This window comes from Craterilacuibacter sinensis, from assembly GCF_009831765.1.
GTDB classification, from domain to species: domain Bacteria; phylum Pseudomonadota; class Gammaproteobacteria; order Burkholderiales; family Chromobacteriaceae; genus Craterilacuibacter; species Craterilacuibacter sinensis.
This window is the reverse complement of the sequence record NZ_WSSB01000007.1, coordinates 115,344-173,014: the sequence shown is the minus strand read 5'-3', so window position 1 is coordinate 173,014 and position 57,671 is coordinate 115,344. Positions and strand designations below refer to the sequence as shown.

52 protein-coding genes and 1 tRNA gene (2 of these 53 cut by a window edge) are annotated in these 57,671 nt (G+C 58.8%); 20 read left to right on the top strand and 33 right to left on the bottom strand.

The window, feature by feature from the left end:
- Positions 1 to 760, top strand: the 3' portion of a protein-coding gene (locus GQF02_RS09440; protein WP_124734488.1) for a TRAP transporter substrate-binding protein. 326 nt of this gene lie to the left of the window's left edge; 760 of the gene's 1,086 nt are visible here — the last part of the coding sequence; the start codon falls outside the window, past its left edge; it ends in the stop codon at positions 758 to 760.
- Between the two features lie 80 nt (positions 761 to 840).
- On the opposite strand, the gene GQF02_RS09435 is transcribed toward GQF02_RS09440, so the two are convergent.
- From GQF02_RS09435 to GQF02_RS09365, 15 genes are all read right to left on the bottom strand, one after another.
- On the bottom strand, positions 841 to 2,148 hold the full coding sequence (locus GQF02_RS09435; protein WP_160796597.1) for a DUF445 domain-containing protein: 1,308 nt from the start codon (positions 2,146 to 2,148) through the stop codon (positions 841 to 843).
- Positions 2,149 to 2,247: 99 nt separating this feature from the next.
- Positions 2,248 to 3,456, bottom strand: a complete 1,209-nt coding sequence (locus GQF02_RS09430) for an amino acid aminotransferase (protein WP_160796595.1) — start codon at positions 3,454 to 3,456, stop codon at positions 2,248 to 2,250.
- Positions 3,457 to 3,695: 239 nt separating this feature from the next.
- The gene (locus GQF02_RS09425; protein WP_160796593.1) at positions 3,696 to 4,505 is read right to left on the bottom strand and encodes an endonuclease; all 810 of its coding nucleotides are present in this window, start codon (positions 4,503 to 4,505) and stop codon (positions 3,696 to 3,698) included.
- Positions 4,506 to 4,591: 86 nt separating this feature from the next.
- Positions 4,592 to 5,392 carry a competence/damage-inducible protein A gene (locus GQF02_RS09420; RefSeq protein ID WP_235930133.1) on the bottom strand — a complete coding sequence of 267 codons (801 nt, stop codon included), beginning with the start codon at positions 5,390 to 5,392 and terminating at the stop codon, positions 4,592 to 4,594.
- Positions 5,367 to 6,137, bottom strand: coding sequence for a YdcF family protein (locus GQF02_RS09415; protein WP_160796591.1), 771 nt, complete (start codon positions 6,135 to 6,137; stop codon positions 5,367 to 5,369). Before GQF02_RS09415 ends, GQF02_RS09420 begins: the two co-directional genes overlap by 26 nt.
- Before the next feature lie 100 nt (positions 6,138 to 6,237).
- Complete coding sequence (locus tag GQF02_RS09410; protein WP_160796589.1) at positions 6,238 to 6,948, bottom strand: ABC transporter ATP-binding protein; 711 nt, start codon at positions 6,946 to 6,948, stop codon at positions 6,238 to 6,240.
- Positions 6,945 to 7,715 (bottom strand): ABC transporter ATP-binding protein, encoded by a 771-nt coding sequence (locus tag GQF02_RS09405; RefSeq protein ID WP_160796587.1) that lies wholly within the window; start codon positions 7,713 to 7,715, stop codon positions 6,945 to 6,947. The genes GQF02_RS09410 and GQF02_RS09405 overlap by 4 nt, the downstream gene beginning before the upstream one ends.
- A 3-nt stretch (positions 7,716 to 7,718) precedes the next feature.
- Complete coding sequence (locus tag GQF02_RS09400) at positions 7,719 to 8,807, bottom strand: ABC transporter permease subunit (RefSeq protein WP_160796585.1); 1,089 nt, start codon at positions 8,805 to 8,807, stop codon at positions 7,719 to 7,721.
- 16 nt (positions 8,808 to 8,823) lie between these two features.
- A complete protein-coding gene (locus GQF02_RS09395; RefSeq protein ID WP_124734495.1) occupies positions 8,824 to 9,753 on the bottom strand; it encodes a branched-chain amino acid ABC transporter permease in 930 nt (309 codons plus the stop codon).
- Positions 9,754 to 10,196: 443 nt separating this feature from the next.
- On the bottom strand, positions 10,197 to 11,660 hold the full coding sequence (astD, locus tag GQF02_RS09390; RefSeq protein WP_160796583.1) for a succinylglutamate-semialdehyde dehydrogenase: 1,464 nt from the start codon (positions 11,658 to 11,660) through the stop codon (positions 10,197 to 10,199).
- Complete coding sequence (astA, locus tag GQF02_RS09385; RefSeq protein ID WP_124734497.1) at positions 11,657 to 12,694, bottom strand: arginine N-succinyltransferase; 1,038 nt, start codon at positions 12,692 to 12,694, stop codon at positions 11,657 to 11,659. The genes astD and astA overlap by 4 nt, the downstream gene beginning before the upstream one ends.
- Before the next feature lie 11 nt (positions 12,695 to 12,705).
- Positions 12,706 to 13,731: an arginine N-succinyltransferase gene (locus GQF02_RS09380; protein ID WP_160796581.1), complete on the bottom strand. Its 1,026-nt coding sequence runs from the start codon at positions 13,729 to 13,731 to the stop codon at positions 12,706 to 12,708.
- 120 nt (positions 13,732 to 13,851) lie between these two features.
- Positions 13,852 to 15,060, bottom strand: coding sequence for an aspartate aminotransferase family protein (locus tag GQF02_RS09375; RefSeq protein ID WP_160796579.1), 1,209 nt, complete (start codon positions 15,058 to 15,060; stop codon positions 13,852 to 13,854).
- Positions 15,061 to 15,337: 277 nt separating this feature from the next.
- Complete coding sequence (locus GQF02_RS09370) at positions 15,338 to 16,795, bottom strand: aminoacyl-histidine dipeptidase (protein ID WP_160796577.1); 1,458 nt, start codon at positions 16,793 to 16,795, stop codon at positions 15,338 to 15,340.
- Between the two features lie 285 nt (positions 16,796 to 17,080).
- Positions 17,081 to 18,040 carry a tRNA dihydrouridine synthase gene (locus tag GQF02_RS09365; protein ID WP_124734501.1) on the bottom strand — a complete coding sequence of 320 codons (960 nt, stop codon included), beginning with the start codon at positions 18,038 to 18,040 and terminating at the stop codon, positions 17,081 to 17,083.
- Between the two features lie 148 nt (positions 18,041 to 18,188).
- Between GQF02_RS09365 and GQF02_RS09360 the strand changes: the two genes are divergently transcribed.
- From GQF02_RS09360 to GQF02_RS16090, 11 genes are all read left to right on the top strand, one after another.
- On the top strand, positions 18,189 to 19,226 hold the full coding sequence (locus tag GQF02_RS09360) for an HD-GYP domain-containing protein (RefSeq protein WP_160796575.1): 1,038 nt from the start codon (positions 18,189 to 18,191) through the stop codon (positions 19,224 to 19,226).
- A gap of 5 nt (positions 19,227 to 19,231) precedes the next feature.
- On the top strand, positions 19,232 to 19,453 hold the full coding sequence (locus tag GQF02_RS09355; protein WP_220789405.1) for a DUF1653 domain-containing protein: 222 nt from the start codon (positions 19,232 to 19,234) through the stop codon (positions 19,451 to 19,453).
- A gap of 36 nt (positions 19,454 to 19,489) precedes the next feature.
- Positions 19,490 to 20,023 (top strand): peptide-methionine (S)-S-oxide reductase MsrA, encoded by a 534-nt coding sequence (gene msrA, locus GQF02_RS09350; protein WP_160796573.1) that lies wholly within the window; start codon positions 19,490 to 19,492, stop codon positions 20,021 to 20,023.
- A 118-nt stretch (positions 20,024 to 20,141) separates the two neighbouring features.
- A complete protein-coding gene (locus tag GQF02_RS09345; RefSeq protein ID WP_160796571.1) occupies positions 20,142 to 22,448 on the top strand; it encodes an ATP-binding protein in 2,307 nt (768 codons plus the stop codon).
- Positions 22,414 to 23,049, top strand: coding sequence for a response regulator transcription factor (locus tag GQF02_RS09340; RefSeq protein ID WP_160796569.1), 636 nt, complete (start codon positions 22,414 to 22,416; stop codon positions 23,047 to 23,049). The genes GQF02_RS09345 and GQF02_RS09340 overlap by 35 nt, the downstream gene beginning before the upstream one ends.
- Before the next feature lie 40 nt (positions 23,050 to 23,089).
- Complete coding sequence (locus tag GQF02_RS09335) at positions 23,090 to 23,965, top strand: NAD kinase (protein ID WP_124734507.1); 876 nt, start codon at positions 23,090 to 23,092, stop codon at positions 23,963 to 23,965.
- A gap of 18 nt (positions 23,966 to 23,983) precedes the next feature.
- The gene (gene recN, locus GQF02_RS09330; RefSeq protein ID WP_160796567.1) at positions 23,984 to 25,645 is read left to right on the top strand and encodes a DNA repair protein RecN; all 1,662 of its coding nucleotides are present in this window, start codon (positions 23,984 to 23,986) and stop codon (positions 25,643 to 25,645) included.
- A 70-nt stretch (positions 25,646 to 25,715) separates the two neighbouring features.
- Positions 25,716 to 25,803: transfer RNA gene (locus tag GQF02_RS09325), tRNA-Ser, on the top strand.
- A 340-nt stretch (positions 25,804 to 26,143) separates the two neighbouring features.
- Positions 26,144 to 26,752 (top strand): trimeric intracellular cation channel family protein, encoded by a 609-nt coding sequence (locus GQF02_RS09320; RefSeq protein WP_124734509.1) that lies wholly within the window; start codon positions 26,144 to 26,146, stop codon positions 26,750 to 26,752.
- A 91-nt stretch (positions 26,753 to 26,843) separates the two neighbouring features.
- Positions 26,844 to 26,984: a hypothetical protein gene (locus GQF02_RS09315; RefSeq protein ID WP_160796565.1), complete on the top strand. Its 141-nt coding sequence runs from the start codon at positions 26,844 to 26,846 to the stop codon at positions 26,982 to 26,984.
- Positions 26,985 to 27,113: 129 nt separating this feature from the next.
- Positions 27,114 to 27,239 (top strand): hypothetical protein, encoded by a 126-nt coding sequence (locus GQF02_RS16090; RefSeq protein WP_268891009.1) that lies wholly within the window; start codon positions 27,114 to 27,116, stop codon positions 27,237 to 27,239.
- Between the two features lie 40 nt (positions 27,240 to 27,279).
- Here GQF02_RS16090 and GQF02_RS09310 read toward each other — a convergent pair whose 3' ends face one another.
- Both GQF02_RS09310 and GQF02_RS09305 read right to left on the bottom strand, forming a co-directional pair.
- On the bottom strand, positions 27,280 to 30,051 hold the full coding sequence (locus GQF02_RS09310) for a DNA translocase FtsK (protein WP_160796563.1): 2,772 nt from the start codon (positions 30,049 to 30,051) through the stop codon (positions 27,280 to 27,282).
- 77 nt (positions 30,052 to 30,128) lie between these two features.
- Complete coding sequence (locus tag GQF02_RS09305; RefSeq protein ID WP_160796561.1) at positions 30,129 to 30,962, bottom strand: hypothetical protein; 834 nt, start codon at positions 30,960 to 30,962, stop codon at positions 30,129 to 30,131.
- Between the two features lie 132 nt (positions 30,963 to 31,094).
- Between GQF02_RS09305 and GQF02_RS09300 the strand changes: the two genes are divergently transcribed.
- From GQF02_RS09300 to GQF02_RS09280, 5 genes are all read left to right on the top strand, one after another.
- Positions 31,095 to 31,967: an NAD(P)-dependent oxidoreductase gene (locus tag GQF02_RS09300; RefSeq protein ID WP_160796559.1), complete on the top strand. Its 873-nt coding sequence runs from the start codon at positions 31,095 to 31,097 to the stop codon at positions 31,965 to 31,967.
- Complete coding sequence (locus GQF02_RS09295; RefSeq protein WP_160796557.1) at positions 31,961 to 32,734, top strand: hydroxypyruvate isomerase family protein; 774 nt, start codon at positions 31,961 to 31,963, stop codon at positions 32,732 to 32,734. The genes GQF02_RS09300 and GQF02_RS09295 overlap by 7 nt, the downstream gene beginning before the upstream one ends.
- A 74-nt stretch (positions 32,735 to 32,808) precedes the next feature.
- Positions 32,809 to 33,969 carry a pyridoxal phosphate-dependent aminotransferase gene (locus GQF02_RS09290; protein ID WP_124734514.1) on the top strand — a complete coding sequence of 387 codons (1,161 nt, stop codon included), beginning with the start codon at positions 32,809 to 32,811 and terminating at the stop codon, positions 33,967 to 33,969.
- Between the two features lie 435 nt (positions 33,970 to 34,404).
- Complete coding sequence (locus tag GQF02_RS09285; RefSeq protein WP_124734515.1) at positions 34,405 to 35,724, top strand: DEAD/DEAH box helicase; 1,320 nt, start codon at positions 34,405 to 34,407, stop codon at positions 35,722 to 35,724.
- A gap of 91 nt (positions 35,725 to 35,815) precedes the next feature.
- A complete protein-coding gene (locus tag GQF02_RS09280) occupies positions 35,816 to 37,003 on the top strand; it encodes an alkaline phosphatase family protein (RefSeq protein ID WP_124734516.1) in 1,188 nt (395 codons plus the stop codon).
- Here GQF02_RS09280 and GQF02_RS09275 read toward each other — a convergent pair.
- The 16 genes from GQF02_RS09275 to hrcA form a co-directional block, all read right to left on the bottom strand.
- Positions 37,000 to 37,992 (bottom strand): hypothetical protein, encoded by a 993-nt coding sequence (locus tag GQF02_RS09275; RefSeq protein ID WP_124734517.1) that lies wholly within the window; start codon positions 37,990 to 37,992, stop codon positions 37,000 to 37,002. The genes GQF02_RS09280 and GQF02_RS09275 overlap by 4 nt on opposite strands.
- 19 nt (positions 37,993 to 38,011) lie before the next feature.
- Complete coding sequence (locus tag GQF02_RS09270; RefSeq protein WP_124734518.1) at positions 38,012 to 38,740, bottom strand: pseudouridine synthase; 729 nt, start codon at positions 38,738 to 38,740, stop codon at positions 38,012 to 38,014.
- A gap of 65 nt (positions 38,741 to 38,805) precedes the next feature.
- On the bottom strand, positions 38,806 to 39,753 hold the full coding sequence (locus GQF02_RS09265; RefSeq protein WP_160796555.1) for a DMT family transporter: 948 nt from the start codon (positions 39,751 to 39,753) through the stop codon (positions 38,806 to 38,808).
- Positions 39,754 to 39,950: 197 nt separating this feature from the next.
- A complete protein-coding gene (locus GQF02_RS09260; protein WP_124734520.1) occupies positions 39,951 to 40,394 on the bottom strand; it encodes an OsmC family protein in 444 nt (147 codons plus the stop codon).
- A 12-nt stretch (positions 40,395 to 40,406) separates the two neighbouring features.
- The gene (gene aroF, locus GQF02_RS09255; protein ID WP_124734521.1) at positions 40,407 to 41,423 is read right to left on the bottom strand and encodes a 3-deoxy-7-phosphoheptulonate synthase; all 1,017 of its coding nucleotides are present in this window, start codon (positions 41,421 to 41,423) and stop codon (positions 40,407 to 40,409) included.
- Positions 41,424 to 41,463: 40 nt separating this feature from the next.
- Complete coding sequence (gene hisC, locus GQF02_RS09250) at positions 41,464 to 42,564, bottom strand: histidinol-phosphate transaminase (RefSeq protein WP_235930132.1); 1,101 nt, start codon at positions 42,562 to 42,564, stop codon at positions 41,464 to 41,466.
- Positions 42,565 to 42,613: 49 nt separating this feature from the next.
- Positions 42,614 to 43,204, bottom strand: a complete 591-nt coding sequence (locus GQF02_RS09245; RefSeq protein WP_124734522.1) for an LOG family protein — start codon at positions 43,202 to 43,204, stop codon at positions 42,614 to 42,616.
- 70 nt (positions 43,205 to 43,274) lie between these two features.
- Positions 43,275 to 44,348: a prephenate dehydratase gene (pheA, locus tag GQF02_RS09240; protein WP_124734523.1), complete on the bottom strand. Its 1,074-nt coding sequence runs from the start codon at positions 44,346 to 44,348 to the stop codon at positions 43,275 to 43,277.
- Between the two features lie 267 nt (positions 44,349 to 44,615).
- Positions 44,616 to 45,830: an MFS transporter gene (locus GQF02_RS09235; RefSeq protein ID WP_160796553.1), complete on the bottom strand. Its 1,215-nt coding sequence runs from the start codon at positions 45,828 to 45,830 to the stop codon at positions 44,616 to 44,618.
- An 81-nt stretch (positions 45,831 to 45,911) separates the two neighbouring features.
- The gene (locus tag GQF02_RS09230; RefSeq protein ID WP_160796551.1) at positions 45,912 to 48,869 is read right to left on the bottom strand and encodes a bifunctional diguanylate cyclase/phosphodiesterase; all 2,958 of its coding nucleotides are present in this window, start codon (positions 48,867 to 48,869) and stop codon (positions 45,912 to 45,914) included.
- A gap of 156 nt (positions 48,870 to 49,025) precedes the next feature.
- Positions 49,026 to 49,205 (bottom strand): hypothetical protein, encoded by a 180-nt coding sequence (locus GQF02_RS09225; protein ID WP_124734526.1) that lies wholly within the window; start codon positions 49,203 to 49,205, stop codon positions 49,026 to 49,028.
- Positions 49,206 to 49,413: 208 nt separating this feature from the next.
- A complete protein-coding gene (gene recR, locus GQF02_RS09220; RefSeq protein ID WP_124734527.1) occupies positions 49,414 to 50,010 on the bottom strand; it encodes a recombination mediator RecR in 597 nt (198 codons plus the stop codon).
- Positions 50,011 to 50,143: 133 nt separating this feature from the next.
- Positions 50,144 to 50,482: a YbaB/EbfC family nucleoid-associated protein gene (locus GQF02_RS09215; RefSeq protein ID WP_124734528.1), complete on the bottom strand. Its 339-nt coding sequence runs from the start codon at positions 50,480 to 50,482 to the stop codon at positions 50,144 to 50,146.
- Between the two features lie 5 nt (positions 50,483 to 50,487).
- Entirely contained in the window at positions 50,488 to 52,383 is a 1,896-nt protein-coding gene (dnaX, locus tag GQF02_RS09210) for a DNA polymerase III subunit gamma/tau (protein WP_160796549.1), read from the bottom strand.
- A gap of 61 nt (positions 52,384 to 52,444) precedes the next feature.
- Positions 52,445 to 53,458, bottom strand: a complete 1,014-nt coding sequence (gene mltB / locus GQF02_RS09205; RefSeq protein WP_160796547.1) for a lytic murein transglycosylase B — start codon at positions 53,456 to 53,458, stop codon at positions 52,445 to 52,447.
- 42 nt (positions 53,459 to 53,500) lie between these two features.
- Positions 53,501 to 54,523 carry a heat-inducible transcriptional repressor HrcA gene (gene hrcA, locus GQF02_RS09200; protein ID WP_160796545.1) on the bottom strand — a complete coding sequence of 341 codons (1,023 nt, stop codon included), beginning with the start codon at positions 54,521 to 54,523 and terminating at the stop codon, positions 53,501 to 53,503.
- A gap of 176 nt (positions 54,524 to 54,699) precedes the next feature.
- Between hrcA and recA the strand changes: the two genes are divergently transcribed.
- The 3 genes from recA to alaS form a co-directional block, all read left to right on the top strand.
- Complete coding sequence (recA, locus tag GQF02_RS09195; protein WP_124734532.1) at positions 54,700 to 55,764, top strand: recombinase RecA; 1,065 nt, start codon at positions 54,700 to 54,702, stop codon at positions 55,762 to 55,764.
- Positions 55,765 to 55,773: 9 nt separating this feature from the next.
- On the top strand, positions 55,774 to 56,238 hold the full coding sequence (gene recX / locus GQF02_RS09190) for a recombination regulator RecX (RefSeq protein WP_160796543.1): 465 nt from the start codon (positions 55,774 to 55,776) through the stop codon (positions 56,236 to 56,238).
- Between the two features lie 165 nt (positions 56,239 to 56,403).
- Positions 56,404 to 57,671, top strand: partial view of an alanine--tRNA ligase gene (gene alaS / locus GQF02_RS09185; RefSeq protein WP_160796541.1) — the 5' portion only. Its footprint extends 1,363 nt past the window's final position; only the first 1,268 of its 2,631 coding nucleotides appear in the window; the start codon lies at positions 56,404 to 56,406; its stop codon lies off the right edge, out of view.

Genomic DNA, 57,671 nt, shown 5'->3' with positions numbered 1-57,671 from the left:
CTTCGACACTTCCCTGCCCTTCGGCCTGACCGCACGCCAGCAAAATGCCTGGCTCTACTACGGCGGCGGCATGAAGGCGATGCGCGAGCTGTTCGCCCAGTACAATATCGTCAACTTCCCCGGCGGCAATACCGGTTGCCAGATGGGCGGCTGGTTCCGTAACGAGGTGAAGTCGCTGGCCGACCTCAAAGGCCTGAAGATGCGCATTCCTGGCTTTGGCGGCGAAATCATGGCCAAGCTGGGTGCCATTCCGCAGTCCATTCCCGGCGGCGACATCTATCCGGCACTGGAAAAAGGCACCATCGACGCCACCGAATGGGTCGGCCCGTACGACGACGAGAAGCTGGGCTTTTACAAGGTCGCCAAGTTCTACTACTACCCGGGCTTCTGGGAACCGGGTCCGAACCTGTCGTTCTATGTGAACAGCAAGGAATGGGCCAAGCTGCCCAAGGAATACCAGCAGGCGTTCGAAGTCGCATCCGCCGAAGCCAACCTCCTGATGCTCGCCGAGTACGACGCCAAGAACCCGCAAGCACTGGTATCGCTACTGCAAAAAGGCACCAAGCTGAAGAAGTATCCGGCAGATATCATGAAGGCGGCGCATACCGAAGCGTTCAAGCTGTACGAAGAAGAAGCCGCCAAAAACCCGGCCTTCGCCAAGATCTACGGCCCATGGAAAAAATTCCGCGCCATGGAGCATGGCTGGTTCAACCTGGCTGAGCTGGGCATGGAAAACTTTATGTACAGCAACAAAAAATAAGCCGTACGCCAAAACATAAAGCGCCGCGCCTGATCAGGGCGCGGCGCTTTTCTATCTCATATCCAGCAAATCGCATACCGCTATGAATAAAACAGACGCGAAAAGGAATACAGGCACAGACCGATCACACCGCCGACCAGTGTCCCGTTGATGCGGATAAACTGCAGATCATGCCCGATCGCCAGTTCGATACGCTCGCTCACCTCTTCCTTGCTCCAGCTATCGAGCTTGTCCGAAATAAAGATGGCCACGGCCGGGCGATAACGCTCGACTAAAGAGGGCAACAAAGCCATCAGCCGCCGGTTAAGCCGCCCCTGCATGCGGGCGTCGTGCATCAGGCGCTCACCCAGCCCCCGCAACAGCACCATACCGGCCGCCACTAGCCGCGAATCGGGTGCGCGCACATCAGACAGCACCCAGTCCTTGATGCTAACCCAGACATCATCCAGCAAAGCATCAAACACCGGATCAGACAGCAAGGCCTCCATGCTGCGCGTGACACGGGCACGCCAGCGCGGGTCGGCCTTTAGCCGTAGCGCACACTCATGCAGGTAAACGTCCAGCATCTCGCGCCATGGGTGAGCCGGGTCACTCGCAGCCGCACTCATCTCGGCCTGCAGACGCAGGATCAGGCGCTCGGCAGCAGAGCGGGCCAGCGGACGCAAGGTACTGCCCAGCGACATGCCCATGACCTTGACGTCTTCCAGATGCAGCGACTCGGTCAGCAGCGCAACCAGACGCTCGCGTACGGCTTCCCCTTCCAGTTTGCGTCCCATGCCGCTAAACAGCGTGTCCAGCAACTCATGCTGGCGCTCACCGGCCAGCCAGCCATCCAGCACGCGCCCGCCCAGCGTTGCCATGTCGATACGCATCAACCCAGAGCGAACGCCGCCTGCCAGATGGCGGCGCATCGCATCATCATCCAGCGACGAGATCACCGTGGCCATCGCGTCCGCCACCAGACGGGCCAGACGTGGCGAGACCGAGATGCGGGATAGCCAGTTGCCGGCCAGTTGTGCAGGATTGTATGCAGCCAGTCGCGGCAACAAGGCGGCCGGCGTAAAAAAATGCTCGACAACAAAACTGCCTAGATTGCGCGCGATACGGCTCTTATTGCGCGGAATAATCGCCGTATGCCAGATTGGCAGCCCCAGCGGATGGCGAAACAGCGCCACCACGGCAAACCAGTCAGCCATGGCGCCCACTGTCGCGGCCTCGGCAAAAGCGGCCACAAACGGCCATAACGGATGAGCATCATGCAGCCAGTGCGCCAGCAACACCAGCAATAGCGAGCCCACCAGCAAAGCCGTCGCGATGGCCTTCATGCGTTTAAGCTGGATCAGGCGTTGGTCATCATCGCTGCCGATAGCTGCCTGTGCGTTTACCATACGGCCTCCTGCCATAGACTCATGCACGAATTGTAAGCCGAAGACAAAAATAAAGCCGCCAGCAATGCTGGCGGCTTTATTTGCTGACTATAGCGCTGATCAGCCTTTAACCACTTCCGCAATCGCATCGGCGACATAGGCCAGATTATTCTGGTTCAATGCAGCCAGACAGATGCGGCCGGTCGAAACGGCGTAGATGCCGTAGTCGGCACGCAAGACTTCAACCTGCGCCGCGCTCAGGCCGGTATAGGAGAACATGCCGCGCTGTGCCGTCACAAAAGAGAAGTCCTGCGCCACACCCTTGCTCTTGAGTGCTGACACCAGTCCCTCGCGCATCGCACGAATGCGCACCCGCATACCGCCCAATTCGTCTTCCCACATCTGGCGCAGCTCAGGGCTGCTCAGTACCGCCGCGACCACCGCGCCGCCATGGATAGGCGGGTTGGAATAGTTGGTGCGGATCACGCGCTTAAGCTGCGACAGTACGCGCGCCGACTCGTCCTTGTCCGCCGTGATAATGGACAAGGCACCGACACGCTCGCCATACAGGGAAAAGCTCTTGGAGAAGGAGCTGGACACAAAGAACTGCAAACCGGAGGCACTGAACAAGCGCACCGCCACGGCATCCGGTTCGATGCCTTCGGCAAAGCCCTGATATGCCATATCGAGGAAAGGCACCAAAGCGCGCTCGCGGCAAACTTCAACCACCTCGGCCCACTGCGCGTCGGACATATCGGCGCCAGTCGGATTGTGGCAGCAGGCATGCAGCACGATGACCGAACCCGGTGCCAGACCCAGCAGGAAGGCTTTCATGGCGGCAAAATTGACGCCACGGGTTTCCGCATCGTAGTAAGGGTAGTTTTCCACGACAAAACCGGCCGCCTCAAACAGCGCGCGGTGATTTTCCCACGACGGGTCGCTGATATACACCTTGGCATCGGCCTTCAGGCCCTTGAGAAAATCGGCACCGATCTTCAGCGCGCCGGTACCCCCCAAGGCCTGTGCCGTCACGACACGACCGGCCGCCAGCAATTCACTGTCCGCACCTAGCAGCAGCTTTTGTACCGCCTGGTTGTACTGGGCATTCCCCTCGATTGCCTGATAGCCGCGTGGCGGCATGGCTTCCAGACGCGCCTTTTCGGCAACTTTCACCGCAGACAGCAAAGGGATTTTGCCGTTCTCGTCAAAATAAACGCCCACGCCCAGATTGACCTTGGTTGCGCGCGCATCGGCGTTGTAAGCCTCGTTCAGGCCAAGAATAGGATCACGCGGAGCCAGCGCAACGCCGGCGAAAATCGAAGTGCTCATACAAACTCCAGTGTTTACAGGGGATCGCTCAAGGCGCAAGCCGTGCTTGAATTTATGCCATCGATTTTATCATGCGCTATCGCTACCGTGCATGCCAATTAGAAGGCCATCAGCACGGACTTGCCTGGCCGTAGCCGCGCTAGCGCCTTGCCTGCACCGTAAACAATCTGCCGCCAAGCCTGCCCCTGCCCCGGCACCACCCCGCTCTTGAGCGGGGCTGGTGACATTCAAAGCGCAAATCAGGCCGGCTTGCCACACACGCTGGCCAGTTGCTGCGGGTTCTGCACAAAGGCATTTCCGCTGCCTTGCAGTTTGACAATGCGGGCGTCGCGCGATTTTTCCCAGGCATCGACCGGATAGGTCTTGGCCCAGGCGCACATCAGTTGCGTGTCCTGCTTGCTCATTTTCAAGCCGTAGCGGCCATGCATATAGAAGTAGATGCGGGCAATGCGCCCCCTGACCTCTTCACGCGGCTGGGCACGGCGGCCTTTGAAGTCGACAATGGTCTGGCACTGGCCATACATAGGCTCAGGGTTGCGCGTCCAGGCCCCGAACGAGAAGTTGCTGCGGTCGCCATTGACTTCGCCTACGGCCGGCACCAGGTTCACCAGATCGCCCTCGGCCATGCGGAACACATCGTCGGTAGACGTGCAGTTTTTGCGCCCCCCCTGTTGCCAGCACTGGCGCTGATGGCCCAGCACCCAGGCCGGTACCACATGCTCCCATTCCAGACGGCTGGCACGGCTGGCATTTTTGCGCGGCTGATAGCCGCAAGAAGCCAGATCCATTGTTTTGCCGGTATATGGGCAGCCGCAGTAAAAATCGATTTCTTCACCGTTAAAAACGCCAGGCAGCACTTTTTTGGCGTTATTGAAGTCGCGCGGACCGACGCTACCCTTGCCGCTGACCAGCACAATAGGCTCGGTCAGCGAAATGGCGGCAACTGGCGCAGTTTGCGCCGTCTTGGCAAGGGCGGATGTTTCGGCACTGCCCTGACCGGAACACGCGGCCAGCAAGACACTAAGGAGTGGAATAAAGCAGAATTTCATGGAAAGCCGCAAAAAACCGCCACCGTAACCGGCTTTTGCATGACTTTCAAGGCCGAATTAACTCAGCCTCATAGCTTGCTTTTGCTTCAATTGCTTGCGGTGTCGCGCTCGCACAAGACATAGCCGGATGCTTGCAGCGCTTTGCGCCACTCGGCCATGGCAAGCAGCACCAGAGCAGGCTGGCCACTGAAACCGAACTCGATATGCATCTGCGGGATACGCTCGCTACCGAAACTGGGCAGGCTGGACAGCCTCAGCGCCGGGTAGCGGGCGGTAAAGGTTTGCATCAGCGTAATCAGGTCGCCCTCGCGCGCATCCAGCGCAATCACCGTTTGCTCGATATCGGGCACGGTGTTTTTCAATTGCGGATACAGGGTATCCAGCACCCAGGCAATCATGGGCCAGGCCATGGCAGGAAAGCCCGGCACAAAGTGGACATCGCCCAGCGAGAAGCCCGGCATCTGGTTCACCGGGTTGGGTATCAGGCGTGCGCCTTCGGGGATATTGCCCATATTGATACGGTGCGGATAGGCCTCGGCACCAAAGCGCCCTTCGATAATCGCACGCGCCTCGGGATGGATGGCCAGCGGCACGCCCAATGCAGCGGCGGCACACTGGCGGGTATAGTCGTCCGGTGTCGCGCCGATACCACCAAAGCTGAACACCAGATCGCCACTGGCAAAGGCACGCGCCAAAGAAGCCTGCAAGCGTTGCGGATCGTCACCCAGATATTCGACCCACGCCAATTTCATGCCGCGCTCGGCCAGCATGGCAATCAGTGCCGCCAGATGCTTGTCTTGCCGTTTCCCGGACAAGAGTTCGTCGCCAATGATGATCGCGCCTACATTCATGCTGATGACCTCAGGAGAAAGAATTTCTGATGCCATGATAAAACATGCCGACCCACTCGCGTAGCGCCTGATGTGTTTCCTGCATGGCGCGGCCCGATGGCAGATACCAGACCATGCCGCCACCGTCGTAGCGGGTAAATCCGGTCGGGGCCGGCACAACCTCCAGCCCCTGCGCTTCGAACAAGGGTACGGCACGGCGCAAGTGCCAGGCTTGCGTCACCAGCGTGATGCGCTTTACGCCGGCATTTTTCAGCATGGCCGCCGACAATCGCGCATTGGCTTCGGTATTGACCGACTCGGACTCCACCCAGTAAGGCTTGACCCCATAATCGCGCCACAGCATGCGCTGCATCACCCAGGCTTCCGCCTCGCCGCCCAAGGGCGCGCCTCCGGTCAGCAATAACGGCACCGCGCTTGCCTTGTGCAAGTGCACGGCATAGCGCAAGCGCGCCGCCGTGTCGCCGCTAGGCACATTCTCGCCATATTCGGGCGCCGGTTTCTTGCCGCCCCCCAGCACCACAATGGCGCCGCTTTGGCGTACATCGGCAAGCCGGGCTACGGCCTTGTTTTCCAGTGCGGCATTCAGGGCTATCGCCATGCGCGGTGTAGAAAAGGCATACAGCAGCAATATGGAGAGCACGATCAGCGCGACGCCGACCCGCTTTTTTCGTCGGAGCAGCCAAAAGCCCAGCCCGGCCAGCAGCAGGCAATTGAGCGGCGGCAGCAACAAGGCCCCGAAAACCTGATTGAACAACACACCCGGCGCAGTCGTCACGCGCATTTCTCCAGACAAAGACAAGGCGCCGGCGGCAAAGCCCGGCGCCTGTTTAAACGAAAAACGGCCCTGCTCCCATGCGGGGGCAGGGCCGAGAACTGACAGTTTACTCGCCCAGGTAAGCGTTGCGAACCCGGTCATCGTTAAGCAGGTCTTGCGCATTGCCGCTCATGGTAATGCGCCCGCTTTCCATCACATAGCCGCGCTGCGACACTTCCAGCGCCAGACGCGCATTCTGCTCGACCAGGAGCATGGTCACGCCCTGCTCGGCCACCATGCGGATGATCTCGAAGATCTTGGCCACGATCAGCGGTGCCAGACCCATGGATGGCTCATCCAGCAGCAAGAGCTTGGGTTTGGACACAATGGCGCGCCCCATGGCTACCATCTGCTGCTCGCCACCGGACAAGGTACCGGCCAGCTGCTTCTCGCGCTCCTTCAAGCGCGGGAACAGTTCAAACACATGCTCGATGTCGGCCTTGATGCCGTCTTCGTCATTGCGGTGGTAACCGCCCATGCGCAGGTTCTCGGCCACGGTCAGCTTGGAAAAGACACCGCGTCCTTCCGGCACCATCACCAGGCCCTGGCGCACAAAGTTATACACCGGTGTACCCGCCGTATCCTTGCCGTCAAAGCTGATGCTGCCACCGGACTTTTTTTCCATGCCGACCAGGGTACGCAAGGTCGACGTCTTGCCGGCACCGTTGGCACCGATCAGCGTGACCAGCTCGCCCTTTTCAATATGCAGGTCTATGCCCTTGACCGCCTGGATGCCGCCATAGGAAACCTGCAGGTTCTTGATGTCAAGAATGCTCATGAATGTGCCACCCCAAGGTATGCCTCGATCACTTTCGGGTCCTTGCGCACGACTTCAGGCACGCCTTCGGCAATTTTTTTGCCGTAGTCGAGCACCGCAATACGGTCGCACAGGCCCATCATCAATTTCACGTCATGCTCGATCAGCAACACGGTGATACCGGAGGCGCGGATTTTTTCCATCAGCGCCTTGAGCTCTTCGGTCTCGCGCGGATTCATGCCGGCGGCCGGCTCGTCCAGCGCCAGCAACTTGGGCTCGGTCGCCAGCGCGCGGGCAATTTCCAGACGGCGCTGATGGCCGTAGCTCAGGTTCTTGGCAAACTCGTCGGCCACATCGCTGATCCCGACATAGGCCAGCAACTCCTGTGCCTTGGCGCGAATCGCGGCCTCCTCGGCCCGTGTCCCCTTGTCGCGCAGCACCGCCCCCAAAGCCCCCGCCTTGGAGCGGATATGGCGGCCGACCATCACGTTTTCCAGCGCCGTCATTTCCTTGAACAGACGGATATTCTGGAAGGTGCGGGCGATGCCGGTACCGACCACCACATGCGGCTGGGCGCGGAACAAGTTTGTACCGTCAAAAGTAAAGCTGCCCTCGTCCGGCATATACAGCCCGGTCAGCACATTGAACAAGGTGGTCTTGCCCGCGCCGTTAGGGCCGATCAAGCCATAAATCTCGCCCTTATTGATGGTCAGGCCCACTTGATTAAGCGCGACCAGACCCCCGAAGCGTTTGACGATACCGTCTATTTTCAGCAGGACTTCAGCCATAAATCAGTGCCCCTTTTTCGCATCGTCAAACTCGGCCTTACGCCGCTTGGATGGCCACATCCCTTCCGGACGCACCAGCATCATCACCACCAGCGCCAGACCGAACAACAGCATGCGGGCATTTTCCGGGTCGACAATCATCTTGCCGAAAGTCGCCATCTGCAGCGGACCGATCACATCGCGCAGGATTTCCGGCGCAATCGTCAGCACGACAGCCCCCAGAATCACACCCGGAATATGGCCCATGCCGCCCAGCACCACCATGGCCAGAATCATGATCGACTCAAGCAAGCCGAAAGACTCGGGCGAGATGAAGCCCTGGAACGAGGCAAACAGGCCGCCGGCCACGCCGCCGGACAAAGCGCCCAGCGCAAAAGCCAGCAGCTTGATATTGCGGATATTGATCCCCATGGCGGCGGCGGCAATATCGTCCTCACGCATGGCCACCCAGGCGCGACCGATGCGCGAGTGCTGCAAGCGCCACGCCATGATCACCACCAGCACGGTCAGCGCCAGGAAAAAGTAGTAATACATGTAGACGCTGTTGAAGGAGATACCGAAAAACTCGTGCGTCTTGCCCAGCGAAAAACCGCCGACCGACACCGGATCAATCAGGTTCACCCCTTGCGGGCCGTTAGTCAGGTTGTAAGGCGCATTCAGGTTATTCAGGAAGATACGGATAATCTCGCCAAAACCCAGCGTGACAATGGCCAGATAATCACCCTTGAGCTTGAGCACCGGCGTACCGAGCAACAAACCAAAGCAGGCGGCTATCAGCGCCCCCAAAGGCAGCGTGATATAGAACGGCAGATGGATGCCGAAATGGGGCGAGCCCAGCAAGGCGAAGGTATAGGCCCCCACCGCGTAAAACGCGATAAAGCCCAAGTCCAGCAGCCCGGCAAAGCCCACCACGATATTCAGACCCAGTGCCAGCATCACATACAGCAGGGCAAAGTCCAGCGTACGCACCCACGAGTTGCCGAAAGCATTACCGACAACAAAAGGCAGAATGGCCAGAATGATGGCCGAGGCCAGAAAGCCCAGGACTTTCTTGCCGTTGGCCGGTGGCGTTGTTGTAACTGAAACAGTCATTATGCTTCCCCTTGTATCAGGCGCGATCGGCCATTTTTTCGCCCATCAGGCCGGACGGACGGAAAATCAGTACCGCAATCAGCACCATAAAGGCAAAGATGTCCTGATAATGCGAGCCAAGGAAGCCACCGGTCAGGTCCCCGATATAACCGGCACCCAGACTTTCGATAATGCCCAGCAAGATGCCGCCAGCGACAGCACCGCCCAGATTGCCGATCCCGCCCAGCACCGCAGCGGTAAAGGCCTTCAGGCCTATCATAAAGCCCATGTAGTAATGGACCTGCTCATAGTTGGTGGCCACCATCAGGCCGGCAATCGCACCCAGCGCCGAACCGATGACAAAGGTGGTCGAGATGATGGTATTCACATTCACCCCCATCAAGCCCGCGACCGCCGGATTCTGGCTGGTGGCACGCATGGCGCGACCCAGCTTGGTCTTTTCCACCACCACCAGCAGCGCCGTCATGATGACAAAGCACAGCACCACAATGCTCACTTGCAGCTTGGTAATGCTGGCGCCGAAGATCTCGACCACGTCATGATCGAGGATGGGCGGGAACGGGATGTAGTTGCGGCCCCAGACCAGAATGGCCAGTTGCTGCAATACGATGGAAACACCGATTGCGGTAATCAGCGGTGCCAGACGCGGCGCATTGCGCAAAGGCCGGTAGGCGACGCGCTCGATGGTAAAGCCCAGCAACATGCAAGCCGGAATCGCCACCATCACCCCGATCAGGATCAGGGCCAGTGCCGGCAAGTTGATGCCCATGCCCAAGAGGGCGGACACCACGGTCACCGTGACCATGCCGCCAACCATCACCACTTCCCCGTGCGCAAAGTTGATCAGCCCCATGATGCCGTACACCATGGTGTAACCCAGAGCGATCAGGGCATAAATACTGCCCAGCACCAGGCCGTTAAGGATTTGTTGCAGAAAAATGTCCACGATGAGGACTCCCCTTTGATTGAGCTACCAGTCGGCGGATTGGGCTATAGCCTCTTATATTCCACCCACGTATCGTGCCTTAGCACAACTTTATGTTCAAAATGTGTCAAACACGGCTGGATTATGCGTTTGTCTACAATCGACTGTCAATGCAGAATACATGTTCGTAATGGCTATTTTTTCAACGGAAAAACCAGCGCACAAACCATTGAAAACACGGCGTTTTTTATCGCGCATACACTACGCATTTAGCCACATGCAGCAAAGCTGCACCCTTTCCATGTCTGACACCCCCGCATAAGCGGCCCTTGCCCTGCCATTCATCACAGGTCAGCGCAAAAACTCATGCCTATTAATTAACAAGCACTCGCCAAACCAGGCCCTATCTTGCAAAAAACCCGGACGAACCGGGTTTGCAAAAAATGTGCCACAGATGATCTGGGTTAAAAATGCAGACCCGGGGATATTTGCGCCGGCAACAGCAAAGACTCGCACTCCAGCGATGCCACCGGCCAGGCGCAGTAATCCGCCGCATAATAGGCACTGGCCCTATGGTTGCCCGATGCGCCGACGCCCCCAAATGGTGCGGCACTGGAAGCCCCGGTCAGCGGTTTGTTCCAGTTCACCACCCCGGCGCGGCTCTCCAGCAGATAACGCTCGTAGCTCGCCCTGTCATCGGATAGCACCCCGCCAGCCAGACCAAAGCGGGTATCGTTGGCCACCGCAATCGCTTCGTCAAAATCGCGATAGCGGATGATTTGCAGCAAGGGGCCAAAATACTCTTCATCCGGCCGGTTGTTGACGCCACTGACATCGATAATGCCCGGGGTCAACAGGGCCGCTCCCTCTTCCAGACGGCGCATGGCGAGCAAGACCTTGCCGCCCATAGACTGTAATGCGTCTTGCGCCAGCAGCAGCGCATCGGCCGCTGCATTAGACACCAGCGCCCCCATAAATGGCTGCGGCTCCGCATCCCAGCGTCCGACCACGATGTCGCGGCTGACATCGACCAGACGTGAAACAAAAACATCCCCCCACGCCCCGACCGGCACCAGCAAGCGTCGCGCACAGGTGCAACGCTGACCGGCAGAGATAAAGGCAGACTGGATCACATGATGAACGGCCGCATCGCGCTCGGCGACTTCGGTCACGATCAGCGGATTATTGCCCCCCATCTCCAGCGCCAGGATCTTGTCGGGATGACCGGCAAACTGGCGATGCAGCACGCCACCGGTCGCCGAACTGCCGGTAAAGAACAAGCCATCAATGCCGGCATGCCCGGCCAGCGCAATACCCGTTTCACGCGCGCCCTGCACCAGATTAAGCACGCCTGCCGGCAAGCCCGCCTCCAGCCACAGCTGAACAGTGACTTCAGCCGTCCATGGGGTCAGCTCGGATGGTTTGAACACCACCGTGTTGCCGGCAATCAGCGCCGGCACAATATGACCATTGGGCAAGTGGCCAGGGAAATTATAGGGACCGAACACGGCGACCACGCCATGTGGCTTGTGGCGCAACACCGCCTGTGCATCGCCCATGGCGGCGGCGCGCTCGCCGGTACGCTCCAGATAGGATTTAACCGAGATCTCCACCTTGTTTGCCATGGTGGTGACTTCGGTCAGCGCTTCCCAACGCGGCTTGCCGGTTTCGCGCGCAATCACGCTGGCCAGCGCATCACGATTGGCCAGCAGGCATTCGCCAAAACGGCGCACCACGGCAAGGCGGGCGTCCAGCGACAGACGTGCCCATGGCACAAAGGCCGTACGCGCAGCGGCAACGGCCGCATCCACCTGCTCTGCACTGGCCGCCTGCCCTTGCCACAGCATTTCGCCACAGGCAGGATCGGTCTTGCTCATGGTTTCGCCGGCGCCAGACAGCCATTGACCCGCAATACACAAGGTGCTCATACGATTTTCTCGGTTGGATTAACAGGAACGCAGCGCACGAAATCTCCCTCGTTGACTTCCAGCGCCTGCACGGCTTGCGGCGTCAACAGTACCGATGTCCCATCCTGCGGGAATTGCCCCATCACCACACGGAAGCCGGAAAGGCTGGTATTGGCAACCAAGACATGCGGGTGTTCGCCTTCGGGTAGCGGGTCAGCCAGCACCACACTCAGAAGCTGGCTCTCTTTCACCGCACGAATATCCTGGGTGTAAGCCTGCACGGTCGGACCGGCATCGAAAATATCGACATAGCCCTCATAACGGAAACCTTCGGCTTCCAGCATGGCCACCGCCGGACGGGTGTTTTCATGTGTTTTGCCGACCACGGCCTGCGCTTCCGGCGTAAGGAAGTCGATATAAACCGGATGCTTGGGCATCAGTTCGGCAACAAAAGCCTTCTGCCCGATACCGGTCAGATAGTCGGCCTTGGCAAAGTCGATAGAGAAAAAGTGCCTGCCCAGCGCCTCCCAGAACGGCGAACGCCCCTCGGCATCGGATACGCCGCGCATTTCAGCGACGGTAATTTTGCCGAACAAATGGGCAAACTGGGCAAGAAACAGGAAGCGACTCTTGGACAGCAGACTGCCATTACGATTGACGCGGTAATCCGGATGCAGGAACAAGGTGCATAGCTCGCTGTAACCGGTATGGTCATGCGACAGGAACAAGGTATCGTGCCGGGTATAGACGCCCAGTTCTTCCGAAGCATGCACCATGGTGCCGACACGATAGTTGTACCAGGGCTCTTTCAGGCCAACGGCGGCTTCCAGCGCGCAAATACCGCCAATGCGTCCGGTCTTGCCATCCTCCAGCACGAAAACATAGCCTTGGTCGGCACGTTCCAGATCACCGGCAAAGCTCAGCATGGAACGGCTAATGCGCCGGGTCAGGCGCTCTTCATTGACCGGCAGCGAAGTCAGGCCAACGCCGGCGCTGCGCGCCAGCTCCATCAGGCCATCCAGATCCTGAAAACGTATGGGGCGAATGAACATCATGGTGATTCTCCTTATTCGCCTTGCAAGGGGCTGATACGTACGCTCTGGCCGCAGGCCAGATCAAGTGCTCGCGCAACATCCGGGTTCAGCCAGGCCACACCATCGACCACAGCCACTTTACCCACGGCACTACGGAACTCGCTGCACAGCGTGTTGGCCAGCAGCATGTCCTCTGCGCTATCCGGCAAGCTGGCACTGATCTCGACCGGCAGACAATCGTTATTGTTCAGGGTAAACAGACGGTCGATCTCGGCGGTCAGCACCGCGCCGCCATCAAAAATATCCAGATACTGATCAGCCTCGAAGCCTTCGCGCGTCAGAATGCGGCAAGGCTGCTCGAAGGCAGGATGTACCTGACCGATGGCATGCTGTGCCGCATCCGGCAGCAAAGGCACATAGATCGGGTAGGGAGGCATCAACTCCGCCACAAAGGTCTTGCTATGCTCGGCAAATGCCTGTTCGACCTGCGGGAAATCCATATTAAAGAAGCGCCGGCCGATGGCATCCCAGAACGGCGACTGGCCGGCGACATCATGCACACCCAGCATTTCGGCGATGATGCGCCGGCCGAAATGCTGGCGCTGCCCGGCCAGAAACATCAGGCGCGCCCGTGACAACAGCTCGGCAGCATAAGGCTGTGACGGATGTTCGCAAAAGAAACCACACAGCTGCACCATGCCGGTCAGGTCATGGCACATGGTCAGCGCATGGATGCGGTTATTTACCTTGAGCGCACGCGAGGCGTGCACCAGCGTCTCGTTGCGATAGGTATAAAACGGCTCGTCAAAACCGGCGGTACTCGCAATCGCGGCGGCCCCCAAGACCACGCCATCTTCCTCCAGCACCAGCATGTAATAATCATTACCGGCGTCGATATCGGCGATGGCTTCGCTCTCGAACGACGAGATGGAGCGTTGCAGTTTTTCAAACAGCTTTTCCCGGTTGGCAGGCAAGCTGGTCACGCCAACGCCGCTGGCAAGAGCCAGGCGCTCAATGGCGGGCAGGTCGGAAATCCTGACTGGGCGTACGATCAACATCCACTTCTCCCGGGTAAAACCGGTGCAACAGGCGTACACCGGCCTGCCTGTCTGGCGACGGGCATCAAATTCTGTCGTGAGGGGAAGAAAACGGGGTGGGCAACACCCCGTTCATTCGCGTTAAGCGGTGAGCGTCGCCAGTGCGGCCTCGAAGCGCTTCAGGCCCTCTTCGATATCGGCATCATCAATGACCAGACTCGGTGCCAGACGCACCACGCTCAGGCCGGCCACCAGCAACATCAGGCCTTGGGCTTCTGCGGCTTTGAGCACATCCTTGGCGCGGCCGGCATACGCATCGTTCAGCACGCAACCGAGCAACAGGCCCATGCCGCGCACTTCCTTGAAGAGCGGATATTTGGCATTGATTGCCTCGATGCCGGCAACGAAACGCGCATGTTTGGCGCGCACCCCCGCCAGCACTTCGGGCGAAGAGACGATTTCGATGACTTTTTTGGCCACGGCACAGGCCAGCGGATTGCCGCCATAGGTCGAGCCGTGGGTGCCGATACCGAAGCTTTGCGCCACTTTTTCCGTGGTCAGCATCGCGCCGATTGGGAAACCGCCGCCCAGTGACTTGGCAGAAGACAGAATATCCGGCGCCACGCCATATTCCATATAGGCAAACAGCGAACCGGAGCGGCCGGCACCGGTCTGGACTTCGTCAAAAATCAGCAGCGCGCCATGCTGGTCGCACAGTTCGCGCGCGGCAGCAAGGAAGGCCGGATCGGCTGGCAATACCCCGCCCTCGCCTTGCACCGGCTCGATCACCACCGCGCAGGTCTTGTCCGAGATAGCCGCTTTGAGCGAATCAATATTATTGAATTCGAAATGATCAATGCCGGCCGGTACCGGTGCAAAGCCTTCGGTGTATTTGGGCTGACCACCGACGCTGACGGTAAACAGCGTGCGGCCATGGAAGGAATTCTTGCACGACAGGATTTGGTGCTTGTCTGAGCTGAAATGATCGGCAGCGTACTTGCGCGCCAGTTTGAAAGCAGCCTCGTTAGCCTCGGCACCCGAGTTGCAGAAGAATACACGCTCGGCAAAGGTCAGCCCGGTCAGCAAGCTGGCCAGTTCCAGTGCCGGTTCGTTGGTAAACACGTTGGAGACATGCCACAGCTTGCCGGCCTGCTCGGTCAGCGTTGCCACCAACTCCGGATGGCAATGCCCCAGCGCATTGACGGCAATCCCGCCGGCAAAGTCCACGTATTCGCGGCCCGACTGGTCCCACACCCGCGAGCCCGATCCACGCACCGGAATAAACGCGGCAGGACCGTAATTAGGCACCATCACCTGATCAAAAGTGGCGCGACTGACCGTATTCTTCATCTGCTTTCCTTGCTTGCTGTAGCGGAGTTGTTTTAGTGGTTTTGAGCGATTCTACATTGCCTTGTCAAAATACCCACTTCACCTATGCGACGCAGGTTTACAGATTTACTTGACCCAGATCAAAGCCACAGCCTTTTCGCACAAAAAACGACCACATAACAGTTTTGACTAATGCAAACACACATCATCAGCCTGCCACAACACCCTGCCAATGCGTGCACAGCATGCAAAATGCCCCGCACAAGGCGGGGCATTGATAGACACAAATCAGGCTATATTAGTTTTTAACAGGCACCGCCTGCAAGACGGCCTTGAGCAAATCCCAGACCTTGGCAACCGACTCAACATTCACCCGCTCGCCTGGCGCATGCGCGCCCTGGATATCGGGACCGAAGGACACCATATCCATCTGTGGATACTTGGAGCCGATCAGGCCGCACTCCAGTCCGGCATGGATCACCTTGACCCCGCTCTCCCCCCCGAACTCGCGTGCATACACCTGACGGAACAGCGCCAGCAGCGCCGAGTCCGGATTTGGTGCCCAGCCTGGATACTTGCCTTCGCGCTGGATGTCGCATTTTGCCAGGCTAAACAGGCTGACGATTTCATCGGCCAGCATCTGGGTGCCCGACTCGAGCAAGGAGCGCACCATCAAGTTGGCAAACAGCGCTCCATCCTTGATCTGCACTACACCCAGATTATTCGAGGTTTCCACCACGCCAGTCACGCGCTGGCTCATGCGCTTGACCCCGTGCGGAGCCGCATGCAGTGCCGACAACAAGCGCACCTGATCGGCAGCAGCCATCACACCCTCCGCGCTAGCGGTTTCGTACACGACACGCACGCCCTCGTCCACACCATAAAGCTCGAACTGCAGCAGGCTCTCGAACTCGGCCAGACGCTGTTCCAGTTGTGCCTGTTTGTCAGCCGGCAGCGCCACGACGGCAGCGGCTTCACGCGCCAGCGCATTACGCGCAGTACCACCATCAAACGACACCAGCCGCAATTCAAACTCGGCTTCCAGCGTTTTGATCAGGCGCAGCAGGCTCTTGATCGCATTGCCACGACCCAGATGGATGTCACAGCCGGAATGGCCACCCTTCAAGCCCTTGATGCCCAGACGCAATACACAGTGATTAGCCGGCATAGCTTCGATGACATAAGCCGCACGGACATTCACATCCTCGCCACCGGCACAGCCCAGGTAAAAATCACCCCACTCTTCGGTGTCGATATTGATCAGCAATTCGCCCTGCAACAAACCGGGCTCCAGCCCCAGCGCGCCGCCCATGCCAGCCTCTTCATCGACCGTCAACAGCGCCTCGACCGGGCCGTGTGCGATATCGTCACTTTGCAGCACGGCCAGCGCCAGCGCCACACCGATGCCGTTATCCGCGCCCAGCGTAGTATTTTCGGCCACCAGCCAGCCATCTTTCAGTACCGGGCGGATAGGATCTTTGAAAAAGTCATGCACCGTATCCGCATTCGCCTGGCACACCATATCCAGATGGCTTTGCAACACCACACCCTGGCGGTTTTCAAAACCCGGTGTGGCTGGCTTGCGGATAATCAGGTTACCGGCACTGTCAAGCTGGGTCGCCAGACCGCGCAACTCGGCCCAGCCTTTAAGATAGTCGCGCAAGGCTTCTTCATGCTTGGACGGACGCGGGATTTCACATAGTGTCTGGAAGTGCTCCCAGACTTCGGTCGGCGCAAGTTCTGCAATCTTGGTCACGCGGCATTTCCTTCCTGATTGACTGGACACCGGTGGAAGGCGACACACCGGCTTGGTAAATAAGTATTTACTTTATCACGGTAATCAGCGGCTACGCCATGGGCGCTTCCGGCAGGTTTGATGCAGGGCAAAAAAATCCCCCTTCAAACATGAAGGGGGCCATTTGCTATTGAGGAGGTGCAACGACCGATGCTGAGGACACCGGCCCATCCAAACTAGAATAATCTGAATGCGTTGCTATAATAATTCACCCATTAATCAATATCTATCCGTAGAAATACTGAGTCAGCGACGTATTTCGGCATCCAGAACAGTCTGGATGTCTGCCGCTTGGGTCAGTTTGCGGATGGCGGCAAACAAGGCTTCGGCTTCGGGATAGCTGCGCTTCATTTGCGGCAGCCACTGCTTGATACGGCTGACAGGGTAAGGCGTACCTTCTCCCCGCGCGCGACACTGGGCATAAAAATCCAGCACCCAGACCATCGCCTGCGCCCAAGATGCGGGTGGGCATTTTTCACCCGTCGCGTGGTAATGCGCGATGCGCCGCGCCAGATCGGGTGCAGCCAATAAGCCACGACCTATCATCACCGTGTCGCAGCCACTGACTTCGCGTATCGCCAGATAATCGTCCAGCGTCCAGACTTCGCCATTGGCCACCACCGGCACCGAGACATGTTCACGAATACGCGCCAGCCACTCCCAATGTGCCGGCGGCCGATAACCCTCAACCTTGGTACGGGCATGCACCGTCAATTCGCCCACCCCGCCGCTGACCAGCGCCTCGGCACACGCGAGCGTCAACGAGGTATCCTCGAAGCCCAGCCGCATCTTGGCTGTCAACAATACGGTTTCAGGCAAGGCTGCACGCACGGTGCTGACAATTTCATGCATCAGATCCGGCTGTTTCAGCAAAGCCGCACCGCCACCGTGACGGTTAACCGTAGGCGCTGGACAGCCGAAATTCAGGTCTACGACCTTGGCACCATACTCGACCAGGCGCAGGGCATTATGTGCCAGCGCCTGCGGCTCCGACCCCAGCAATTGCACACGCAAAGGCACACCGAAACGCGTATGACCACTCTGAAACAGCTCAGGCGCATGGCGCTGGAAGGTTTTAAGCGGAAGCAGCGTATCGGTGACGCGGATAAACTCGGACACGCACAAATCGATGCCGCCGATGCCGGTCAGGACATCGCGCATCACTTCGTCAACGATGCCTTCCATCGGAGCCAGTACGATAGCCATGGCACCCCCTGATAAAAGCCGCAATTCTAACGAAGCATGCAACAAATGTCCCCGTTCAAAACGGGTTTAACCGTATACGATTACACTATCCGTACGAATACAAAAGCCCCACGGTATAATCACCCCATCCCCACCATTGGTTTGCCTGATGCCAGCCCTGACACTGCCGGACTCGCTCTTTGCCCGCAACCGCCTATGCGAAGATGGCGATAATATTTTTCGCCTGAGCCCCCGACAGCGCGACGAGTACGCCGCGTTCGTCCTGCCTGCATGCACCCAGAGCAACCACAGCCAGGCCGACTCGGCTTTTGCCGTACTGTCCCGACTGGAAGGGCGCTTGCTGCCATTGCTGTATACGCCTCTTGATTGCCACACCCCTAATGTGGAGTTGCGCGCCATTGCCAGCGAACTAGGCCAGTTAGTAGACCAGCAAGCCGATGCCTGCATCGCCAGCATCCTGCTTTCACCTTATGAACACTACACCCCGCGCCATGCCATCAATGCAGCCACTTTGATCCACCTACTCGGCAAGGCGCAATCGCTGGACGCAAGCACCCTCCAGTCCTTAGTCTGCGCGGCGCTCACCATGAATATCGGTATCGCATCGACTCAGGATCAAATGGCGCGGCAGGCCGCTCCGCCCACCACAGCACAGCAGCAACTGATCAAACTCCATCCGCTGCTGAGTTCCGCCCTGATACGGGAGATGGGCATTACCGATCTGCTCTGGCATGAAACGGTGCTGATGCATCACGAGCAGTGGAATGGCAGCGGCTACCCTTTCCATCTGCAGCAGGCAAATATTGCCGAACATGCGCATCTGCTGCACATCGTCGACATGACTTGCTCCAAGCTCATGCCCAGAAGCTACCGCAACCCGATGCCGGCACAACAGGCACTGTCCATTCTGTACCAGAATCAGAACCAGCAAATCGACCCGAACCTGATTACCCTGCTGATACGCACCTTGGGCATCTTTCCACCCGGCGAATTTGTCGAACTGGATAACGGCATGATTGCCATCGTGGTCGAGCGCACCGATAATCTGCAAGCGCCGCGTGTCGCGCTGCCTGCACATCCCAGACAGCGGATTCAAACCGACAACACCCCATACCGGATCAAGCGCCCCACGGTGCCACAAATCAGCGCGCGGCATATACACCTGCTCTCCCGCTTCTGGAGTTAAACCTGATGGTTGCCAAACCCGAACTCACGCCCGGCCGTTACCGCCACTACAAAGGCCATGACTACGAGGTCATTGATCTCGTATGCCACTCGGAAACCGAAGAATGGCTGGTTTTATACCGGCCACTGTATGGCGAAGGCGGCCTATGGATACGCCCTTACACCATGTTTTTCGAAGATGTCATCATTGACGGGGTCAGCATCCCACGCTTTGCCCGTTTGTGTTAACACGACAGTGACCGATCAAAAACCGAGGAAAAAACCATGGCGATCGCCATTCTGGCAGGTGGGTGCTTCTGGTGTACCGAAGCCGTATTCAGCCGCTTCAAAGGGGTAAGCCAGGTAGAACCGGGCTATAGCGGCGGCCACATTCCCAAGCCGGACTATGCGCAGGTCTGCACTGGCCATACCGGCCACGCGGAGGCGGTACGCATCCATTTTGATGAAAACATCCTGCCTTTTTCCGTTTTGCTCGATATCTTTTTTGCCAGCCACGACCCGACCCAGCTTAACCGTCAAGGCAATGACATCGGCAGTCAATACCGCTCAGCCATTTTCACGCAAGACGCTGCGCAGACGACAAGCGCCCACGAGTGCATTCGCCACGCACAGCAAACGTACTACGCGGGCACACCTATCGTCACCCAGGTAGAGCCGGCCCAAGAGTTCTGGCCGGCAGAAACCGAGCACCACGCCTATTACGCCCGCCATGGTAATGCACCTTATTGCCAGGCTGTTATCCAACCCAAATTGGCCAAAATTTTCCACCTGTACGCCGATAAACTGGCCCAGGATTAAAACCGGATATTAAGCTGCGCCCTTGGCGCAGCCACCTCACAGTCGTGCAAGCCAAATGGTTTTCACGCCGCCTTTTCCACCCGATCTCAGGCAAAGACACACCCCCGGCCCCTTACCTATGTCCAGCCTCTTGTCTTTACTGAAAACCCAGCACCAACTCCTCGCCGCCCTGCCTTTGCGTTTGCGCCTGAGCTATATCGCCGCCTGGCTCTTGCTGACACTGACACTGCTGGTCATTGCCGTTTGTTTAGGCATCAAACGCCATCATGAATGGTTTCAAGCCAGCGCCCTCCATCTCAAACAGACCATGGAGGAACGGCTCAAAGCCAGTGAAAGCATGATTTTCAATCTGGGAGAAGGTGCCCGCGCTCGCGGCGACTTTGGCCGAACCGCCATTTCACGCTACGCCAGTTACATGCAGGCACATTACCCCTTTGTCTATATGATGGGTTACCAACCCATCATAAAAACCGGGCAACGCAGCCGCTACGAAGCGACACAAAGCCTGCACTACGGCAAAACCGTCACCATACGGGACTTCAACAATCCGGCAAACCCGACACCCGGCCACCCCGATTACTGGCGGCAATGGCCATACTGGAGTAAAGCAGCAACCCGCGAGATGTATCTTCCCTTGACCATGGCCGAGCCTTACGACAACTATATGGCCCGCTATATGATAGGTCTGGATCTGTTGAATTCGCCCCTGCTCGGCCCCACCGTCCGTCAAGCCATACACAGCGGAAAAATAGAAGTCTCACCGCCATTCACCTTAAGTAATGGCCACATGGGTCTGGCCTATATTCAGGCCGTTTACGCGGCGAAAAGCAAAGAAACGCCTACACCGGCACAACAAGAAGTTACCGGCATTGTCCTGCTCACCATCACGGCAGACCAACTACTGCGGCACGAGCAGTTGCAAAACACCACCCACCTCAATATCCGCCTGCACCGGATAGGCAGCCGCGATGAAAGTGACGATATCAACAGCAGCCAAAATCCTGTTGATAACGACAAGCTGAGCAACAGGCTCTTGCCACAGTTCCACACCCGCTTGCGCATCCATCACGCCTACTTTCCCTATGAACTGGAGGTAAGCGAGACACTCAGGCTGGACAATCTCAACGCTACTATTTTTCTGCTGCTGCCTGCCATATCGGCACTACTGTGCTATCTGCTGCTGCTTGTGGCCGCCACCCAGCGGCGCAAACAACACCTTCACGATGAAATGTCACGCGACCTGAGCAAGGAGCGAGAACAGGCTATCGTTACCTTGCAAGCCATCAACGATGCAGTCATCGTGATTGATCAGCACCAGACCATCAAATACATGAACCCCAGGGCGGCTGCTCTCACCCACAAAACGCTGAACGAGGTGCGCGACCACCCTCTGTCTCATGCACTGCAACTGCATTACGAGCTCGAAACCGAAGCGATGCTTGATCCGGTCGAGCAGTGTCTGCAGTTGCAGCAGGACATCAACCTGCCCCAGCACTGCCACCTGATCGGCAGCAACAACCAGCACCAGTATATCGAGGGCACCCTGTCGCCGCTGACAGGAAAGCATGGTGAAAAACTGGGCGTGGTACTGGCGATCCGCGACATGGCGCCCTTAAGGGCCCGGCTAGCCGCATCCATCCTGCACCGCGAAGAGCGGCTCAAACAGCATGCCAACGAATATGCAAAGGCGGCGCGGATCACCAATATGGGTGAAATGGCATCCGGCATGGCCCATGAAATCAACCAGCCACTGTCGGCGATAGCCAGCTACAACGAGGCTGCGCTGACCCTGCTCGAAGATGAAGAACCGGATCTGGCTTTGCTGCAGCGCGCCTTGCAAGGCAGCGTCCAGCAAGCACAGAGAGCCGGTCACATCATACGCGGCCTGCGCAATCTGGCGACCCGCCAGCGCACCGCGCTCTCCTCGGTCGATATCAATCAGGTTATACGCAATACGCTGCTACTGGCGTCCGGCGAGCTAGCCAGCAAGCACATCCGTTTAAGCACCCATCTGGAGCCTGCACTGCCACACGTGCTCGCCGACAGCATCCAGCTCGAACAAGTGCTATTCAATCTGATACGCAACGCCATTGAAGCCATGCCGGCCACACAGGGCCATTTAAGCATCCGTAGCCATGTACTGAACACGCGCATCTGTGTGCAGGTACAAGACAACGGCCCGGGTATTCCCGCCGAAGAACTACCCAATATTTTCACCCCGTTTTTCAGCCTCAAACACCAGGGCATAGGCCTGGGACTGACCATCAGCCAATCGCTGATCGAATCGTTTGATGGCAATATATACGCCAGCAACCATCCCGATGGTGGCGCGCTATTTTGCTTCGAACTACCCGTCATCCCCCATGCCGAGCCCCAAAGAAAAGCCGCACATGAGCAAGATTACACCTACGATCTACCTGGTTGATGACGACCCGGCCATCCGCGACTCGCTCGCCTTATTGCTAGAGAGCCATGGCAGCCAAGTCGAAACTTACACAAATGCCCTTGCCTTTTTGCAGGCACCCACCAAGAACGACATCGGCTGCCTGATACTCGACATCCGCATGCCTCATCTGTCCGGCCTGGCCTTGCAGGAAAAACTCAAGCAACTGGATAGCCAGCTACCGCTCATTTTTATCACCGGCCACGGCGATGTCGAGCAATGCGCCCGCGCCTTCAGGCGAGGTGCCATCGATTTCATCAGCAAGCCAATAGACAAACGCCAGCTCATGGACAGCGTACGCCGCGCCATCCGCCAAAGCATACAGCAGCAGGAAAAGAAAGCCGCCACACAGGAGGTAGCGAATCGTCTCGCCCGCATCAGCGAACGCGAGCGCGCCGTGCTCGACATGGTGGCGGAAGGCTTGTCCAGCAAGGAGATAGGCAAGCTGCTCGATGTCTCGCCACGCACGGTGGAAACCCATAGATCCAGCCTGTTTTCCAAGCTGGGCGTCAGTACTCTGGCCGAGCTGATCCGCTTTTACCTATGCGCACTGGAGGCTTCGCGTGCGCAAACTATTCCATAAGCGTTTTGGCAGATAGCCCACAACACGGTAAGATTCAGTCATGACTTGCCTATTCAAGAAGGTCGGGCTGTTTGCCCGTCACAGCAAACCGCAAATTGTCACCTCGCTGCGCCTGCTGGCCGATCATCTGGCCGCCCAAGGCATAGGGGTCTTAATAGACAGTGACAGCGCCAATGCTGACGAGGCCGGCCCGCACCAGATCGTTGAGCGCAGCGATATCGGCAAGCTGGCCGATATCGCCATTGTGCTGGGCGGCGATGGCACCATGCTGGCAGTCGCGCGTCTGCTCGCGCCCTATCGCGTACCCCTGGTCGGTATCAATCAGGGGCGGCTGGGCTTTATGGCCGACATTCCCCTGCATGAAATGCTGGGGGCCGTCGATGCCATCCTCGCCGGCGACTTTATCCCCGAAGACCGTATTTTACTGACTGCCTCAGTACTGCGCGAAGACGCCGAAGTGGTCAGTGCGCTGGCACTGAACGATATTGTGATCAGCCGTGGCGGCTTGGGCTCGATGATAGAGTTTGAAGTCTTTATCGATAACCAATTCGTCTACAGCCAGCGCTCGGATGGCCTGATCATCAGCACCCCCACCGGCTCGACGGCCTACTCACTGGCCTCGGGCGGCCCTATCCTGCACCCGACGCTGCAAGCCATCGCACTGGTGCCCATCTGCCCGCAATCGATGAGCAATCGCCCGATAGCCGTCTCCGACAGCTGCGAAGTCGAATTCATGCTAACCCGCGGCCTGGATGCCCGTGCGCACTTTGACGGCCAGTCGCACTGCGACCTGATGGAAATGGACCGCGTCATTGTGCGCCGCTACCGCAACCCGCTGCGCATCCTGCATCCGGCCGGATACAACTACTACGACATGCTGCGCCACAAGCTGCACTGGGGCGAACGCCTGCTCTAACCCTATACAGAAGACAACATGCTGCTATCGCTCTCCGTCCGCGACTTTGTCATTGTCGACGCCTTAACGCTGGAATTCGACCACGGCTTTACCGTACTCACTGGCGAAACCGGTGCAGGCAAATCCATTATCCTCGATGCCTTGGGCCTGTTACTGGGCGACCGGGCCGAAGGCGCACAAGTGCGTAGCGGTGCCGACCGGGCCGAATTGTCGGCCGTCTTCGACATCTCGCGCCTACCCGAACTGGGGCTCTGGCTGACCAGCAACGATCTGGCCGGTGACGAGGGCGAGCTGCAGCTACGGCGCAGTCTGGATAAAAACGGCCGCTCCAAAAGCTTTATCAACGGTCAGATTGCCACCCTCGCCCAACTCAGGGAAATCGGTGACTATCTGGTCGATATTCACGGCCAACATGCACACCAATCACTGGTGCGCCCCGATATGCAACGCGGCCTGCTCGACGCCTATGCCGGTTCGACCTCACTCGCACGCGACGTTCAAGTGGCATGGCAGGACTGGCAAAGCGCGCGCCGCGCCCGCGAAGAGGCCGAGCGCATGAGTCGCGAATCGGAAGTCGAACGCGAGCGGCTGACTTGGCAGATAGGCGAATTAAGTGAGCTGAACCTGCAGCCCGACGAATGGCACCCACTTAACCAGCAGCACTCGCGTCTGGCCAATGCGGTCGAACTGGCCCAAAGCGCCCAGCACGCGGTGGACTCTCTATCCGAAATCGACGGCAACTGCCTGTCCATCCTGACCCAGGTGCAAAGCCGGCTATCCAGACTGGCCGGCGTCGACCCGCGCCTGGCCGAAACGCTGGCCCTGCTGGATTCGGTCGATGCCGAACTCAGGGAAGTCGTCTACAGCCTGCGCGACTACGCCTCGGACCTGGACGAAGACCCGGCAGAGCTGGCGCGCATCGAAAGCCGCATCGACACCCTGATCAGCGTGGCACGCAAATACCGTAGCCAGCCGCAGGATCTGGCGGAAAAGCTGGCCGACTGGCAGCGCCAACTGGCCGCACTGGAAGCCAGCACCGATCAGGAGGCGCTGACACTCGCCGAAGCAAGCGCGCTAGCACGCTATCGCACCCAAGCCGAAGCCCTGTCCGCCAAGCGCCGCCAGGCAGCCGGCGAGCTGTCTACCCGCATCGCCGGCGAAATGCAGCGTCTGGCCATGGGCGGTGCCCGCTTTGCCATCGAACTGGCCGCGCTGGCCGAACCTACCGCCCACGGACTGGAATCCATCGAATATTTAGTAGCAGCTAACGCCGGCAGCACGCTCAGGCCACTGGCCAAGGTTGCCTCCGGCGGAGAATTGTCGCGCATCAGCCTGTCCATGCAGGTCGTAATCAGCCAGGTGGCCGCTGTGCCGACGCTGATTTTCGATGAAGTCGATGTCGGCATCGGCGGGCGCGTGGCCGAGGTGGTTGGCAAACTGCTGAAAGAACTGGGCAGCCACTATCAGGTACTGGCCATCACCCACCTGCCCCAAGTCGCCTCCTGTGGTGATGCGCACTGGCAAGTGGCCAAGGAAGAGACCGCTGGCCACACCGTCAGCCGCATCATCCCGCTTGACGAAAGCCAGCGGGTCAACGAACTTGCCCGCATGCTGGGAGGCGAGGAAATCACCGAAACAACCCGCCAGCACGCTGCAGAAATGCTGGCAGCCAACGCATAAGGCACTAGCAAACACCAGGATAATCCGGTATTATGCGCAACTCGATCAGCAATGCATCGAGCACGCTTTAGGAGGTTTGGGTGAGTGGTTTAAACCAGCAGTCTTGAAAACTGCCGACGGGAAACCGTCCGTGAGTTCGAATCTCACAGCCTCCGCCAAAATTCAAGCCCGCCGAAACCCAGTAAAATCAGCCGCAAGGCTTGATTGACAAAGGTTTACGGCGGGTTTTGTTTTGTCCGACGGCCAGGGTAACGCAGATTAAGACGGATTACTCTGCCCCAAATCCGCCCCAAACAGACGCAACTGCAAATCCGGCAAACGCGACATACCCGCCAGACGGAGAACGGCGCACGCATTTTTCGTCAAGCTCCTGACCATATCGCGGTGCGTCTTACCATTACGCGCCTCTGCAGTTGACTTGCCCATAAGCGAACACTACCATCGACACCCCCTGACTAGGGCTCTATATTTCACGCGATTTAAGCAAAAACACCATCCATGCTGACCATTATCTACCTGATAGCCATTACGGCCGAAGCCATGACCGGCGCCCTGGCGGCAGGCCGGCGCAATATGGATATTTTCGGCGTTGCCGTCATTGCCTTTTTGACCGCGTTAGGTGGCGGCACCGTGCGCGATATCGTACTGGGCCGCTTTCCCATAGGCTGGACGCAGCACCCCGAATACATTTATCTGGTACTGTTCGCCGGTATGGCCGCGATCCCGCTGGCACGCACCATCCACCGCCTGTCGCCAGTTTTCCTGTTTCTGGATGCACTGGGACTGGTTGCCTTCACCCTGATAGGCTGTAGCGTGGCGCTGGAAATGAAGTATGCGGAACCAGTCATCATCATGGCCGGCATGATTACCGGCATCGCCGGTGGCGTGATCCGTGACGTACTGTGCAACCGTGTACCGGTGGTCTTCCGTCAGGAACTGTATGCCAGCGTGTCGTTTATTGTGGCGCTGGCTTATCTATTGATGAGTAAGCTAGGCATTCCGGAGGGCATCACCATAACGACCGGCTTTGTGGTGGGCGTGACACTGCGCATGCTGGCGCTGCGCTGGCACTTGAGCCTGCCAGTATTTTCCTGGGAAGCCAAATAAATTCTATCTGCGCCCTTGCAGCGGGCACACAGTGCACCCACACTCAAATAGTCAGGGCAACTGCCCTGAGGCCAATAGAGGGGACTTCCATATGGACATGCTGACTCCAGTTTTCCTGGCACTGGCCATCGCCTTGGTGCTTTTTTTCACTCTGCCACGCAAGCCGGCGCCCAAACTGATCCCGATACGCATCCGCGAGCGCGAACAAACGCGCCGCCGTCCCATGCGCTAAACGCCATCGGCACAGCCAATTAACGCGACCTTGTGTCGCGTTTTTTGTGTCTGCCTTGCCCTGCCTGCTTGCATGTGCCAGAACAAGAAAGCGAAGCCTCTGCTTCGCATCGTACACAGGAGTTCAGTGATGAAAAACCAGCCGCCAAGCAGCCCCCTGCCCGGCCTGTTGTTTACGCGTCAGGGAAAAGCCAAAACCTCACCACCCCGCATCAGCCCGTTACCGGTACGCCACCGCATCGGACGCCACACCTGAAACTCAAGAAGCCGGCTTTCGCCGGCTTCTTTATGCACGCTTAAAACTCGCGTTGCGGCACCAGCACCGTGCGGTTGCCGTTGTTTTCCATCGCACTCACAATGCCGGATGCCTCCATCTCCTCAATCAGGCGCGCCGCCCGGTTGTAGCCTATACGCAACTGGCGCTGCACCGACGAGATCGACGCCTTGCGCGTACGCAGCACAATCTCGACCGCCTCGTCGTACAGCGGATCGGTTTCACTGGCGCGCTGAGCCGACGCGCCAGCCGCCTGCGACTCGTCATCCGCCACCGCTTCACCGGTCAAAATACCGTCGATATAGTCCGGCTCGCCATATTGCTTGAGATGCTCGACAACTGCATGCACTTCGTCGTCAGTGACGAAGGCACCATGCACCCGCTGCGGGTAGCCGGTACCCGGCGGCAGGAACAGCATATCGCCCTGTCCCAGCAGGCTCTCGGCCCCCATCTGGTCAAGAATGGTGCGGCTGTCTATCTTGCTCGACACCTGGAACGCAATACGAGTCGGAATATTGGCCTTGATCAGGCCGGTAATCACATCCACCGACGGGCGCTGGGTGGCCAGAATCAGGTGAATACCGGCCGCGCGCGCTTTTTGTGCCAGACGCGCGATCAGCTCTTCAATTTTTTTGCCAGCCACCATCATCAGGTCGGCGAACTCGTCCACCACCACCACGATAAAGGGCAGATGCTCCAGCGGCTCGGGATCGTCCGGGGTCACGGTAAACGGATTGGTCAGACGCTGGCCACGCGCCTCGGCCTCGCGCACTTTCTGGTTGTAACCGGCGAGGTTGCGCACACCTAATGCGCTCATCAGGCGGTAGCGCTTGTCCATTTCGCCGACACACCAGTTCAGCGCATTGGCCGCCAGCTTCATATCGGTGACCACCGGTGCCAGCAGATGCGGAATATCGTTGTAAACCGACAGCTCCAGCATCTTGGGATCGATCATGATGAAGCGCACTTCCTCCGGCGTCGCCTTATACAGGACGGACGCAATCATGGCGTTCACGCCAACCGACTTGCCCGAGCCCGTGGTACCGGCCACCAGCAGGTGCGGTGCTTTGGCCAGATCCATCACCACCGGCGCACCGGTAATATCCTGCCCCAGGCACAGGGTCAGCTTGGAGCGCGAATCCTGAAAAACGTCGGCGGAAAGGATCTCGGACAGCCGTATCATCTGCCGCGTCGGGTTGGGCAATTCCAGCCCCATGCAGGTCTTGCCGGGTATGGTTTCCACCACGCGAATGGAGGCCAACCCCAGCGCGCGCGACAAATCCTTCATCAGGTTGACCACCTGATTACCGCGCACCCCGACTGCCGGTTCGACTTCATAACGGGTAATCACTGGGCCTGCATAGGCATCGACCACCGAAACCTTGACCTTGAATTCGGCCAGGCGCTCCTCGATCACGATGCCACGCTCCAGCAGCATCTCTTCGTTGCACACCGTGCTCTTTTCTTCGGCCGGACGCAGCAAGCCCAGAGACGGCAAGGGAATCGCATGATAAGCAGGCATGCGCACTGCGGCACTCTGGACGGAAGCCGCAGGCGCAAGTGCGACACTACCTTCGGCAAGCGAGGCTGCAGAACTTAGCGGCTGAGCCGGCTCGTCCAGCATCTGCCACACCAGCGCGGCGGGCGCAGCCACTGGTTCTGGCTCTGGCGCATCTTCGATCAGATGCCACACCACATCGGCTTGTTGCACAGGGGCCGAAGGAGCAACAGACAGCGGGACAAGAGGAGGCACAACAGGGGCAGGCCCGACAGCGACGCCCGCTTGCTGCACCTCGCAGACAGGGGCAGGCGGCGTAATGGCCGCAGGCTCAAGCGCAGCAGCTTGATACACCGGCGCTGGCGGCATGGCCACAATCGGTTGCACGGACGGTGCCGCCTCAAGCTGCACGGCTGCGTCAGCCTGCACAATCTCAGGAAACGACTCGGCAACCGGCACAGGTGCAAACGGCGAAGAAGCTGGCGCATCGGCCGGCATCAGCGGCGCCTCATCCGCTGGTGGCACGTCAACGCGTACGTGCGCAGGAAAGACTGGCGCTGGGGTAACGGGCTGCCGTGACACCACTTCAGCAGCCGGACGGAACGGCGCATCCAGCACCTTGCCGCTTAACTTGAGCCCAGGCTGCGCGGTGGGCGGTGCTGTTTTAGCCGGCCGTACCACATCGACCAAGGGCAAGGAGGGTTTTTTCACCACGGCCCGTGGCGGGTGCAACTCCTTGATATTTTCGCGCACGCTGGCAGGATCAATCAGCGGCAACGTCTCGTCAGGGACAAGCCGGCGCTCGTTTCTGGCCGCCAGACGCTGACGGCGCGCACTCTCGGCCATATTTTGCTGCACGTCTTGCAGACCGATCACCGGAATATCGCTACGCCGGGGCTTGGCCTGCACCGGCTCCGGCTTCTTGCGCAAATGACGCGGCAAGGTGGTAATGATTTCCGCCGCCGGCAAGTCGCGCCTTACGCCGGCTGCAGCAGTCTCTGCCCCGCCCTGCAGCACAGGCTTGGCGTTAAGCGGGGCTTGTCCGGCAGCGCGCACAGGCAAAGCCTCGGCCTGTGCGACCTCCGGTTCGACCCGTATGCCGGAGAGCTGATGCGGCAGCGTCTGCCTCGGGCTCCAGTCATCTGGCTGATCACGCGCTTCCGACGCATAGATAAAACCAAACACACGCAGCTTCAGCGCCCGCAGCCAGGCAAGGCGCAGGCGTCCGCTTTTCACCAGCCAGAAGGCACCCGCCGCACCGCCTAGCACCACCACCGCAATAAAGGCCAACAGCATCAACAAAACCCGGAAAAGAATCAATACAGGAGAAATGATTGTACGCGAGCAGCGGCCTTTACGTCAGCCGCCATGCCTTAGCGCGGCAGCACCCAGACCAGACGCGAATGCGCCTTGCCTTCACCAAAAGCCTGACGCCGCCAGTAACCCTGGGTTTGCGGTGCGTCCAGAGCAGGTAAATCCTCGACGCGGCAATACGACACTTCGGAAAATCCCTCTTTCAGCAGCATGCTGCGCGCCTTTTGTCTGGCTTTGTGGCTGGTTTCATCATTAGCCTGTACCACCATCTCTTGCGGCGCGGCGCTTTCCCATGTGCGCACCAGACTGGCGCGCGGCTGCGTCATCAGCGCCAGACCATTGATTACCGCCGCCAGCAAAGGCTGCCAGGCCTCATCTACTGCTGCAATTTGCTCGGCCAGTTCACCCGGATAACTGATGCGCAACGATGCAATCACCTCGGCCTCGACCAGCCATGAGGTGGAATCCAGCCCCAGCGTGTCACCCATCAATACCAGATCCAGCGCGGCATCGGCTTCGTCGTGATACAGGCAGGCACCGCCCAGTCCATCGACATGCACAAAACAGGCGCGTGCCGGCAAGGCCAAGGTATCCGGCAGATTGGATGGCAAGCGGGTATGCGCCAGCGCAGCGGTCAGCGCCGGCTCAAAATGGACAATCACCCGTCCTTCACGCACAAAGCAGCCATACGCCAAGGCCAACAAACCCTCGCTATGGCGCGCAGCATCCGGCACCGGAAAAACCTGAGCGGCACGGTCCAGTTCGCGGCGGGCCACTTCGGCCAGTTCTTCACTGGCCTGCTCCATTTTCAGCGTCTGGCTGAAGATTTGTCCCGCACGCTTGGCCCATGGGCGGGTTGCGGCATAACGCTGGACGGCGTACTGCATAGCCATGGCTCGACCTCCGAAAAAAGAGCGCATTCTAGCGAAAGCAGCGCTACAACAGAAGCCATCCGCCAAGTAATGACATTGGCAGCCATCCTGATTAACATAACCCACATCAACTATCGCATCACAGACTTTCCTATGGCGACCATTGCATTTCTCGGCCTCGGCCTGATGGGTTCACGCATGAGCCGGCGCCTGAGTGCCGCCGGCCATCAACTCTTGTTATGGAACCGCACGCCGCGCCCCGAGCTAGCACTGCCCGCGCACGCGCAATGGGTGGCGACACCGGCGGCTGCATGCCGTGCAGACATCATCATGTGTTGCGTATCGGATGGCGCAGCCATGCAAGACATCGTGTTCGGAGAACAAGGCATCGCTAGCGCGGGCCGCCGCGACCAATTGCTGGTCGATTTTTCCAGCATCTCGCCCATCCTGACCCGCGAAATGGCGCGGCAGCTACACCAGACAAAGGGCATGCACTGGGTTGATGCCCCGGTCTCCGGCGGCACCCAAGGTGCCGAACAAGGACGTCTTATCATCATGGCAGGGGGACGCGAAGAGGATGTGGCACGACTGCGCCCGCTGACTTTGCCGCTGGCGCAAAGGCTGACCCACATGGGCGAGGTAGGCGCCGGACAGACCAGCAAGCTATGCAACCAGCTGATTGTCGCCAGCAATGCCTTGCTGATTGCCGAAGCCGTCCACCTGGCCACGCGCAGCGGTGTTGATGCCCGCGCGCTGGCGCCTGCGCTGGCAGGCGGTTTTGCCGACTCGCTCCCTTTACAGATTCTGGCGCCGCGTATGGCTGAAGGGCGCTTCGAGCCGGTGCAATGGAAAGTCTCGACTCTGCTTAAGGATCTGGACAATGCCCTGGCACTGGCAGAAGGCTGCGATGCAAGCTTGCCGCTGGCGCAGCGCGCGCGGGAATTGATGGCACGCCATGCGGCCAGCGGCTTTGCCGATGCCGACCTGTCCTCACTGATCAATAGCTATGGCGCGATATCATGCTGAAGCTTTCGGCCAATGTTTCCATGCTGCTAAATGAGTATCCCTTAGCCGAGCGCCTGGCACGCGTAGCGCAGGCAGGCTTTGAAGCGGTAGAAGTGCAATTTCCCTATAGCGAGCAGCAGACGCAATGGCAGCACCTGCTCGCCCGGCATCACTTGCGCTGCGTGCTGATTAATGCGCCGGCCGGTGACCTGATGCAAGGCGGCACAGGGCTGGCCGGTACTCCGGGGCGCGAGGCCGAATTTGCCCGCGCACTGCAACAGGCTTGCGACTGGGCACAAGCACTGAACGTCGAGGCGGTCAATATACTGCCGGGACGGCTGGCTGCGGATACCACACCGGAAGCCGCACTGGACACTCTGGCGGGCAATCTTGCGCTGGCCGCCAGCCGTCTGGCTGACATCGGCGTACGCTGTACGTTCGAGGCGATCAACCGCTTCGACATGCCCGGCTTCCTGATAGACAGCAGCCACGCCATGCTGAGCATGCAGGATAGGGTGAATCATCCCAATTTGTGGCTGCAATACGACCTCTATCATATGGCGCGCATGGACTCGCCACTGGCGGACGAACTGATGGCCTTATGGCCGCGCATCGGCCACATCCAGTTTGCCGACGTCCCGGGGCGTGGCGCACCCGGTAGCGGCAAGCTGCCCTTTGATACCCTGTTCCCCCTATTGCAAAAACTGCCCTACCCCTTCTGGTGTGGTGCGGAGTACCGCATGCAAGGCGACACTTTCATTTGGAAGAACTTTTTATCAAATATTTGATAGGTATCAATATCTAGCAATGCATTCCCGTTCAGAATAAGCGCACACCATTTCTGAGAAATTAGGGGATAAACATGGATCGCCGTACACTGCTTAAATCATCCGGCCTGTTTATGGGCGCACTGGGACTCTCCACGCTGGCTTCCCGCGCCGCCATCGCGGCACCTGCTCAGGCCGCCACACAGGGCAGCGCAGTCTTCATCCCTTCCGCCAAGACCCCTTTGCTGCTCAACTTCAACGAAAACTCGCTGGGCATGTCACCCAAGGCACAGGCTGCCATCATCAACGAGTTGCCTGCCGCCTTTCGCTACCCGGATGATGCCCGCGCAGCACTTATCAGCACTCTGGCCAAGGGCAACGGCCTGAGCGACAAGCAAATTACACTGGGCAACGGCTCCTCCGAAGTCATCCAGATGGCCATTCATGCCTATTGCGGCAAAGGCACCCAACTGGTGTGCCCGGATCCGACATTCAACTACGCCGAACTTTATGCCGAGCCTATGGGCACCACCATTACCAAGGTGAAACTGCAAAAAGATACGCTGGCAATCGACCTGAAAGCCATGCGCGCAGCCACCGAGAAGTTTGCCGGTGTCAGCGTGGTCTACCTGTGCAACCCGAACAACCCGACGGCAACCATCACCCCGGCCGCCGATATCGAAGCCTGGATCAACTCCGCCCCAGAGCGCGTCTTCTTTATCGTGGACGAGGCTTACCACGAGTATGTCACCGATCCACGTTATGCTTCGGCCGCCCGTCTGGTACAGGCCGGCAAGAAAAACCTGATCGTGGCCCGCACCTTCTCCAAAATCTATGCACTGGCGGGACTGCGCATCGGTTACGGTCTGGCTGCGCCGGAAATCATTGCCCGTCTGGATACCTGGGCCTCCATCGATAACACCAACCTGCCCGCCGCCATCGCCGCCAATGCCTCGCTGCAAGATACGGCTTTTATCCGCCAGAGCCTGAGCACCACCGCTCAGTCGCGCAAGATTGTGACCCAGGCACTGGACGAATTGAAGCTGGCCTATCTGCCATCACACGCCAACTTCATTTTCCACCGCGTAAACAGCAGCAGCGCTGCCTATCGCGAGAATATGAAAAAACTGCATATCATGGTGGGCCGTCCATTCGACCATACCGATGGCTGGAACCGCCTGACGCTGGGCACACCGGCTGAAATGCAAGCCTTCGTCAAGGCACTCAAGACCCTGCGCCAGCAAAACCTGGCCTGAACGGCGACTTAGTTGATTTTCTCCTCCCTTGGGCGACTTGGTCGCCCTTTTTTGCGCCATGCGCGCCAGACTGCCCAGCACAAATCATCACCTAGAAATTTTTCTCATTCCGGCCAATGGCTGATAGAAAATCAACTACTTAGCCACCCTTATTTGCAAAACACACTTGCAAGATCAAGTATTTTCGCGTATCTTGCGCCCCTCACATCACCGCCGGGCCTGCCGCTCCATTGCCGGCTCCGGATGCATAGTTTCATCGTCCCTGACCGTTATTAAGCTTCGACCTTGCCATGTCCTTTCGTTCGGACCGCTGTTCGCCGCTTTGCCTGGTTAGTGCCGATGATGTACGGCCCCCAGAGTTGTGATTTCGCATCGGGCCGAATAAGCGCCAACCTACAGGCACTGCACGCCGGACATCCGGCACGAAAGGATAATATGAAGTTTTCCGAACTGGGTATTGACCCCTCCATTCTTAGCGCACTTGACGACGCGGGTTACACCGATCCGACTCAGGTTCAGCTTGAAGCTATCCCTGCCGCTATCGCTGGCAAGGATCTGCTGGTTTCCGCACAGACCGGCTCGGGCAAGACCGCAGCCTTCTTGCTGCCTGCCCTGACCAAGATGACCCAGCGCACCGACGTCAAGAGCAATGGCCCGCGTGTACTGGTACTGACCCCGACCCGCGAACTGGCTCAGCAGGTTGAAAAAAATGCACTGGAATACGGCAAGAACCTGCGCTGGTTGCGCACGGTCTGCCTGGTTGGCGGCTCGCCATTCGGCTTCCAGATCCGCGCCATGACCCGTCCTATCGACCTGATGGTAGCCACCCCAGGCCGCCTGATGGATCACATGCGCTCGGGCCGTATCGACTTCTCGCGTCTGGAAATGCTGGTACTGGACGAAGCCGACCGCATGCTGGACATGGGCTTTATCGAAGATATCGAAACCATCGTGGCGGCGACACCGGCTGCACGCCAGACTGTACTGTTCTCGGCTACGCTGGACGGCACCGTCGGCAACCTGGCTCGCAAGCTGACCCGCGATCCGCAGCGCATTGAAGTTGCCCGCACCGAAACCGGCGGCAATATCGAAGAACACCTGCTGTACGCAGACGACAACCGTCACAAGGAACGTCTGCTCGACCACATCATGAAAGAAGCCGGCTTTGACCAGCTGGTGATTTTCACCGCAACCAAGATCGGTTCGGAAGAACTGGCCGACAAGCTGTCCGACAAAGGCTATCAGGCGGCCTGCCTGCACGGCGACATGCCGCAAAGCTGGCGTAACCGCACCTTGAACGACCTGCGTCGCGGCCGCATCAAGGTTCTGGTGGCTACCGACGTAGCAGCGCGTGGTATCGATGTACCAACCATCACCCACGTCATCAACTACGATCTGCCAAAACAGGCGGAAGACTATGTGCACCGTATCGGCCGTACCGGTCGTGCCGGTCGTGACGGCGTAGCCATCACCATCGCCGAGTCGAAAGAGTTCCATCGCGTACGCCGCATCGAACAGTATCTGAAGCGTCAGATTACTGAAGGTGTGATCGAAGGCATGGAGCCGACCCGCCGTCCGCCAAAAGGTGGCCCTAAGCGTCACACCCAGCAGCGTCGTGGCGGCCCAGGCGCCGGCAATAGCTACGGCGATCGTCGCCCAGGCAGCGGCAACGGCGCCAGCCGTGGCGGCCCGCGTCGCGAAGGCGACCGTCGCCCAGGCAGCGGTGGCAGCGAACGTCGTTCCTACAACGACTGATAGAGCATAAAAAACGGCATCTTCGGATGCCGTTTTTTTGCCTGAATGCCAGCCAATACGGCAACAACCTTCTTCTAAAGCTCTGTCGCTTATGATTCGCCTGCTGTCCGACGAATGCCACTGGCCCGACTACGCCGGCCACTGCCTGACTAATCTGGTTGCTTCACTGGCCCATGCATTGGGTGCACCCGCCTTGCATCCGCCTTTGTCCGGCGCTGCTCTTGCCGACCTGCAGACTGACGGGCGCGATATTGCACTCTTAATCGTTGACGGCATGGGTGACAACCAGCTGGCACGTCACGGCCCGCACTCGTTTTTGCGCGCCCACCAGCAAGGCACGCTGACCTCGGTCTTCCCTTCGACCACGGCCAGTGCCATTACGACTTTGCAAACGGGTGCCGCGCCGGCACAGCACGGACTCACCGGCTGGGAGATGTGGGATGCAGACAGCCAGTCCATCATCCTGCCGCTGCCGCTGACGACCCGCTATAGCGAAAACACCCGGCAAACCCCGCAGACACTGGCAAAGCACCTGTTTCAGGCGCACTCATGGTTCGACCAGATCCAGCGCCCGGCCTACGCTTTGCTGCCGCAACGCCTGATCCACTCTCCGTATAGCGTCCACCATACCGGGCGCGCCAAACGCATCGGCCACACCCATTGGGGCCAGCTATTCGAACAACTGCATGAACTGGGCACTCAGCAAGCAAAACCAGGCTTTATCTATGCCTATACCGCACAACTGGACCATGAAATGCATGATGTCGGCCCTAACGACTGGGCCATCAGCCGCAGCTTCAACCTGCTGGACGAAGAGGTAGAACGCTTTTGCCAGCGCAAGCGTAGCCGGCCGATGACGCTGATTATCACCGCCGACCATGGTTTTACCAGCACGCCCAAAGCCCAGCGCCTGCAGTGGGAACAGCTGTCCGCCACTCTGCGCGGCAAGTTGCGCCGGCCACTATCCGGCGAAGGGCGGGTGCGCTTTTGCCATACCCACGACGCAGAAGCCGGGGCATTTATCGAACTGGCACGCGAAGAATTAGGCGATAAGGCTTGGGTACTAAGTGGCAGGGAATTGATAGAAGCCGGCGTATTCGGCCCTGCGCCCTACCATCCGGCACTGGCGAGCCGCATCGGCGATGCGGTACTGCTGATGAAACCGGGCTATACCTTGCGCGACACCCTGCCCGGTGAAAAGACAGTCTGCCTGCAAGGCGCCCATGGCGGCGTCAGCCGCGAAGAAATGCAGGTCCCGCTGATCCGTATCGATCTTTAAGCCAGGCGTTCGCGCCAGGCCTTCAAAGCCTGCCGGGTGATGCGCACCGGCACCACCACCCGCTCCATAGGTTCGATCCGGCCAAAGGTCACCGTTTCCATACTCAGTGCAATACCATCTTCGCCATCACCGGGCGAGCGCACGATCCCCATGCGGTCAAGCAGCAACTGCTCGTTGCGTACTGCCAGATATTGCTCCGGCGCATTGCTGACCCGCTTCACTACCTCCAGCTTGCCTTCCAGCGTAGCTATCGGCGCCAGTTCGGCCAATTCCTGATCAATCTCGGCGAGATAGGCCAGCAACTCGGCCCGCGAGTCAGGCAGGCGCTCGTTTCCAGGCGTGGCATCCACCACCACCGCCTTGCCTGACAGGGTCGCCAGCTTAAGCTCCACCTGGGTTTTTTCCGTATTCAGACTCTGCAAACGCCCTGCTTGCAAGGCGATACGCCGTGCTGCCACGGCGGCGAGGGCATGAAACGCACGCTGCACCGCCTCCTGCCGCAAACCTTGTTCGCTATTGCAGATACCTACCAGCCTGTGCCCGCCAAAGCTGACCACCGTCTGCGCAACATCATCCAGCAACTGGCCATTGCGCAAGGCGCTACCGAAATGACGCTTCTGGTAACACTGCATCACCAGCAAGGCATAGGCTTCATCGCCATGGCTTGCATGCAGGAAATACTCGTGCAAGGCTTTGCTGCCATCCAGCACGCCAAGCAGGACATCCGGGGTCGCGAATAGCAGACCAACCCGGCGATCGACGTTATAGCCTTGCGGCGACAAGTCCAGCGCCGGCGCAAGACTGCCCGCCAAAGTTTCGGCGTAGGCGCGCGAACGCACGACGCCCGTTTTCAGACGGTCGCGCCAGCCGGGCAATAATTCTATTTTGGGTTCAGCCACCTGCACCAGCGTCTGGAAGTACACCTCCAGCTCGCGCTGCTCGTGCCCCAAACCCAGGATATTCATGATCCATTGCCACAGCTTGCTCATTTGACCTACCCCATCTCAATCAGAACTTCTCGCCGGCGGCCAGATAACGCCACTTGCCTACCGGCAAATCGCCCAGCATGACCTTGCCGATACGCACCCGCTTCAAGCCGATAACCCGCAAACCCACCAGCTCGCACATGCGGCGAATCTGGCGCTTCTTGCCTTCGCGCAACACAAACCGCAGCTGGTCTTCATTTTGCCAGGCAACCTGCGCCGGCAGCAATTTCTTGCCATCAAGCTCCAGACCGTGATTCAGCAGCGCTAGACCCTGTGCCGACAAGGCACCAGACACCCGCACCAGATACTCTTTGTCGACCGAAGAATTTTCCCCGATCAGATGCTTGGCCACCACACCATCTTGCGTCAGTACCAATAAGCCGATGGAGTCGATATCCAGACGGCCAGCCGGCGCCAATCCTTTCAGGTGCTCGCGGGCAAAACGGATACCGCTCTGGTCACCCTTCCACTGATTGTCCGGCGTAATCAGAACCGAGGCCGGCTCGTAGCCGTCTTCTGCCTGACCGGACACATAACCGATGGGCTTGTTCAGCAGCACCGTCACCCGGCGCGCCTGCGCCTGACTGGCGCGCTTATCCAGCTCGATGCGCTGACCGGCAACGACTTTTTGCCCAAGCACGGCGACTTGCCCGTCCACCTTGACCCAGCCCTGCTCTATATAGCTGTCTGCCTCGCGGCGCGAACACAGCCCGAGTTCGGCAAGGCGCTTGGATATACGGACAGATTCCATGAAACCACTCCAACTGAAAAGGGCAGCTCAAGGCCGCCCGTTACAAAGTAGCTTATTGTAAGGCATCATGCCGCTTTGCGCCCGACTTCAAACAGGAAACGGCGATAAATCCCATCCGGCAGCGAGCTGACGGCAATACCGGCGAAAATGGTCGCCAGACCCACGGCATGGTAGGCATAGACGGCCTCCCCCAGCAACAAAATGGACAATAAGGCACCGAATGCCGGCATCAGATAAAGAAAGCTGGCTGCGCGTGTACTGCCGATCACGGCAATGGCCCGGTTGTACATCAGAAAAGCCAGAATGGACGGGAAAACGCCAAGATAAATCAGCGCCAATACCGTGCCAGTGCCGGCCGTGGGCAAGCTCTGGCCGCGATACCATTCATACCCGGCAAAAGGCAGTAACAGCACCACACCAATGGCAAACAGGATCGTCATCTGCAGCACGGCGGGAATGCCGGGCTTGAGCTTGCGCAAGCCTACGGTGTAACAAGCCCAGCACAGGCCGGCTGCCAGCACCCCCACATCCCCGATACCCAAGTGAAAGCGCAACAGCGCATGCCAGTCTCCGCGCAGCACAATCACCAGCGCCCCGCCCAAAGCCAGCAACATGCCGGCTACCTGCTTGCGTGTCAGCCCCTGGCGACTGAGCACGGCCCCCAGCACCAGCACCAGTACCGGTGTCAGACTATTAAGCACCACCGCATTGGTGGCCGTTGTATGGCGCAAGGCGATATACAGCAGCGTATTGGTCAAGGCAATGCCGGTCAGACCCAGCATCAACAACACCCGCCACTGCGCGCGGACAAGCGGCCAACTCTGACGAAAACGGGGCAAGGCAAAAGGCAGCAGACACAAAAGCGCCAGCATCCAGCGGGCAAAAGCCAGCGTAAACGGCCCGATACTGCCGCCCAATGCGCGCCCGACAATGAAGTTGCTCGACCACATCAAAATGGACAGCACCAGCATGGGGTAAGTCAGGCGGGACAATACGCAAGGGCTAGTGGGCATGGCATCATTATCGAATAAAGCGGTAGCTGCATTTTAACTGCCAGCCGATTTCGCCTTAACCAAAATAATGCCAAAAACATTAATTTTATTGCCCGAATAAAGAATAGCTTAGGTATAAGTTGCTCAATTTGTTAATTTCGTAAAATTAATCACCAAAGCCACTCGCTACGCCAAGCCCTGCTCCATCGACCGCATCGCTATTTCAGCCGGGAGCCATCCACATCCAGCACCACCACGTCCACCGTGATGCCCTGCCGTATGCTCTGGGTGACGGTGCAATAGTCCTCGAAGCTGGCCAATACCCGTTCTACCTGGGCAAGTGTGGCCGCCGGCTTGCCCAGCTTAAGCGTGACGGCTATCGATTCGACGCGCAAACGCTTCTGTGCATTACGCCCCAGCACGCAACTGGCCTCGGCGCTCAAAGGCGCAACATCCTGCTTGAACTTGCCAAAGGCAAACAGCAAGCTGGCGCACAGGCAATTGGCCGCCGCAGCCACCAGCAACTGCGATGGCGAAGGACCGCTATCCTCCCCCAGAGGCGGCGGCTCGTCAGTCAGCAATACCGGCGCGCCATGACCAAACTCGTTGGCAAAGCGGTAATGCTCGACCTGCTGCAGCGATACATGCAACTCTCCTGCCATCTCGACTCCCCTTTACAGTTCACGCCCCAAGGCCGGGGCCAGCACAGCCAGTTGCTGCATCAGCTGGGCAAACGCTTGCGGATCCAGTGCCTGATCGGCATCACACAAGGCTTCGGCCGGCTGCGGATGCACTTCTATCATCAGGCCATCGGCACCGGCAGCCAGCGCCGCCATAGAGAGCGCCGGCACCATCCACGCCTTGCCGCCGGCGTGGCTTGGGTCGGCGATCACCGGCAGATGGGTTTCACGCTTGAGTAGCGCAATGGCAGACACATCCAGCATATTGCGGTAAGCCGTCTCGAAGCTTCTGATGCCGCGTTCACAGAAAATAATATTGTGGTTGCCGCCGGCGGCAATGTATTCGGCCGCCATCAGCCACTCATTGACCGTCGCGGCCATGCCGCGTTTGAGTACCACCGGCTTGTTGATGCGCCCGACCTCTTTGAGCAGATCGAAGTTCTGCATATTGCGCGCGCCGATCTGTATCACATCGACGTCGTACTCGAGAAAGGTGTCCAGCTGGCGCACATCCATCAGCTCGGTTACCACCGGCAGGCCATGCGCACGCCCCGCCTCCAGCAGCAAGTCAAGACCGGCCACGCCCAGACCCTGAAAGCTGTACGGGCTGGAGCGCGGCTTGAATGCCCCGCCGCGCAGCAGACGCGCACCCGACGCCTTGACGGCCGCAGCAGATGCATCCATTTGCGCCGCTGTTTCGACCGAGCATGGCCCGGCAATCAGCTGCAGTTGCTTGCCACCGAAGGGAATGCCGCGCACGTGCACGACACTGTCGCTGCCATGCACCTCGCGCGCAACCAGGCGGTAGTCCTTGAGCACGCGCATGGCGCGCTCGACGCCGTCCATCAGTTCGAACATATCGGCCGACAACACCCGCTCGTCCCCCACCGCGCCGATAATGGTGCGCTCGGTGCCGCGCGATACATGTTCGGACAGACCGTGGGCGCGAATCTTGCCAACCACGGCAGCAATGGCGGCCTCACCCGCACCGCGGGCCATCACGATAATCATGCGCTCTCCCTCCCTTTATCCATAAAGCCCAAGTCTGCGCCTAGCGCAGCGCGGCTTCCAGCACTTCGATAAAGCGAGCATTTTCTTCTTCCAGCCCGATACTGACGCGCAAGCTGTTTTTCATGTTGTAAGACGCCAGCGGACGCACAATCACGCCATGGCGCAAGAAATAGCTATTCAGTGCCGCCGCATCGCCGACATGGAAGGTCACGAAGTTGGCAAACGACGGGATATAGGGCAAGTCCAGCCGCGCCAGCGCCTCGGTCAGCTGCGCCATGCCCTGCCGGTTAAGCGCCACCGCACGCGCCAGAAAATCCGCATCGTCCAGCGCGGCCACCGCTGCGGCCTGCGCGAGGCTATTCACATTAAAAGGCTGACGCACGCGATTGATCATGCCGACGATAGCGGCACTGGCCAGCGCAAAACCGACGCGCAGACCGGCCAGGCCATAGGCCTTGGAAAAGGTGCGCGACACCAGCAAATTGGGGAAACGGGCGAGAAAGCCGATTACATCGGCGCGCAGTTCGGGTGCCAGATACTCGGTATATGCCTCGTCCAGCACTACCAGCACGTCTTCGGGTACGGCTTCAAGAAACTCAAGCAAGGCACCGGGCTTGATCAGCGTGCCGGTCGGGTTATTGGGGTTGGCGATAAACACCAGCCGCGTCGAAGGCTCGATCGCCGCAAGCATCGCATCCAGATCATGTCCGTAGTCGCGCGCCTTCACTTCAATGGCGCGCGCCCCGGTCGCCTGCGTCACCAGGGGGTAAACGGCAAAAGCGTATTCGGAGAACACCACCGAGTCGCCGGGGCGCAAAAAGGTGCGCGCAACCAGTTCGAGAATGTCGTTGGAGCCGTTACCCAGCAGTACCTGATCCTGCGTGACGGCAAAACGTTCGGCAATGGCCGCTTTAAGCGCGAAACCGTTGCCATCCGGATAGCGCGCCAAATCGGACAGCGCCGCCTCCAGCGCTGCACGCGCCTTGGGCGGCAAACCCAGCGGGTTTTCATTGGAGGCCAGCTTGACGATGGCCGCTTCATCCAGCCCCATCTCGCGGGCCAGTTCGGAAATAGGTTTGCCGGCCTGATAAGGCGCAATGGCACGGATATAGTCGGGCGCGCGTTCAGCCAGATTCATCATGGTTTTCCTTGTTGATTATTGTGAGCCCCCGCACGGACGGCGAGGTGCTTTAACCGTTCTTGGCATCCACCCATTTGAGGGTGTGGCGCGGCTGATGGTTTTCCAGCGCATGCAATAGCTCGGGCAGATGTTTTTCGGCGGCAAACAGTGACAGGTTTTCCGGCCGGGCGAAACCTTCATCCACCGCATGCCGGGTCATGGCCAAAAGCGGATCGAAAAAGCCGGCCACATTCAACAGGCCGACCGGCTTGTCGTGCACCGCCAGTTGTGCCCAGGTCAGGATTTCAAACAGCTCGTCAAATGTACCGAAGCCGCCGGGCAAGGCAATAAAGGCATCGGACAGCTCGGCCATTTTAGCTTTGCGGGCATGCATACTGTCAGTAATATAAAGCTCGGTCAGCCCCAGATGGGCGACTTCCTTGGACTTCAAAAATTCGGGAATCACCCCGATCACCCTGCCCCCCGCTGCGAGGCAAGCATCAGCGGCCACGCCCATCAGCCCGACATTGCCGCCACCGTACACCAGGGTAATGCCGCGCTTAGCCAGCTCAGAACCAAATGCACGGGCCGCTTCGGCATACTCTGGACGGGCGCCGTGGCGCGAACCGCAAAACAGGCAGATCGATTGGATAGATTTCATGTACACCACTTGAAAATTGACAGGTTCTTGCGCCTGGCAGGACACAAGAACCCCGATAGAACACAGCCGCTCAGATCACCGCTTGCGGATAGGAACCCAGCAACTTGACGTAGGATGCGCGCGCGCGCAGCGCTTCCAGCGCCTCGGCCACATGGGGCTCGCTGCAATGCCCTTCCAGATCGATAAAGAACACATAATCCCACAGCCCGGCACGCGAAGGGCGCGACTCGAACTTGCTCATCGATACGCCACTGGCAGCAATCGGGGCCAGCAACTGATGCACAGCACCGGGCCGGTTGGGCGCGGATACCACGATGGATGTCCTGTCCTTGCCAGTGGCGCCCACATCCTGAAACCCCAGCACCAGAAAACGCGTGGTGTTATTGGGTTCGTCTTCTATGCTGCCCGCCAGCTTCTCCAGATTGAAGCGCTCGGCCGCTGCCTGCCCGGCAATGGCCGCCGCCGTCGGGTCAAGGCTGGCCAGGCGCGCTGCCTCGGCATTGCTGGCAACCGACACCCGCTCGACCTCGGACGGCAGGTTTTTGTTCAGCCATTCGTGACACTGGGCCAGCGACTGGGCGTGCGAATAGACACGGCGTATGCCGGCCAGACCGGGTGTTTTACGCAATAAATGGTGGTGGATGCGTAGCACCACCTCGCCGCAAATCTTTAACGGCGTCGTCACCATCAGGTCCAGCGTGCGCCCGACCGCTCCTTCGGTCGAGTTTTCCACCGGCGCGACCACATAGTCGAGCGTGCGCGCTTCAACCATGCGGAACGCCTCGTCTATCGAGGAACAGGCCACCACATGGGCGCCATGACCGAAATGCTTGGTTGCCGCCAGCTGGCTGAACGTGCCCTCCGGCCCGAGAAAGGCAATGGACAAAGGCTTTTCCAGCGCCAGACACTCGGACATGACTTCACGAAACAGGCGCGCCACAGCCTCGTCCGGCAACGGCCCCGGGTTCAGGTCCTGAATGCGCCGCAATACCTGCGCCTCGCGTTCGGGCCGGTAGATCACGCCCCCGCCCTTGATTTCGCCGATCTCGCGCGCATGCAGTGCACGCTGGTTGAGCAAATGAAGGATATCGACATCGATCGCATCGATCGCGTCGCGATGCTGTTTTAGTAGATGGTCTGACACATGACTCTTTCGCAATCACAAACTATTGTTTACCGATGGCATAAGTGTGTGCGAGATGGGCTGCTGTCGCAAGCGCCACGGCAATAAAAGCGCGGCCCTGACTGCCATTTCCTTGCGCTATCCCCGGACAAGCTCATTCCTCGCCCAAGCGCTGTTAGCTACACGCGGCAATCACATTGGCGGCATCGATGATAAATACCGGCTGCAAATAGGCGAGAAATACCAAGACAAGCACCCACACAAACACCGTCAACCACAAGACAGGCTTCACCCTGCAGCCTCTGCCTGCTGCATCACACGCGATGGCTGTTCACGTATCGGCAGGCTGGCCAGACCGGCCACCACGCCTAGCGCCATGGCAATCAGCCATACCGGCAGGTAGCTGCCGGTCGTGTCGTAAACCAGCCCGCCCAGCCATACACCGAGAAAACTGCCGATCTGGTGTGATAAAAACACCGCACCAGACAGCATGCCCAGATGCTGCACGCCAAACTGAGTGGCAATCACGCCATTAGTCAAGGGCACGGTGGACAGCCATAAAAACCCGATCGCGGCCGCAAATAGCGAGACCGACAGGGTCGACAGCGGAAACAGCAAAAACAGCCCGATCACGATGGCGCGGGTGAAATAAATGCCGGCCAGCAAATGCGGTTTGCTTCGCCGCGAACCCAGTTCGCCGGCGGTAAAGGTACCGAAAATATTAAACAGGCCAATTAAAGCCAAGGCCAGGCTGGCGGTGGCACCGGACATGCCGTGATCTTTCAGATAGGCCGGCAAATGAACGCCGATAAATACCACCTGAAAACCACAGACAAAATAGCCGACCATCAAGAGGCGAAAGCCCTTCTCCTGCCATGCCAGCGTAAACACCCGCACCATACCGGCCAGTATCGAACCGTTCGCCCTGAGCGGACGTTTGGCATCCATCGCCGCCGGTATGCGCACAAAAGGCAGAATCAGCAAACTCATGGCCGCCAGAATCAGCAGCGCCGGTAACCAGCCCAAGCCGTCTATCAAGCCAAGTGTGGCCGGTACCATGGCAAACTGGCCAAAAGAGCCAGCCGCCGCCGTCAGCCCCATGGCACGTGAGCGGTAGGCTGCCGGCACGATACGGCCAACCACGCCGAATACCACGCTATAGGTGGTGCAGGACAGCGCCAGCCCCAGCACCAGACCAGCTGAACCTGCAAACAAGCCAGGGGTAGCGGAAAGCGTCATCAGCGACAGACCCAAGGCATAGAGCAGCGCACCGGCTGTCAGCACCCGGCCCGGGCCATGACGGTCTGCCAGCGCGCCGGCAAAAGGCTGCGCCATCCCCCACACCAGGTTTTGCAAGCCGATGGCAAACGCAAACGCCTCACGTCCCCAACCGAATTCCTGCGTCAATGGCGGCAGGAAAAAACCGAAACCGTGACGTATACCCATGCTCAGCGACACAATCACGCCACACGCCAGCAGCAAACGGACAATGGATCTACCCATGCCGCCCCCTGCTTAAATCAATGCCACACTGCATGGCGCACTTCCTCTTTAAAGATCAGGCCGGACATTCAGAAACCCGCTTCAATCCACAACAAGACAGGCCGGCCGGCACGCCAATTGTTCAAACTGCGTCAGGGGCAGCGGCTGGCTGAATAAGTAGCCCTGATAGCTCAGGCAGCCGGAAGAGGCCAGCAAGTTGCGCTGATCTACCGTTTCCACGCCTTCCGCAATCACACAAATCCCCAGACTTCGGCCCAGCGCCAGCATGGCGCGCACAATCACAAGATCGGTCGGATCGGTAAACAGATCGCTCACAAATGAGCGGTCTATCTTGAGTTGGTCAAGCGGCAGATGTTTCAAGTAAGACAAGGAGGAATAGCCGGTACCGAAGTCATCCAGCGACAGGCCTATGCCGTACTCTTTCAGCACATGCATGCGGCTGACCACCTCTTCGGCATTGTCTAACACCAGACTTTCGGTCAACTCAAGTTTCAAGCGCTGCGGGCACACTTCATACCTGTCCATCAGCGCCAGCACTTGCTCGACAAAAGCGGGGTGACTGAACTGGCAGGAGCTGACATTAACCGACAACGACAAACCTGATAATTGCGGATTGTCAGCCCAGCGTGCCAATTGCAGGCACGCGCTTTCCAGCACCCATAAGCCGATAGGAATAATCAGCCCACTTTGCTCCGCCAACGGGATAAAGTCATCCGGCGACACCAGCCCTCGCTCGGGATGCCGCCAACGGATCAATGCCTCGGCCCCTTGCATACGGTCTTGCATATCCACCTGCGGCTGGTAGAAAAGCTCGAACTGCCCTTCTTCCAGCGCCCGGCGCAGGTCCTGCTCAAGCTGGCTCTGTCTGGCAATCACCTGCTGCATCTTGGCGTCGAAAAAACTCAGGACATTGCGCCCGCCAGATTTGGCATGATAAAGCGCAGCATCACCGCGCTTTAAAAGCTCGTCGACCGACAATGTGGCATCAGCAAAAAGCACAACACCCATGCTGGCTGAACACTGGTACACCCGCGTACTGCCGGCCTCATCCAGCACCAAGACATAAGGCTCACTCACACGATCCAGTAGTTTCTGTGCCACGGCCTCTGCTGCCTGACGCGCAGGCAAACTCCCCTCCAGGTCCGGCAAAATCACGACAAACTCGTCCCCGCCCAAGCGGGCGACGGTATCGCACTCCCGCAGACGGCTACGCACGCGACTGGAGAATTCAAGCAGCAGCTGATCGCCGGCAGCATGGCCCATGCTGTCATTGACCGCCTTGAAATTATCCAGATCCATCACCAGCAAAGCGCTTTGACGCTGATAACGGGCACAAGCAGCGAGCACCTGCGCCAAGCGATCAAGCATCAGACGCCGATTGGGTAGCTGGGTCAGCGCATCATAAAAAGCCAGTTGCTCGATTTTCTCCGCAGCCAGCTTATGCTCTGTCATATCCCAGCAAAATCCGAGATAGCCCAGAAAATTATCCTGGCTATCGTAGCGCGGGCTGCCCTCGTCACGTACCCAGCGATAGCCGCCATCGGCGTGACGCAGACGATACTCCCGGCTAAAGGGTCTACGCAGCACAAAGGCTGAACGCCCGGCCTCCGAACAAGCGGCGACATCATCGGGGTGCACCCCTGCCAGCCAGCCCAAACCCAGCTCCTGCTCAAGCCCACGCCCGGTAAAGCGCAACCAGGGCTCGTTGAAATAGTTCAGTAATTGCGTCTGATCCGACGTCCAGATCAGAGCACTGCCGCCATTGGCCAGGGTGCGGAAATGTTTTTCACTATCATGCAAACGGATTTCTGCCTGTTTGCGCTCGGAAATGTCATGTGCCACGCCAAGCACGCCTATCAGTACACCATCGGATGCATACATCGGCGTCTTGCTGGTTTCAAATACCCCCTGATAACCGTCAGCGGCAAATGTCAGCCGCTCTTCGTTCCGGCTCAAGCCCCCCGCCGCTATCGCAACCCTGTCTTGCTGCCGAAAAAAATCGGCCTGTTCAGCGCTGACAAAATCGTAATCCGTCTTGCCGACAATATTGGCTTCACGCGCGCCAAACAGGCGTTCAAATGCGCTATTGCAGGCGAGGTAATAGCCGTCGGCATCCTTCAGCCAGACTGGCTCGGGAATCGTAGCCAGTAATGTACGCAGGCGGGCGCGCTCAATATCCAGCTGGCGGTAAGGCGCACTTACGCCCGAGGCGTAGATCGCGCGATACACCATCAGATAAGCCAGCACCTTGTAGATATGACCCAACAGATTGAACAGATCAGTCACATCGCCATACAAGGTAAAAAACAATTCAGCCAACGCCTGTATCCAGGCAGCGGCAGCCAGCAACTGCGGCCCTTTTTTACCCGTGTGCAATCCCCGGCGCAACAGCAGCGCAGCCGCGCCGCCATATAGCAGCGCCAACACATACTCGCTACCGATCTTGAAATCAGTCAGCCCTTGCCCGGCAATAAAAGTGCGCGGCAACCATTCGCTACGCAGCAAGCCCACAAACCAGACACAGAGCACCAGTGCACATACTGCTGCGAGCGCCGCATAACAAGCGGGTTCAGACCAGCGCTTGTCTGGTCGCAGTGCAACATATAACAAGACAATGGCAGCCACATAGCGCCCGGCCAGCCAGAAATTGATGGCTTTCTCCGCCCCGCCAGGGGTAACCAGCTCCGGCATGCCGGCATAAGAAAGCATATGAGCGAAGTCGATCAGGCAAACAGCAAGAAAACCCACCCCCAATACCATCCGGTTGCTGTTGTTCCCCTCGTGTCGCAAGTTCCAGGCCAGAGAAAACACCATAACGGAAACCGCCATGGAGAAAAACTCGAGCCCGCTATGCAGCGGTAAATAATGTAACAGCGAGGGGAAAAATTTTAACGCGGGCAAGACCTGACCACAGGCCAGTAAAACCGTTAACGCCAGAGCGAGCTTCGCACCGGCAGGCCAGCCATAAGCGGGCAAAGGCGAGCTCCACAGCGCGTGATGGAAGGCAGTACCCTGCCGGGGCGGGACAGGATGACTCATAGGGTGCTCCTGCAAGAGCAATCAAGGCGTTTTACAATAATGCAATTATCATTAATTGCCGAGCAATAAGCAATCAATATGCATTACCATATCTCATTGTCCCCTGACGTATGCTTCCTTTTCCGCTGAATGCCGGCATAAAAAAAGACCGCTTTATCAGCGGTCATCTTTGAGGCCCATTTCATTGTCCCAGCGCCGGGACTCGATCTCTTTTCTGGCATCATTGCGTAGCCTGTCCTGCTCGGTGCAGCGTACCGGCCCACCTACCGCGCGGTTACGAATGGCCCGCATCGCATTGATACGATCCCTTTCCATCAGAAACATGCTTCGGTTCATGCTGGCTCCTGTACGCTGATTCAAGATGAATTGCTGCAGCTTTCCAGTGATGCATAACGCTTGTGGCGTTGCATCATCATCGCACAAACAGACATAGACACAAGGGTGTAAAAACAGAAAAAGCCTGTTGTCACCCAAAATTAATACGTGAGGGCAAAACAACAGGCCATAGGCAAGCAAACTGCAAAGATATGACTTGTGTGGCAAATCAGACACTACGCCGCTCATATACCGCCTGCGCCAGCGTACCCAGATCAATATGCTCCAGCTCCCCTCCCACCGGCATGCCGCGGGCAATACGGCTGACCCTGATGCCGCGTGCCTTCAACAGCTCGCTGATCATATGCGCGGTGACCTCGCCTTCGGCGGTAAAGTTGGTGGCAATCACCACCTCCTCGACCACACCATCCTGCGCCCGCACCAGCAGCCGGTCCAGATTGGCCTCGCGCGGCCCTAAGCCTTCCATCGGCGACACCCGCCCCATCAGCACAAAATACAGGCCGTCAAAGCATTGCGCCTGCTCCAGCATCAGCTGGTCGGTGGGCATTTCCACCACACACAGCAAATCCTGACGCCGCGTCTCATCGCTGCACAAATTGCACAAAGGGGTTTCGCTAAAGGTATTGCAGCGCTCGCAGTGGGTCAGATGGGTCAGTGCACGGTCGATGGCGCGCGCAAGCTTTCCGGCGCCATCCTGATCGCGTTGCAGCAAATGGTAGGCCATACGCTGCGCCGATTTGGGGCCGACGCCGGGCAAAACTTTAAGGGCGGCAATCAGATGATCGAGGGCGGGCGGGTTTTTCATGGGAAAGGATCCGGGATAAGGGTTCGGGGATCCACACAAGCGGTGGCAAGCAGCGCGCTATGCAGCGCTGACGCCCAAGGCAACAAAGGACGAGCGACAGAATCCCCGACTCCGTCGCCCGCCCTTATTCAGATCAGAACGGCAGCTTCATGCCAGCAGGCAGGTTCAGACCCTGCGAGAAACCGGCCATCTTTTCCTGCGTGGTGGACTCGGCCTTGCGTACCGCGTCATTGACAGCGGCAGCAATCAGATCCTCCAGCATTTCCTTGTCTTCCTTGACATCGTCCAGCAAGGAATCGTCAATACTCACGCGCTTAACGTCGTGATGGCAGGTCATGGTGACCTTGACCAGACCAGCACCGGACTGGCCTTCGACTTCGACCGAGCCCAGTTCTTCCTGTGCTTTTTTCATGTTTTCCTGCATTTGCTGGGCCTGTTTCATCAGGCCCGCGATTCCGGCTTTACCGAACATAAAACTTACTCCTGAGCGGGTTGGATAGTATCGGTGAGCAAGGTCGCATCGAATTCGCGCACCAGTTGCTGCACCACGGGATCATTTTCCAGCACGACACGCGCTTCCTGCCGCAATTCATGGCGGTTGCGTGCGTCGCGCATGGCGGGCGTTTCTGCGCCGGTCTCTTCGACCGTCACGCTCAGTTCCAGCGTATGGCCGAAGTGCTCGGCCAATACCGTCCTGAGTTTATCCTGATAGTCGCGACTGGCCAGGTGGCGGAAACTTTCCGGCACAGCCAACACCAGCGCCCCACCCTGCCAGCTTTTCAGCACGGCGTTTTGCGCCAGCATGCGCACGGTTCCCATGCGCGGACCAATCTCGGCCACCAGCGCCAGCCAGTTGCCGTCAAAAGCCGCCGGCTTTTGCGGCAACTCGTCAGCCGATATATAAATTTCGTCGTCGTCCTGCATGGCGTAATCGGGCAGATCCGGCGGCAACACGTCGCCTTCGCGGCCATCCGCATCATCATCGGCAACTTCAGCGCCCTTGGCCGCGATGCTTGGTGCAGCTTCGGCCGGCAGCGGCAAAGCGGCCGCAGGCTCGGGCTCTATCTCGGGCTCGGGCTCGGGTGCAGGTACAGGTGCAGGTGCAGGGTTGCTGCCCGCCAGCGCTGCAGCGGCCTGCGCTCGGGGTGTCGCCGCTGGCGTGCGTGTTCCGCCGACCTGCTGCGCCAATTTGGCGCGCGCCTGATCCATGGCTTCACGCCCGGCAACGGCGGCGTGTGCAGCAAGCGGCGCCTGGGCGCGTACGGCGGCGGGTGCCGGCTCGCGCTGATTCAGGGGGTGAAATGCCAGCATGCGGATCAGGGCCATATTGAAGCCGGCGTGTTCATCCGGAGCCAAAGCCAGATCACGCCGGCCATGCACGGCGATCTGGTAATAAAGCTGCACATCTTCCGGCGCCATCAGGCCAGCCAGCGCAAAGATGGCATCGTACTCGGGTTCGTCCGGCGAAATCGCCTGCGGTACGATTTGCGCCATGGAAATCTGCTGCAGCAGCACCGCCATTTCGGACAGTGCACTATCAAAGCCGATACCGCGTTCGGCCAGTTGCTCGGCCTCGCGTATCAACAGCGGGCCATCGGCATCAGCCAGTGCGCGCAGCAGGCCGAACAGATAGCTGCAATCAACCGCGCCCAGCATGGCGCGTACGCCTTCTTCTTTGACATCGCCCTCGCCATAGGCAATGGCCTGATCCAGCAAGGACAAGGCGTCGCGCATGGAGCCGGAGGCGCCGCGCCCCAGCAAGGACAGCGCCGGCGTCTCGTAGGCTACGCCCTCCACCTCCAGCACATGAGCAAGATAGCCCGCAATCTGCTGCGGCGTCATATTGCGCAGACTGAACTGCAAACAGCGCGACAGCACCGTGACCGGTACTTTTTGCGGGTCCGTGGTGGCGAGGATGAATTTCACATGCGCCGGCGGCTCTTCCAGCGTCTTGAGCATGGCATTGAACGCACTCTTGGACAGCATGTGCACTTCATCAATGATGTAAACCTTGAAGCGCCCCAGCGTCGGCGCGTATTGTGCGTTTTCCAGCACTTCGCGGATATTGTCGATGCCGGTATTGGACGCGGCATCGATCTCCAGCAGATCGACATAACGCCCGGCATCAATCTGGCGGCAAGCCGCACACACGCCGCAAGGCTCGGCCGTAATGCCGGTCTCGCAATTAAGGCTCTTGGCCAGAATACGGGCGATGGTGGTCTTGCCCACACCGCGGGTGCCGGTCAGCAGATAAGCATGGTGCAGGCGCTCGCTGCCAAGTGCATTGGACAATGCACGCACCACGTGCTCCTGGCCGACCAGATCGGCAAACCGCTTGGGACGCCACTTGCGGGCGAGGACTTGATAGCTCATGGGGAGCGATTCTAGCAGAAGAGCGCAGGCGAAAACACGCCAAGCGCCCACTGCATCCGCTTCAAGACTTTGCCCCCGGCGCAGCGGCCGCCTGCTGCGCCAGATAGGCCTCGCGTATCTGCTCGGCCAGCTCCTGCGCCACCTTGGCATAAAGCGTGCTGCGGTTGTAGCGGGTAATGGTGTAGAAGTTGCCCAGACCCAGCCAGTACTGCACCTCGCCCGGAGCGACTTCCAGCGGGAACAGCACCGCCGGCACATTGTCGGCGACTTCGGCGCGCGGGATCACGCCCATTTTCTTCAATTCGCCCACGGTGTAGTGCAGATTGAATTTGTCCGATACCAGCTTGTCGATCTGCGGCCCCGGCACCACATCGGCCGGAATCACCACATCGTCGCCCTTTTGCCAGCCGTGCAGCTTGAAGTAATTGCCTATGCTGCCCGTTACATCGGCCGGACTGCTCCAGATATCGCGCTTGCCGTCGCCATCGAAATCGACCGCCCACTTGCGGTAGCTCGAAGGCATGAACTGCGGCCAGCCCATGGCACCGGCGTAACTCCCCTTCAGCAGCAACGGATTCTTGCCCTCCTCCTTGGCCAGCTTGAGAAACTCGGTCAGCTCGCCGCGAAAATAGGCGGCACGGCGCGGATAGTCAAAACCGATGGTCGTCAGCGCATCCGCCACGCGGAAACTGCCGGTATTGCCGCCGTAGCGGGTTTCTATGCCCAAAATGGCCACCACCATTTCCGGCGGCACGCCATAACGGGCCTCCACCTTGTTCAGCAAGTCGGCATGCTGCGTCCAGAATGCCACACCGCCATCGACCATCTTGCCGGAAAGGAAATTGGGGTGAAACTGGTACCACGGACGCGAAGTGGAAGGCTTGTCCAGCGCGGCAATAATGGAAGGCTTGAGTTCGACATTGGCAAACAGCGCCTCCAGATCGGGGCGGGCAAACTCACCCGTTGCCACCTGCTCGTCGATATAACGCTGGACATCGGGGCGCGCCAGCAAGGCTGCATCGGCATGCGCCAGCAGCGAGCACGCCGCCAGCGGAAAGAAAAGCCATTTTTTCATCGGAAATATCCGCATTCGCATCAGGCAAAGCCGCTGCCTGACTTAATGTTTATAGGAGAGTGCACTGGACACCAGACGCGAGGTGATATCGACTATCGGAATGATATGTTCGTAATTCATCCGGGTCGGTCCTATCACGCCGAGCGCACCAACCACCTGGTCATTGATCTTGTAAGGAGCGCTGACCACCGTGCATTCGCCCAATGTGGTCACCCCCGACTCCTCACCGATATACAGGCTCACGCCCTGGGCCGTCTGGCTCTGGTTCAGCAGCTTAAGCAGCTCGGTCTTGCGCTCGAATACCGAAAACAATTCACGCAAGCGGGTCAGGTCTTCGGACAAGTCCCGCACATTCAACAGATTATTGCCGCCGGCAATCACCACCGCACCGGTCTGTTCGACCATGGCCTGCCGCCCAAGATTGATCGCAAGCGCCATCAGACTGCTGATATCGCCCTGAAGTTCACGCAATTCATGTTCTACGCGCACCGTCACGCTGGACAGCGCCTGCCCGGCGTAATGCATATTGATGAAATTGGCGGCTTCAGTCAGCTCGGACGGGCTGTAATCGCGCTCGCTGGCGATGATATGGTTTTGCACGTCGCCATCCATGGTCACCAGAATCAGCAGCACCCTGCGCTCGGACAGGCGCAAAAATTCCATCTGGCGAAACGCGACATCCGCGCGCTTGGGCGTCACCACCACACCGGTAAATTGCGTCAGATCGGATAATAGCCTTGAGGCGGCTTGTGCCAGCTGCTGCGGACTATCCGGATGCAGGTTGTCCTCCAGCTCGCGCACCAGCGCCGACTCCAGCGGCCCCAGCGTCAGCAATCTGTCGACAAAAACACGATAGCCGCGCGCCGTCGGCACCCTGCCAGCCGAGGTATGCGGCGAAGAAATCAGCCCCATTGCCTCCATATCGGACAGCACATGGCGTATCGACGCACTGGAGAGCTCCAGACCGGACAACTGCCCCAAGGTACGCGAGGGTACGGGTGTGCCGTCGGCGATATAGCGCTCAACCAGAGTCTTGAGCAGGCGTTGGGCACGTTCATTCAGCATAGGGGCTCTCGGGCACGGCATTAGTTGCAGTATAAATGGGCGCAAGACAGATAAAATCAAGCGGGGCACCCGCGACCCAATAAGATTAAACACCGGCCGCCCCAATGCACTGAAGACACACGGCCAAATATGCGATAATCGTCCGCTTGATGACCCACCGCCGTTTTGGAGAGAGCATGGCCAACGACAACAAACGCGCCGAAGAAAAAAGCAAAGCCCTGACCGCAGCACTTGCCCAGATTGAAAAGCAGTTCGGCAAGGGCTCCATCATGCGGATGAGCGACAACCAGATCAACGAAAACCTGCAAGTCATTTCGACCGGCTCCCTCGGCCTCGATCTGGCGCTGGGCGTGGGCGGCCTGCCGCGCGGCCGCGTGGTTGAAATCTACGGTCCGGAATCCTCGGGCAAGACGACGCTGTGCCTGCAGGTCGTCGCCGAAGCACAAAAAATGGGCGGCAGCTGCGCCTATATCGATGCGGAAAACGCACTCGATCCTATCTATGCGCAAAAACTGGGCGTCAAGGTTGAAGACCTGCTGATCTCGCAGCCTGACACCGGCGAACAGGCGCTGGAAATCTGCGACATGCTGGTGCGCTCCGGTGGCCTGGATGTAATCGTGATCGACTCGGTGGCAGCACTGGTACCCAAGGCCGAAATCGAAGGCGAAATGGGCGACAGCCACGTCGGCCTGCAGGCACGCCTGATGAGCCAGGCGCTCAGGAAGCTGACCGGCAATATCAAGCGCACCAATACGCTGGTGATTTTCATCAACCAGATCCGTATGAAAATCGGTGTGATGTTCGGCAACCCGGAAACCACCACCGGCGGCAACGCGCTCAAGTTCTACGCCTCGGTCCGTCTCGATATCCGCCGCATCGGCGCCATCAAAAAAGGCGACGAAGTGCTGGGTAACGAAACCCGCGTCAAGGTGGTCAAGAACAAGGTGGCACCACCATTCCGCCAGGCCAACTTCGACATCCTGTACGGGGAAGGCATCAGCCGCGAAGGCGAGATCGTCGAAATGGGCGTAGAGCACGGCTTTATCGAGAAGTCCGGTGCCTGGTACAGCTATAACGGCGCCAAGATCGGCCAAGGCAAGGACAATGTGCGCCTGTGGCTGAAGGACAATGCCGCCGTGGCTCAGGAAATCGAAGCCAAGATCCGCGACACGGTCGGCATCAAGGTCGAGATTACCGAAGATGCGGCCGATGGCGACGAACTCGCCAACGATGCATTCTAAAGTGAGCTCATGGAAAAAAGCCTGAAAGCGCGAGCTGTCGAGCTTTTGTCGCGCCGCGAATATTCGCGGCGCGAATTGCAGCAACGCCTCAAACCCCATGCCGAAAATCCGGAAGAGATAGAAGCGGTACTGACCGAACTGGCCGAACGCCACTGGCAGTCAGACGAGCGCTTCGCCGGCCAGTTTGCCGAAGTCAAGGGCCGGCGCTGGGGTAGCCGTCGCCTGACCCAGGCCTTGCGGGAAAAAGGCGTGGACAAGGACACTATCGCCTGCGCCATCGAAAACCATGATGACCTGGCCGTGGCCAGCGATGTCTGGCAGCGCAAATTCGGCAGCTTGCCGCAAACCCAGCAGGAAAAAGCCAAACAGATGCGTTTTCTGGCTGCGCGCGGCTTCCCCATGGACGTGATCAGTAAGGTTTTATCCGGTTGCGCGCTGGATGATTTTGCCGGCGACGACGACAGGGATGACTGACGGTCGCAGTTTCACCGCCTATTTTCCTCTGTTTACCGCAAAAATCACGCTCCAGCGCCGCGCAAGGCTTGCACCGCCGCATCAGCCTTGCCAAAATCAAGCCCAGCTTACTCTGCACCCCGGCATACTGGGGCTCTCAATTTTGCATTGCGACACTATCCAAAAATGAAAACTTCGGAAATCCGCCAGAAGTACCTCGACTTCTTCGCCTCCAAAGGCCACCAGATCGTGAGCTCCAGCTCGCTGGTGCCGTGGGAAGACCCAACCCTGCTGTTCACCAATGCCGGCATGAACCAGTTCAAGGACGTGTTCCTCGGTTTTGACAAGCGCCCATACAGCCGCGCCACCACCAGCCAGAAATGCGTACGCGCCGGCGGCAAGCATAACGACCTGGAAAACGTCGGTTACACCGCCCGCCACCATACCTTCTTCGAGATGCTGGGCAACTTCAGCTTCGGCGACTACTTCAAGCGCGATGCCATCCACTACGCGTGGGAGTTTTTGACCGGCAAAGACTGGCTGGCCCTGCCCAAGGAAAAGCTGATGGTCACCGTCTATGCGACGGATGATGAAGCGTTCGAGATCTGGAACAAGGAAATCGGCATCCCGGCCGACAAGATCGTGCGCATCGGCGACAACAAGGGTGCCGCCTACGCCTCCGACAACTTCTGGACCATGGGCGATACCGGCCCGTGCGGCCCGTGCACCGAAATTTTCTACGACCACGGCGACCACATCTGGGGCGGCCCTCCGGGAAGCCCGGAAGAAGACGGCGACCGTTTCATCGAGATCTGGAACAACGTGTTCATGCAGTTCAACCGTGACGAGTCGGGCACGCTGCATCCATTGCCCAAGCCATCGGTCGACACCGGCATGGGTCTGGAGCGCATCTCGGCCGTCATGCAGGGCGTACACGCCAACTACGAAATCGACCTGTTCCAGGCACTGCTTAAGGCCGCCGCGCGCGAAACCGGCATCGCTTTCAGCATGGACGAGCCTTCGCTCAAGGTGATTGCCGACCATATCCGTGCCTGCTCTTTCCTGATCGCCGACGGCGTGATCCCGTCCAACGATGGCCGCGGCTATGTATTGCGCCGCATTATCCGCCGCGCCATCCGCCACGGTTACAAGCTGGGCCAGAAGGGCCTGTTCTTCCACAAGCTGGTTGCCGATCTGGCCGCCGAGATGGGCGATGCCTATCCGGAACTGCGCATGAAGCAGGCCGAAGTGGAAGACGCGCTCAAGCAAGAAGAAATCAAGTTTGCCGAGACGCTGGACAAGGGCATGGGCCTGCTGGAGTCGGCACTGAAAGACGGCAAGGCGCTGGATGGCGCCACCGTATTCAAGCTGTATGACACCTACGGCTTCCCGGTTGACCTGACCGCCGACATCGGCCGCGAACGCGGCATCGAAGTCGATCTGGCCGGTTTCGA

Coding starts and splice junctions, on each gene's coding strand:
- GQF02_RS09290 (WP_124734514.1), top strand. CDS start 32,809: ATGGATCGCCGTACACTGCTTAAATCATCCGGCCTGTTTATGGGCGCA.
- recX (WP_160796543.1), top strand. CDS start 55,774: ATGGAAAAAAGCCTGAAAGCGCGAGCTGTCGAGCTTTTGTCGCGCCGC.
- astD (WP_160796583.1), bottom strand. CDS start 11,660: ATGAGCACCTTGTGTATTGCGGGTCAATGGCTGTCTGGCGCCGGCGAA.
- recR (WP_124734527.1), bottom strand. CDS start 50,010: ATGAAAAACCCGCCCGCCCTCGATCATCTGATTGCCGCCCTTAAAGTT.
- GQF02_RS09340 (WP_160796569.1), top strand. CDS start 22,414: ATGAGCAAGATTACACCTACGATCTACCTGGTTGATGACGACCCGGCC.
- GQF02_RS09310 (WP_160796563.1), bottom strand. CDS start 30,051: ATGCTGTTGGCCTTTATTGCGGTGGTGGTGCTAGGCGGTGCGGCGGGT.
- mltB (WP_160796547.1), bottom strand. CDS start 53,458: ATGAAAAAATGGCTTTTCTTTCCGCTGGCGGCGTGCTCGCTGCTGGCG.
- GQF02_RS09305 (WP_160796561.1), bottom strand. CDS start 30,962: ATGGCTATGCAGTACGCCGTCCAGCGTTATGCCGCAACCCGCCCATGG.
- GQF02_RS09380 (WP_160796581.1), bottom strand. CDS start 13,731: ATGTTGATCGTACGCCCAGTCAGGATTTCCGACCTGCCCGCCATTGAG.
- GQF02_RS09295 (WP_160796557.1), top strand. CDS start 31,961: ATGCTGAAGCTTTCGGCCAATGTTTCCATGCTGCTAAATGAGTATCCC.
- GQF02_RS09300 (WP_160796559.1), top strand. CDS start 31,095: ATGGCGACCATTGCATTTCTCGGCCTCGGCCTGATGGGTTCACGCATG.
- GQF02_RS09400 (WP_160796585.1), bottom strand. CDS start 8,807: ATGACTGTTTCAGTTACAACAACGCCACCGGCCAACGGCAAGAAAGTC.
- GQF02_RS09420 (WP_235930133.1), bottom strand. CDS start 5,392: ATGGCATCAGAAATTCTTTCTCCTGAGGTCATCAGCATGAATGTAGGC.
- GQF02_RS09230 (WP_160796551.1), bottom strand. CDS start 48,869: ATGAGTCATCCTGTCCCGCCCCGGCAGGGTACTGCCTTCCATCACGCG.
- astA (WP_124734497.1), bottom strand. CDS start 12,694: ATGATGTTCATTCGCCCCATACGTTTTCAGGATCTGGATGGCCTGATG.
- GQF02_RS09265 (WP_160796555.1), bottom strand. CDS start 39,753: ATGCCCACTAGCCCTTGCGTATTGTCCCGCCTGACTTACCCCATGCTG.
- GQF02_RS09365 (WP_124734501.1), bottom strand. CDS start 18,040: ATGGCTATCGTACTGGCTCCGATGGAAGGCATCGTTGACGAAGTGATG.
- recA (WP_124734532.1), top strand. CDS start 54,700: ATGGCCAACGACAACAAACGCGCCGAAGAAAAAAGCAAAGCCCTGACC.
- GQF02_RS09275 (WP_124734517.1), bottom strand. CDS start 37,992: ATGAGCAAGCTGTGGCAATGGATCATGAATATCCTGGGTTTGGGGCAC.
- GQF02_RS09435 (WP_160796597.1), bottom strand. CDS start 2,148: ATGGTAAACGCACAGGCAGCTATCGGCAGCGATGATGACCAACGCCTG.
- dnaX (WP_160796549.1), bottom strand. CDS start 52,383: ATGAGCTATCAAGTCCTCGCCCGCAAGTGGCGTCCCAAGCGGTTTGCC.
- hrcA (WP_160796545.1), bottom strand. CDS start 54,523: ATGCTGAATGAACGTGCCCAACGCCTGCTCAAGACTCTGGTTGAGCGC.
- GQF02_RS09280 (WP_124734516.1), top strand. CDS start 35,816: ATGATTCGCCTGCTGTCCGACGAATGCCACTGGCCCGACTACGCCGGC.
- hisC (WP_235930132.1), bottom strand. CDS start 42,564: ATGATGAATCTGGCTGAACGCGCGCCCGACTATATCCGTGCCATTGCG.
- GQF02_RS09235 (WP_160796553.1), bottom strand. CDS start 45,830: ATGGGTAGATCCATTGTCCGTTTGCTGCTGGCGTGTGGCGTGATTGTG.
- GQF02_RS09215 (WP_124734528.1), bottom strand. CDS start 50,482: ATGTTCGGTAAAGCCGGAATCGCGGGCCTGATGAAACAGGCCCAGCAA.
- msrA (WP_160796573.1), top strand. CDS start 19,490: ATGGCGATCGCCATTCTGGCAGGTGGGTGCTTCTGGTGTACCGAAGCC.
- GQF02_RS09425 (WP_160796593.1), bottom strand. CDS start 4,505: ATGAAATTCTGCTTTATTCCACTCCTTAGTGTCTTGCTGGCCGCGTGT.
- GQF02_RS09245 (WP_124734522.1), bottom strand. CDS start 43,204: ATGAAATCTATCCAATCGATCTGCCTGTTTTGCGGTTCGCGCCACGGC.
- GQF02_RS09360 (WP_160796575.1), top strand. CDS start 18,189: ATGCCAGCCCTGACACTGCCGGACTCGCTCTTTGCCCGCAACCGCCTA.
- GQF02_RS09320 (WP_124734509.1), top strand. CDS start 26,144: ATGCTGACCATTATCTACCTGATAGCCATTACGGCCGAAGCCATGACC.
- GQF02_RS09270 (WP_124734518.1), bottom strand. CDS start 38,740: ATGGAATCTGTCCGTATATCCAAGCGCCTTGCCGAACTCGGGCTGTGT.
- GQF02_RS09315 (WP_160796565.1), top strand. CDS start 26,844: ATGGACATGCTGACTCCAGTTTTCCTGGCACTGGCCATCGCCTTGGTG.
- GQF02_RS09375 (WP_160796579.1), bottom strand. CDS start 15,060: ATGAAGAATACGGTCAGTCGCGCCACTTTTGATCAGGTGATGGTGCCT.
- GQF02_RS16090 (WP_268891009.1), top strand. CDS start 27,114: ATGAAAAACCAGCCGCCAAGCAGCCCCCTGCCCGGCCTGTTGTTTACG.
- recN (WP_160796567.1), top strand. CDS start 23,984: ATGCTGCTATCGCTCTCCGTCCGCGACTTTGTCATTGTCGACGCCTTA.
- GQF02_RS09405 (WP_160796587.1), bottom strand. CDS start 7,715: ATGGCTGAAGTCCTGCTGAAAATAGACGGTATCGTCAAACGCTTCGGG.
- aroF (WP_124734521.1), bottom strand. CDS start 41,423: ATGATTATCGTGATGGCCCGCGGTGCGGGTGAGGCCGCCATTGCTGCC.
- GQF02_RS09355 (WP_220789405.1), top strand. CDS start 19,232: ATGGTTGCCAAACCCGAACTCACGCCCGGCCGTTACCGCCACTACAAA.
- GQF02_RS09260 (WP_124734520.1), bottom strand. CDS start 40,394: ATGGCAGGAGAGTTGCATGTATCGCTGCAGCAGGTCGAGCATTACCGC.
- GQF02_RS09285 (WP_124734515.1), top strand. CDS start 34,405: ATGAAGTTTTCCGAACTGGGTATTGACCCCTCCATTCTTAGCGCACTT.
- GQF02_RS09430 (WP_160796595.1), bottom strand. CDS start 3,456: ATGAGCACTTCGATTTTCGCCGGCGTTGCGCTGGCTCCGCGTGATCCT.
- GQF02_RS09225 (WP_124734526.1), bottom strand. CDS start 49,205: ATGAACCGAAGCATGTTTCTGATGGAAAGGGATCGTATCAATGCGATG.
- GQF02_RS09335 (WP_124734507.1), top strand. CDS start 23,090: ATGACTTGCCTATTCAAGAAGGTCGGGCTGTTTGCCCGTCACAGCAAA.
- GQF02_RS09345 (WP_160796571.1), top strand. CDS start 20,142: ATGTCCAGCCTCTTGTCTTTACTGAAAACCCAGCACCAACTCCTCGCC.
- GQF02_RS09415 (WP_160796591.1), bottom strand. CDS start 6,137: ATGCGCGTGACGACTGCGCCGGGTGTGTTGTTCAATCAGGTTTTCGGG.
- GQF02_RS09410 (WP_160796589.1), bottom strand. CDS start 6,948: ATGAGCATTCTTGACATCAAGAACCTGCAGGTTTCCTATGGCGGCATC.